At 43.1% G+C, this 57,671-nt stretch carries 55 protein-coding genes (2 of these 55 running past the window's edge); 38 read left to right on the plus strand and 17 right to left on the minus strand.

Annotation, left to right across the window (positions count from 1 at the left end):
• The 5 genes from A0256_21935 to A0256_21955 all read left to right on the plus strand — a co-directional run.
• On the plus strand, positions 1 to 460 hold the 3' portion of the coding sequence (locus tag A0256_21935; GenBank protein AMR33913.1) for an NAD(P)-dependent oxidoreductase. 299 nt of this gene lie to the left of the window's left edge; only the last 460 of its 759 coding nucleotides appear in the window; its start codon lies off the left edge, out of view; it ends in the stop codon at positions 458 to 460.
• Positions 461 to 555: 95 nt separating this feature from the next.
• Entirely contained in the window at positions 556 to 1,005 is a 450-nt protein-coding gene (locus tag A0256_21940) for a glutamyl-tRNA amidotransferase (protein AMR33914.1), read from the plus strand.
• A gap of 124 nt (positions 1,006 to 1,129) precedes the next feature.
• Entirely contained in the window at positions 1,130 to 1,891 is a 762-nt protein-coding gene (locus A0256_21945; protein AMR33915.1) for an alpha/beta hydrolase, read from the plus strand.
• Between the two features lie 2 nt (positions 1,892 to 1,893).
• Complete coding sequence (locus A0256_21950) at positions 1,894 to 2,556, plus strand: CBS domain-containing protein (protein AMR33916.1); 663 nt, start codon at positions 1,894 to 1,896, stop codon at positions 2,554 to 2,556.
• Positions 2,557 to 2,922: 366 nt separating this feature from the next.
• Complete coding sequence (locus tag A0256_21955; GenBank protein ID AMR33917.1) at positions 2,923 to 4,230, plus strand: hypothetical protein; 1,308 nt, start codon at positions 2,923 to 2,925, stop codon at positions 4,228 to 4,230.
• A 51-nt stretch (positions 4,231 to 4,281) separates the two neighbouring features.
• On the opposite strand, the gene A0256_21960 is transcribed toward A0256_21955, so the two are convergent.
• Positions 4,282 to 4,617 carry a hypothetical protein gene (locus A0256_21960; protein ID AMR33918.1) on the minus strand — a complete coding sequence of 112 codons (336 nt, stop codon included), beginning with the start codon at positions 4,615 to 4,617 and terminating at the stop codon, positions 4,282 to 4,284.
• Between the two features lie 237 nt (positions 4,618 to 4,854).
• Between A0256_21960 and ppnK the strand changes: the two genes are divergently transcribed.
• Positions 4,855 to 5,736, plus strand: a complete 882-nt coding sequence (gene ppnK / locus A0256_21965; GenBank protein ID AMR33919.1) for an NAD kinase — start codon at positions 4,855 to 4,857, stop codon at positions 5,734 to 5,736.
• A gap of 9 nt (positions 5,737 to 5,745) precedes the next feature.
• The gene (locus tag A0256_21970) at positions 5,746 to 6,534 is read left to right on the plus strand and encodes a hypothetical protein (GenBank protein ID AMR33920.1); all 789 of its coding nucleotides are present in this window, start codon (positions 5,746 to 5,748) and stop codon (positions 6,532 to 6,534) included.
• Positions 6,535 to 6,607: 73 nt separating this feature from the next.
• On the opposite strand, the gene A0256_21975 is transcribed toward A0256_21970, so the two are convergent.
• From A0256_21975 to A0256_21995, 5 genes are all read right to left on the minus strand, one after another.
• Positions 6,608 to 7,636: an aldo/keto reductase gene (locus A0256_21975; protein ID AMR33921.1), complete on the minus strand. Its 1,029-nt coding sequence runs from the start codon at positions 7,634 to 7,636 to the stop codon at positions 6,608 to 6,610.
• 106 nt (positions 7,637 to 7,742) lie between these two features.
• Positions 7,743 to 7,985 (minus strand): hypothetical protein, encoded by a 243-nt coding sequence (locus tag A0256_21980; GenBank protein ID AMR33922.1) that lies wholly within the window; start codon positions 7,983 to 7,985, stop codon positions 7,743 to 7,745.
• Positions 7,986 to 8,115: 130 nt separating this feature from the next.
• Complete coding sequence (locus A0256_21985) at positions 8,116 to 8,622, minus strand: GCN5 family acetyltransferase (protein AMR33923.1); 507 nt, start codon at positions 8,620 to 8,622, stop codon at positions 8,116 to 8,118.
• Positions 8,623 to 8,680: 58 nt separating this feature from the next.
• A complete protein-coding gene (locus A0256_21990) occupies positions 8,681 to 8,980 on the minus strand; it encodes a hypothetical protein (protein AMR33924.1) in 300 nt (99 codons plus the stop codon).
• 121 nt (positions 8,981 to 9,101) lie between these two features.
• Positions 9,102 to 9,794 (minus strand): hypothetical protein, encoded by a 693-nt coding sequence (locus tag A0256_21995; GenBank protein ID AMR33925.1) that lies wholly within the window; start codon positions 9,792 to 9,794, stop codon positions 9,102 to 9,104.
• A 139-nt stretch (positions 9,795 to 9,933) separates the two neighbouring features.
• Between A0256_21995 and A0256_22000 the strand changes: the two genes are divergently transcribed.
• Complete coding sequence (locus tag A0256_22000; GenBank protein ID AMR33926.1) at positions 9,934 to 10,116, plus strand: hypothetical protein; 183 nt, start codon at positions 9,934 to 9,936, stop codon at positions 10,114 to 10,116.
• Positions 10,117 to 10,160: 44 nt separating this feature from the next.
• Positions 10,161 to 10,571: a hypothetical protein gene (locus A0256_22005; GenBank protein AMR33927.1), complete on the plus strand. Its 411-nt coding sequence runs from the start codon at positions 10,161 to 10,163 to the stop codon at positions 10,569 to 10,571.
• Positions 10,572 to 10,812: 241 nt separating this feature from the next.
• On the opposite strand, the gene A0256_22010 is transcribed toward A0256_22005, so the two are convergent.
• From A0256_22010 to A0256_22025, 4 genes are all read right to left on the minus strand, one after another.
• Positions 10,813 to 11,151: a hypothetical protein gene (locus A0256_22010; GenBank protein AMR33928.1), complete on the minus strand. Its 339-nt coding sequence runs from the start codon at positions 11,149 to 11,151 to the stop codon at positions 10,813 to 10,815.
• Between the two features lie 139 nt (positions 11,152 to 11,290).
• Positions 11,291 to 12,628 carry a two-component sensor histidine kinase gene (locus A0256_22015; protein AMR34645.1) on the minus strand — a complete coding sequence of 446 codons (1,338 nt, stop codon included), beginning with the start codon at positions 12,626 to 12,628 and terminating at the stop codon, positions 11,291 to 11,293.
• 216 nt (positions 12,629 to 12,844) lie between these two features.
• The gene (locus A0256_22020) at positions 12,845 to 13,138 is read right to left on the minus strand and encodes an RNA-binding protein (protein ID AMR33929.1); all 294 of its coding nucleotides are present in this window, start codon (positions 13,136 to 13,138) and stop codon (positions 12,845 to 12,847) included.
• A 209-nt stretch (positions 13,139 to 13,347) separates the two neighbouring features.
• Positions 13,348 to 13,932, minus strand: coding sequence for a hypothetical protein (locus tag A0256_22025; GenBank protein ID AMR33930.1), 585 nt, complete (start codon positions 13,930 to 13,932; stop codon positions 13,348 to 13,350).
• Between the two features lie 368 nt (positions 13,933 to 14,300).
• On the opposite strand from A0256_22025, the gene A0256_22030 reads away from it, so the two are divergent.
• Entirely contained in the window at positions 14,301 to 16,703 is a 2,403-nt protein-coding gene (locus tag A0256_22030) for a hypothetical protein (protein ID AMR33931.1), read from the plus strand.
• Positions 16,704 to 16,739: 36 nt separating this feature from the next.
• Here the strand turns inward: A0256_22030 and A0256_22035 are convergent, their stop codons facing one another.
• Positions 16,740 to 17,954 carry a hypothetical protein gene (locus A0256_22035; GenBank protein ID AMR33932.1) on the minus strand — a complete coding sequence of 405 codons (1,215 nt, stop codon included), beginning with the start codon at positions 17,952 to 17,954 and terminating at the stop codon, positions 16,740 to 16,742.
• Positions 17,955 to 18,191: 237 nt separating this feature from the next.
• On the opposite strand from A0256_22035, the gene A0256_22040 reads away from it, so the two are divergent.
• Together A0256_22040 and A0256_22045 are read left to right on the plus strand one after the other, a co-directional pair.
• Complete coding sequence (locus tag A0256_22040; GenBank protein AMR33933.1) at positions 18,192 to 18,686, plus strand: hypothetical protein; 495 nt, start codon at positions 18,192 to 18,194, stop codon at positions 18,684 to 18,686.
• A 36-nt stretch (positions 18,687 to 18,722) separates the two neighbouring features.
• On the plus strand, positions 18,723 to 19,937 hold the full coding sequence (locus tag A0256_22045; GenBank protein ID AMR33934.1) for a hypothetical protein: 1,215 nt from the start codon (positions 18,723 to 18,725) through the stop codon (positions 19,935 to 19,937).
• On the opposite strand, the gene A0256_22050 is transcribed toward A0256_22045, so the two are convergent.
• Positions 19,934 to 20,125, minus strand: a complete 192-nt coding sequence (locus A0256_22050; protein ID AMR33935.1) for a hypothetical protein — start codon at positions 20,123 to 20,125, stop codon at positions 19,934 to 19,936. The two genes, A0256_22045 and A0256_22050, sit on opposite strands and share 4 nt — an antisense overlap.
• Between A0256_22050 and A0256_22055 the strand changes: the two genes are divergently transcribed.
• The 19 genes from A0256_22055 to A0256_22145 all read left to right on the plus strand — a co-directional run bounded on the left by A0256_22055 (position 20,115) and on the right by A0256_22145 (position 40,959).
• Positions 20,115 to 20,816 (plus strand): hypothetical protein, encoded by a 702-nt coding sequence (locus tag A0256_22055; GenBank protein AMR33936.1) that lies wholly within the window; start codon positions 20,115 to 20,117, stop codon positions 20,814 to 20,816. The two genes, A0256_22050 and A0256_22055, sit on opposite strands and share 11 nt — an antisense overlap.
• 271 nt (positions 20,817 to 21,087) lie before the next feature.
• Complete coding sequence (locus tag A0256_22060) at positions 21,088 to 21,528, plus strand: hypothetical protein (GenBank protein AMR33937.1); 441 nt, start codon at positions 21,088 to 21,090, stop codon at positions 21,526 to 21,528.
• A 71-nt stretch (positions 21,529 to 21,599) separates the two neighbouring features.
• On the plus strand, positions 21,600 to 23,702 hold the full coding sequence (locus A0256_22065; GenBank protein AMR33938.1) for a hypothetical protein: 2,103 nt from the start codon (positions 21,600 to 21,602) through the stop codon (positions 23,700 to 23,702).
• Between the two features lie 109 nt (positions 23,703 to 23,811).
• Positions 23,812 to 25,848 (plus strand): hypothetical protein, encoded by a 2,037-nt coding sequence (locus A0256_22070; protein AMR33939.1) that lies wholly within the window; start codon positions 23,812 to 23,814, stop codon positions 25,846 to 25,848.
• Positions 25,849 to 26,344: 496 nt separating this feature from the next.
• Positions 26,345 to 26,821: a hypothetical protein gene (locus A0256_22075; protein AMR33940.1), complete on the plus strand. Its 477-nt coding sequence runs from the start codon at positions 26,345 to 26,347 to the stop codon at positions 26,819 to 26,821.
• 88 nt (positions 26,822 to 26,909) lie between these two features.
• Entirely contained in the window at positions 26,910 to 29,504 is a 2,595-nt protein-coding gene (locus A0256_22080) for a hypothetical protein (protein ID AMR33941.1), read from the plus strand.
• A 93-nt stretch (positions 29,505 to 29,597) separates the two neighbouring features.
• A complete protein-coding gene (locus tag A0256_22085; GenBank protein AMR33942.1) occupies positions 29,598 to 29,834 on the plus strand; it encodes a hypothetical protein in 237 nt (78 codons plus the stop codon).
• 359 nt (positions 29,835 to 30,193) lie between these two features.
• Complete coding sequence (locus tag A0256_22090; GenBank protein ID AMR33943.1) at positions 30,194 to 31,399, plus strand: hypothetical protein; 1,206 nt, start codon at positions 30,194 to 30,196, stop codon at positions 31,397 to 31,399.
• A gap of 119 nt (positions 31,400 to 31,518) precedes the next feature.
• A complete protein-coding gene (locus A0256_22095; protein AMR33944.1) occupies positions 31,519 to 32,727 on the plus strand; it encodes a hypothetical protein in 1,209 nt (402 codons plus the stop codon).
• A gap of 111 nt (positions 32,728 to 32,838) precedes the next feature.
• A complete protein-coding gene (locus A0256_22100; GenBank protein ID AMR33945.1) occupies positions 32,839 to 33,426 on the plus strand; it encodes a hypothetical protein in 588 nt (195 codons plus the stop codon).
• Between the two features lie 28 nt (positions 33,427 to 33,454).
• Entirely contained in the window at positions 33,455 to 33,664 is a 210-nt protein-coding gene (locus A0256_22105; GenBank protein AMR33946.1) for a hypothetical protein, read from the plus strand.
• 75 nt (positions 33,665 to 33,739) lie between these two features.
• Positions 33,740 to 34,984, plus strand: coding sequence for a hypothetical protein (locus A0256_22110; GenBank protein ID AMR33947.1), 1,245 nt, complete (start codon positions 33,740 to 33,742; stop codon positions 34,982 to 34,984).
• A 337-nt stretch (positions 34,985 to 35,321) separates the two neighbouring features.
• Entirely contained in the window at positions 35,322 to 35,972 is a 651-nt protein-coding gene (locus A0256_22115; protein ID AMR33948.1) for a hypothetical protein, read from the plus strand.
• On the plus strand, positions 35,972 to 37,060 hold the full coding sequence (locus A0256_22120) for a hypothetical protein (GenBank protein AMR33949.1): 1,089 nt from the start codon (positions 35,972 to 35,974) through the stop codon (positions 37,058 to 37,060). The genes A0256_22115 and A0256_22120 overlap by 1 nt, the downstream gene beginning before the upstream one ends.
• Positions 37,057 to 37,488: a hypothetical protein gene (locus A0256_22125; GenBank protein ID AMR33950.1), complete on the plus strand. Its 432-nt coding sequence runs from the start codon at positions 37,057 to 37,059 to the stop codon at positions 37,486 to 37,488. The genes A0256_22120 and A0256_22125 overlap by 4 nt, the downstream gene beginning before the upstream one ends.
• Positions 37,489 to 37,527: 39 nt before the next feature.
• Complete coding sequence (locus A0256_22130) at positions 37,528 to 39,237, plus strand: hypothetical protein (GenBank protein AMR33951.1); 1,710 nt, start codon at positions 37,528 to 37,530, stop codon at positions 39,235 to 39,237.
• A 61-nt stretch (positions 39,238 to 39,298) separates the two neighbouring features.
• The gene (locus tag A0256_22135; protein ID AMR33952.1) at positions 39,299 to 40,306 is read left to right on the plus strand and encodes a hypothetical protein; all 1,008 of its coding nucleotides are present in this window, start codon (positions 39,299 to 39,301) and stop codon (positions 40,304 to 40,306) included.
• Between the two features lie 156 nt (positions 40,307 to 40,462).
• Positions 40,463 to 40,714 (plus strand): hypothetical protein, encoded by a 252-nt coding sequence (locus tag A0256_22140; protein AMR33953.1) that lies wholly within the window; start codon positions 40,463 to 40,465, stop codon positions 40,712 to 40,714.
• Positions 40,711 to 40,959: a hypothetical protein gene (locus A0256_22145; GenBank protein ID AMR33954.1), complete on the plus strand. Its 249-nt coding sequence runs from the start codon at positions 40,711 to 40,713 to the stop codon at positions 40,957 to 40,959. The genes A0256_22140 and A0256_22145 overlap by 4 nt, the downstream gene beginning before the upstream one ends.
• A gap of 2 nt (positions 40,960 to 40,961) precedes the next feature.
• On the opposite strand, the gene A0256_22150 is transcribed toward A0256_22145, so the two are convergent.
• The 5 genes from A0256_22150 to A0256_22170 all read right to left on the minus strand — a co-directional run bounded on the left by A0256_22150 (position 40,962) and on the right by A0256_22170 (position 51,642).
• Positions 40,962 to 41,732 carry a short-chain dehydrogenase gene (locus A0256_22150; GenBank protein ID AMR33955.1) on the minus strand — a complete coding sequence of 257 codons (771 nt, stop codon included), beginning with the start codon at positions 41,730 to 41,732 and terminating at the stop codon, positions 40,962 to 40,964.
• A gap of 61 nt (positions 41,733 to 41,793) precedes the next feature.
• Entirely contained in the window at positions 41,794 to 47,643 is a 5,850-nt protein-coding gene (locus A0256_22155) for a DNA helicase (GenBank protein ID AMR33956.1), read from the minus strand.
• 150 nt (positions 47,644 to 47,793) lie between these two features.
• Positions 47,794 to 49,263: a transporter gene (locus A0256_22160; protein ID AMR33957.1), complete on the minus strand. Its 1,470-nt coding sequence runs from the start codon at positions 49,261 to 49,263 to the stop codon at positions 47,794 to 47,796.
• Between the two features lie 23 nt (positions 49,264 to 49,286).
• Positions 49,287 to 50,645, minus strand: a complete 1,359-nt coding sequence (locus A0256_22165) for a biotin attachment protein (GenBank protein ID AMR33958.1) — start codon at positions 50,643 to 50,645, stop codon at positions 49,287 to 49,289.
• Positions 50,638 to 51,642 (minus strand): ABC transporter, encoded by a 1,005-nt coding sequence (locus tag A0256_22170; GenBank protein AMR33959.1) that lies wholly within the window; start codon positions 51,640 to 51,642, stop codon positions 50,638 to 50,640. Before A0256_22170 ends, A0256_22165 begins: the two co-directional genes overlap by 8 nt.
• Positions 51,643 to 52,040: 398 nt before the next feature.
• On the opposite strand from A0256_22170, the gene A0256_22175 reads away from it, so the two are divergent.
• The 7 genes from A0256_22175 to A0256_22205 form a co-directional block, all read left to right on the plus strand.
• Complete coding sequence (locus A0256_22175; protein AMR33960.1) at positions 52,041 to 52,667, plus strand: carbonic anhydrase; 627 nt, start codon at positions 52,041 to 52,043, stop codon at positions 52,665 to 52,667.
• A gap of 124 nt (positions 52,668 to 52,791) precedes the next feature.
• Positions 52,792 to 53,259 (plus strand): hypothetical protein, encoded by a 468-nt coding sequence (locus A0256_22180; GenBank protein ID AMR33961.1) that lies wholly within the window; start codon positions 52,792 to 52,794, stop codon positions 53,257 to 53,259.
• 549 nt (positions 53,260 to 53,808) lie between these two features.
• Entirely contained in the window at positions 53,809 to 54,330 is a 522-nt protein-coding gene (locus tag A0256_22185; protein ID AMR33962.1) for an isopentenyl-diphosphate delta-isomerase, read from the plus strand.
• 184 nt (positions 54,331 to 54,514) lie between these two features.
• Positions 54,515 to 55,198: a GTP cyclohydrolase gene (locus tag A0256_22190; GenBank protein ID AMR34646.1), complete on the plus strand. Its 684-nt coding sequence runs from the start codon at positions 54,515 to 54,517 to the stop codon at positions 55,196 to 55,198.
• Positions 55,195 to 55,911, plus strand: coding sequence for an oxidoreductase (locus tag A0256_22195; GenBank protein ID AMR33963.1), 717 nt, complete (start codon positions 55,195 to 55,197; stop codon positions 55,909 to 55,911). The genes A0256_22190 and A0256_22195 overlap by 4 nt, the downstream gene beginning before the upstream one ends.
• 1 nt (position 55,912) lies before the next feature.
• Positions 55,913 to 56,569, plus strand: a complete 657-nt coding sequence (locus A0256_22200) for a flavin reductase (GenBank protein ID AMR33964.1) — start codon at positions 55,913 to 55,915, stop codon at positions 56,567 to 56,569.
• 3 nt (positions 56,570 to 56,572) lie between these two features.
• Positions 56,573 to 57,671, plus strand: the 5' portion of a protein-coding gene (locus tag A0256_22205; GenBank protein AMR33965.1) for a hypothetical protein. 149 nt of this gene lie beyond the right edge of the window; the window shows 1,099 of its 1,248 coding nt (coding positions 1-1,099); its start codon is at positions 56,573 to 56,575; its stop codon lies beyond the right edge, outside the window.

The raw sequence follows: 57,671 nt of genomic DNA on the forward strand, positions 1-57,671 counted from the left end.
CAGCTTCGATGATTGGGACACCATGATAGACACCAACATTAAAGGCCTGCTTTACGTAAGCAAAGTGGTTAGCAACTGGATGATAGAAAATGGCTTTGGGCACATCATCAATATAGGCTCTATTGCCGGCAAAGAAGTTTATCCTAACGGGAATGTTTACTGTGCTACCAAGCATGCTGTTGAAGCGTTGAACCAGGGCATGCGTTTGGATCTCCTGAACCACGGTATTAAAGTTACCGCCGTACACCCTGGTGCTGTGGAAACAGAATTTTCTGAAGTACGCTTTAAGGGCGATAAAGACCGCGCTAAAAAAGTGTATGATGGTTTTGAACCACTAATAGCGAAGGATATTGCGGAAACCATTTGGTTTGTAGCCTCCCGCCCGGCACATGTAAATATTAATGATATTGTTGTGATGCCAACCGCACAGGCATCGGCAACTTCTATATTCAGGAAATAATTTGCAGATTTCAGATGTGCTGATATGCAAATTGAAAGTATAAGCTGAAAATAAAATAACTCATTTACTAAATCAATAATTCTCAATTAAAACCTATGTCACTCATAACCCAAATAGACCAGGATATAAAACAAGCTATGCTGGCAAAACAGGCAGATCGTTTACGCGGGCTGCGCGCTATCAAATCGGCATTGCTGCTGGCTAAAACAGAAAAAGGAGCCGCCGAGGATCTAACATCCGAAGCAGAAATTAAAGTGCTGCAAAAGCTTATTAAACAACGCAAGGAATCAGCAGATATATATAAAGCCCAAAACAGAGAAGATCTGTACGAAGTAGAAATGGCGGAGATGTATGTAATAGAGCCCTATTTGCCTCAGCAGATGAGCAAATTTGAAATAGAGGGTTATATTCAGGAAGTTATTGAACGGCTTGGAGTAACATCAGTAAAAGATATGGGCCGGGTTATGGGGGTTGCCAATAAAGAGCTTGCGGGCCGGGCAGATGGCAAAACGGTATCTGAAGTTGTTAAACAACTGTTGGGATAATTTATATATTAAAATTGTTGCATCTAAAACCTATTAATTTAAATTTACCGTGGTAAATATAACTTTTCAGACTAAAATTGAAAACGGTCTGCATTGGTTTAAAGCTGCATTTTAAGAAGCTGATATGGATTTTGTACTGAAAGAAGAAAAGGGTTTTAAATATTTAGAACAAGGCGAAGGCGAGCCGTTGCTGCTTTTACATGGCCTGATGGGAGCCCTGAGCAACTGGGAACAGGTAATTGAAGAGTTTAGTCCGCACTATAGGGTTATCATTCCAATTCTGCCTATTTTCGAGCTGCCACTGTTAACTACCGGGGTAAAGGCCCTGTCCAAATTTGTACACAAGTTCATCAAGTTTAAAAAACTTACCAGGGTAACGCTGCTGGGCAATTCTCTTGGCGGGCACGTTGGCTTAATTTACGTATTATCACACCCCGGTTATGTAAAAGCTCTGGTATTAACCGGAAGTTCGGGTTTATATGAAAACGCGTTCGGGGGATCTTTCCCGCGACGCGAGAACTACGAATTTATAAAGGAAAGGGTTCAATACACATTTTACGACCCTGCCGTGGCCACTAAAGAAATGGTAGACGAAGTTTATGCTGATATTAACGACCGTACAAAAGTGCTCAGAATACTGGCGATGGCAAAATCTGCTATTCGCCATAATATGAAAGCCGACTTACGCAAGATAACGATGCCAGTTGCGTTAATATGGGGAAGAGATGATAAAATCACTCCTCCCGAGGTTGCGGTTGAATTTAACCAATTATTGCCAAATTCGTATTTGTACTGGATTGACAAATGCGGACATGCACCAATGATGGAACACCCGCAGGAGTTTAATAAGTACCTTACGTTATTTTTGGATAAACTAAAACAATAAATATGCTTGCAATTGACATGGTTGCCGACGCGATCCCACCGGTGCACACTTCTGATACCGTACAGAAGGTGTTTGACCGTATGGCGGAATTCCGCGTGCGCCATTTGCCAATTGTAAACGAAGAGCAGTTTTTGGGACTTGTATCTGAAGATGACCTGATAGAAGAACCAGACTATAATACCCAGATTGGTGCCCTTAACCTTTCGCTGGTAAATCCTTATGTTTTGGAGGAGCAGCACATTTACGACGTGATCCGGTTGTTTTACGAGCAGGACCTGAGCGTAGTGCCGGTGCTGGATGCCAAAAAAGATTACCTGGGGCTGATTTCTATTAACGCCATGAATGAATACTTTGCCCAACTTACGTCGGTAAGCCAGCCGGGCGGTATTATTGTTTTGGAGATCAGCAATAAGAACAACTCGTTGGCGCATATGTCGCAGATTGTGGAATCGGATAATGCACAGGTGCTGAGTTCATACACGCGCACCTTTCCTGATAGCACCCGCATGGAGATAACACTTAAAGTGAACAAACAGGATATCTCCAACATCCTGGCAACTTTTCTCCGGTACGAGTATGATGTAAAAGCTACTTTCAACTTTACAGATCATAACGATAACGCGAAAGACCGGTTCGATTCATTTATGAATTATTTGAATTTGTAGCGAATTCCGGGCTCGTTTTCTCAAATAAATCGAGTAGCTGTTTCATCCGGCGAATGCGAATCACCTGAATCAAGTTTAACATTGATAGTCAGGTACTTAACTATTTAGATGAAACACTTTGGAATAGCCCTGTTGTTTATTTAAACGGGTTTAAATACTGATTTAAAAAGCTTTATGTAAATATACAAATTTGAACAAAATTGCGGTGGAACACCATTTTGGAACACAGTTGTAACACTCCCGGGCACTGCTTCAAGCTAAATTACATCAACCATTTTTTAGCTTCTTCACATCAAGTTCTAAACAACATCTCCTTTGCCATCCTATTTTGTTAGCTTTGCGGCCCCTACCATCTTAACCATACCCATGAAAAATTTCTTTTTCCTGCTTATTCCTGTTGTAATTTTTACGTCCTGCCAGCGCAATGCCGATAAGCCCGAAACTAAAAAACTAAACAAGCTGGCTGCAGAATATGTGCGCCTCGGCCTTACTATAGGCCATTACGATAAAGATTTTGTGGATGCTTATTACGGGCCGGATTCGCTTAAAGCAAAAGACACAACGGCAGCTGAATTCCCGAGGGATAGCCTGCTGGCATCGGTAAACAGCCTGATGAACGAAGTGAAAGATATGGCCGCATCTGCACAGGTAGACTCTAACAAATTGCGGGCAAACTGGATCTATGATCAACTCATCGCATTCGGTGGCCGCATCAAGATCTATGGTGGCGAATACAGCACTTTCGATCAGGAATCTAAACAATTGTTTGGCGTAACCGCGCCGGTAAATACCGAGGATTATTTTAAAGGACAACTTACTCTGCTGGATAGCCTGCTGCCGGGCAAGGGTAATGTGAATGACCGTTTCCAGAAGCTGGCCAATAAATTTATTATACCAAAGGACAAATTGGAACCGGTGATGAAAGCCGCCATTGCCGAATCGCGCAAGCGCACTTTGGCGCACTACCAGTTACCCGTGGGTGAATCTTTCGCCCTGGAGTTTGTTACCAACAAACCCTGGAACGGCTACAACTGGTACAAAGGCAAATACCAAAGCGTGATCCAGATCAATACCGATCTGAAGATCTTCATCGATCGCGCCATAGATGTGGGCAGTCATGAAAGTTACCCCGGACACCATGTATATAATATGCTTTTGGAAAAAAACCTATACCACGACAGGGGTTATGTGGAACTTTCTATGTACCCGCTGTTCAGTCCGCAATCTCTGATTGCCGAAGGCAGCGCCAATTACGGCATCGAGGTGGCCTTCCCCGGAGATGAAAAAGTAAAATTTGCAAAAAGTATATTGCTGCCCCTTGCTGGTTTGGATACGGCAGGCATCGATCTATACTTTAAGGCGCTTGCTATTAAAGGCACCCTTAACTATGCCCGTAACGAAGCTGCCCGTGGCTTAATCAACGATAACTGGAGCCAGAGTAAGGCCCGCACCTATCTTAAAAAATACTGCCTGATGAATGATGAAACAGCAGATAAGTCGGTAAGCTTTATCAAAAAATACCGCAGCTATGTTATCAATTACAATTATGGCCTCGACCTGGTTAAACGGCATATTGAAAAAAATGGCGGCTCTGCTAAAAACCCTGCAAAACGCTGGGAGCTATTTGGTAATCTTTTGAGCAACGAAGTTACCATGGACGAACTGGCGAAGTAATAATTTTTTCAGCGTCCTTGCGAGAGCCTCGCAAGGACGTCTGTTAAAGCATTACCTCCTCGGTGCGTAAATAATAATGCAGGCCCCCAAAACGGCGATACAAGCACCGATGATATCATATTTATCGGGTTTAAAGCCATCCACTTTCCAGGCCCATACCAGCGCCATGGCAATAAAGATGCCGCCGTAGGTTGCATACACCCGCCCGAAGCTGGCGGTTTGCCAGGTGGCCACCACGCCGTATAAAACCAATATCAACCCGCCTGCAATACCATACCAAAGCGGCTTATCAGATTTTAGCCAGAGCCACAGCAAGTAACCACCACCAATTTCGCAAAGGCCGGCAAGGAGGAAAAGGGACAAAGATTTAAGCACATTCAATACCATCTTCTAATATAGAGATTTATCTGATTGCTCCGCGTTAATGATAGCAACGGATACCGGCCCTGCGCTTAATGCCTGCAGGCGTATGAGTGGATAGCATGGGCCGAAGGCAACGCCCAAATTAATGACGACTAAGGCTGTTACCACATCAACACCTTTCTAATTAAATTGCCCCACACTTATTTAAAACAATATTGCCACTGTTTACATTCAATATTCGATATTCGTGTTTTTTAAACGATGAAGATAGCAATATACGGAAGGCAGTTTAACGACCCACAGGTATTCCCTTACATAAGGCAGGTGTTTGATATATTGGTGCTGCACAAGGTTGAGATTTACATCCACTATCAGTTTAATGATTATTTGCAGGGCAATGTGGATACTGCGCCTTTTAACGTGCTGAAGCCTACCGACGCTATTAAAGATTTTATAGATGTTTTCATCACCATTGGTGGCGACGGTACCTTGCTGGATATGGTTACCGTGATTCGCGATAGTGGCGTGCCGGTTATCGGCATCAACTTTGGCCGGTTAGGCTTTTTGGCCAGTATCAACAAGAACGATATCGGAGCGGCCATACATGCCGTAGTAAACAAGGAATACACACTGGACAGCCGCGAATTACTTGTTATCGACTCGGACCAAAAGATTTTTGGTGAAGATAATTTTGCGCTGAATGACGTAACCATCCATAAGCGCGATGACTCGGCCATGATCACCACACATGTATCGCTCAACAATGAGTTCCTGAACTCTTACTGGGGCGATGGCATCATCATCTCTACCTCTACCGGGTCTACAGCTTACTCGCTTAGCTGTGGCGGCCCTATTATTTTCCCGCAATCCAACAGTATCGCCCTCACGCCGGTATCACCTCATAACTTAAATGTAAGGCCAATTATTTTACCGGATGATAGTAAGCTATCGTTCGAGGTGGAATGCCGGGGAACCAACTACATCATTTCTTGCGACAGCCGTACTGCCGTTATTGATAAAACAATGCAATTTAGGGTGCGCAAGGCCGATTTTAAACTGAATTTGATTCGCCTGAATAATGAAAGCTATTTACAAACGTTAAGAACTAAATTATTATGGGGACTTGACGCCCGTAATTACTAATTACTACGGATGCTGAAATTCTGTGCGGCTTTATTACTTACTTTTTTTGCTTTAACTGCACGCGCCCAAACGTGGGAAATTGGCGGAGCACTGGGTGTAGCCGGATACGTTGGCGACTTAAATCCAAACCCCATTAAACCAAGCCGGGAGTCTGCCGGAATATTTGTTAAGCGGAATTTTAACGGTTACCTGGGGCTTAAATTGGCTTATCAGTATTACAGGATTGTTGGTGCCGATAGTACATCTGGCGATGCGCAAATTCAAAACCGTAATTTAAGTTTCACAGACGGATTAAAGGAGCTTAGTTTAAGGGCCGAATTCAACTTTATGAAGTTTATCCCCGATGTATCCAAGAGCCGGTATACCCCCTATGTTTATCTGGGCTTGGGCTTCACCACCTTTGTTCCGCATACCAGATATGAAGGCATAGAGGTATCGTTGCAAAATCTGCGCACCGAGGGACAAACCGAAGGATATAGGACCAATACTGTAGTGATACCTTATGGCGCCGGCTTTAAATATAATTTTAGCGGCAAATGGACGGTTGGGGCAGAATTAGGATATCGATATACATTTACCGATTACCTGGACGATGTAAGCGGATCCTATGCCGATAAATCAAAGCTGTCCAGTCCGTTATCGGTAGTTTTGTCTGATCGGACCGGCGATCGCACGGGTATTTACACCGGTTCGGCCGGTTCACAACGCGGAGACTTGCGAAAAAAGGACATCTATGGATTTTTCGGCTTTACCATATCCTACACCTTTGTAACGGCTAAATGCTATTACGAGGAGTAGACAAATTAGCAAGTTTTTTAGCAGGCACATAAAAAGCAAAGCCCTTTCTTTTATCGGAAAGGGCTTTGTTCTTTTAGTAAAACTTTGGTACGGGGTTCAGGTCAGTATCCTGCCGCTGGTGCCAATAAGGATAAATAGGCTGCTGTTCGCTGGCTGCATCAAGCTTTTTAACCTGTTCTGTAGTCAGGTTCCATCCTACCGCATCCAGGTTTTGTTTAAGCTGCTCTTCGTTACGGGCACCTATAATAAGGTTGGCAACCGTTGGCCGCTGTAACAGCCAGTTTAATGCTACCTGTGCAACCGATTTGCCTACTTCTTCAGCAACCTCATCCAGGGCATCCACAATTTTATAAAGGCGCTCAAAATCAGTTTCAGGGCCGTGGCTTCCACCCTGGCTGCGGCGATTATCCTGCGGAATAGGCTGCCCCCTGCGGAATTTGCCGCCCAACTGACCGGATGCCAGCGGACTCCATACTATCGTGCTTACTTTTTGATCGATACCCGCAGGCATTAGTTCCCACTCAAACTCACGGTCGAGCAGGGAGTAATAAGCCTGATGAGCAATATATTTGGCCCAGCCATAACGCTCTGATAGGGAAAGCGATTTCATTAAATGCCAGCCGGAAAAATTAGAGCAGGCAATGTATCGTACTTTGCCGCTGCTGATCAGGTCGTCCAGCGCACGTAAGGTCTCCTCTACCGGTGTATTGCCATCAAAACCGTGCATGTGGTAAATATCGATATGATCAGTCTGCAGGCGCCGCAGGCTATTCTCCGCAGAGCGGATCAAATGGTAGCGGGAAGACCCGTAGTTAGGGTCCTCCCCCATTTTAAATGTGGCTTTTGTAGAAATAAGCACATCGTTGCGTATTCCTGCTAAAGCTTTTCCAAGAATTTCTTCAGAAATGCCACCGGAGTATATATCAGCGGTATCGAAAAAGTTAACTCCTGCGTCCATACACAGGTTAACCAGTTTCTTCGCTTCATCTACTTGTGTATTTCCCCAGGCGCCAAAAAATTTACCGGCACCGCCAAAGGTAGCAGTACCAAAGCTGAGCACGGGAACTTTTAGTCCCGAGCCTCCTAGTTGTCTGTATTCCATAATATAATTTTATAAATTTTATGAATGCGGGCTTGTTCCTCGCGTTAACTCAAACTTCGGCGATCGATACAAAACTTATATCATGCCAATAACATAAAGAAATTTTTTACCGGGGGTTACTTCCCCGCCAAAGACGCTTTAAACTTACAAACGAATTAGCGCAGTGTTGGACAATATTTCCGTAAAACCGAGAATTGACCTTGTTTGCAACTTTATGATGCCCGGTTTGCTCGCCTATTTTTAACTGGGCGAAAATAACCAACAACATAATTGCCAACAGAAAGTAGAAACCAACATTTTGCATTGCACTTCCGACACTTAGATCTTGCCAATTAAAACCTGGTTGCATGTTTTGAAGGTGATTAATTACTTATACCGAAATTCCTATTGGACTATTTCCGGATACACCAACTACAAGTTAAGCCGTATAAGGTTTTACAACAAAAGAGAATAATTTTAATATTAATTTTTGAGAAATTTTAGCGCAAAAGTATTTTCTCGTAGCAAGAAAATCTTAACCCCGGGCGAAATCCCAGGCTAATTTCTCCGGAATATATATAGCCCAATTTTGGGAAAAGTTTTTGAGTAGCCTGGTTTTTAGTATTAGTATCTATACGCAACAGCATAATCCCTTTTTTGATCGCTTCATGCTCAGCCTGCATGAGTAAGGCTGCGGCAATGCCACGCCCAGCGTAATGCGGATTTACCGCCAACCGATGCGTAACGATTGCGGGCACCGTTATGTCCCACCCTGCTTCAACATACTCCGCATCCTGATCGGTAGTAATTGCAGCTACGCCGGCAATTGCTTCATCAATTTCTGCCACCCACAGCTGGTTTTGGTGGATGTCATTAACAAATACTTCCGGGTTAGGATATTGATCGTCCCACTGCAAATTGCCCGCAGCTATCATAGCCGGAACAACATCTTTGATGATCTGTATGATAGCGGGGATATCGGCAAGGGTGGCTTGGCGGATTTGCATAATAAGTGCGTCTTAAATATGAATTAATGCAATAATCATCTATTGAACGAATGCATCTTTAAATTATCATCATCCAGGTAACTACTAAAACAATAACCGACGCATGAATTATTAGCGACGGCAAATAAAGCCTGCCATTCCGGTATAAATTAATCCCATTTACAACCAATAACACGAATGAGATTAGGACGGCCAATAGCGGAAAAAGTAAGTCCAGGTTTGGCGTACACGGTCCGCTTTTGAAAGCTGGTGCGTTGCTAAAAAATATGGTGAGCACTATAACAACAATATAGTATAACAATGTGCGGTTAAGAGGCAAAAACACCTTCTGGTGTTTAACTAGCGAATCCTGCTCCATGCCTTATTTGATTACCTTATCCAACATTTGTTTCAAGCACTTATAAATTTGTTCACCGCTATCTAACAATCATTTGCACATCTGAAATCTGCATATCTGCTTATCTGCCTTCTGCACATCCCTAATGGTTATGCTTCTTATGGATATCCTTTACCAGGCAAAGTTTTTTAATCTCATCTATCCGGATTGGGAACGGCGCGTATTTGGGCCGGTTGTTAATCATCTCTGTCGTATTATCCGAGTGCGCTATCACCTCCTCCGGATTGTCGCTAACCAAGAGGCGTTTGTACATGCGGTAATCACCCCACTCAATATAATACACCTCACCCGGCAATATCTTCTTATCACTGATGATCTTTAACGCTACCCAGCAGCCATTTTCCAGGTAGGGATACATCGAATGCCCCCAAACCGGGAGCGCAAAATCGCATTCTTCAATCCCCGGGAAATTCATCCGGCCTACCGGGTGCGCATCATTGATATCGTTATACACCTCCACACCCGATGCAGTCGCGGTAATTTCATACATGGGAATGCCTTCGTTGTTCCGGCCAACTACAGTTTTATCTGTGTTTTTTTTACTCCCTAAGGCTTCTCCATATTTTTCTTTAAATATCTTTAATTTTTCTGGATCTATATTTTGCCTACTCTTGATAATTTCCGTAATACTGCTGGCACTATTAAAGCCCAGCGCTTCGGCTAACTCGCTATTGTTATTAAAAGCTTTTCCCCTTAACTGATTGTACAATATAATAAACTCAAGCGTCTCCGGGCGAATGGTTTTTATTTTATTGGGCTTAAACTGGTCTTCCATAGCATGAAAATAATTTTATTTATTTCTTGATTTAAATAAAGATTATTCTTTATATTTGTCAAGCGGTTATTTGATAAAGATAGGTATTAAATTCAAATAAACTACAGCCTGACTCAAGAATATAAAGAAGAAAAAAATTATGTATGTAGCCTACAGCGCAGTGCGCCCAGCCAATAAAGCAGACAAGCAAAAGCCAATCAGCGCCGAAATGCAATTGCGGATTGATGCATATCAATTTACCTGTGCCAAATACCGGCAGGAAATAAACGACATTAAAAAGTACCTGCCAAACTGGAGGCCCGCATTTAACAGCGGCCTTTAAATCGTCCACATTTTCAAAAATTCATAAAACATAAACTATAACACATGAAACTAAATCAAAAATTAAAGAACGAATTATGGTGGCTGATCATCTCGGTAGATTACAATTATAGCCGCATCAGCATAGCCGACCATGACCTGGGCGATGAGTCGCTTACCCTATGGCTGGAAGACAAGCATGATTTCAAAAACAGCCTGGACGAATGCCTGCAAATTGATGTACCACTTCGGAATTTCGCAGGCATTATCAAATCGGAGAATTTGAATAGCTATGAGGGTAATAAGATGCATCCTACCAAGCAATACGTTTATAAGTCGCGGATAGAAGTGAATGCCCCGATCAATTGGTATCGTGACGATGCTACCGCTACTGAGCAGACCTGGGCACGCGAAGCCGTTCTTAAACGTATATTAACGCAGTTAATAGAAACTGAAACCGCCGCCGGGCAGTTTTAATTTAGTTATGCCAACTGGAATCTTAAGCACCTCTAGTACGACTGATACTATTCCGAAATATAGAAAGATGTTGTGCAAATTAATTAACCTGTGAATTGTTAAAGAGGCACACGAACAAGTAAAGTAAAAAAAAAGTTAATTAATTTCATAAGCCGATAAGAGTAAATAACTCAAAGCTTATAAAATGCGGATAGTCCCTTCAAGGTGTTTTCACCGTATCAATAAGGTGAAATGCCACCTGTTATTTTTCGCGGACTTTCACCAATTCGTCCGGTTGCACTTCAACCAGTTCCTCTGTCTCGGCAATTGCTTCAGCAGGTACAGCATTGTAATTTAGTTTACGAAAACGCCAAAGAGCAAATGCAGGCTCCTGAAACCGGTTAATCAATTTGAAAAATTTGGGGAAATTATGAACCTCTTCTAAAAGCAGTCCGGGTACAATGCCGTTGTTATCCAGGATCTCGCGGATGGTATACTCTTTATCCCTCGTTATCCAGATCTCAAAATCACGCCGCACTTCCTCGTTCTTTTCAGGATCTATCTTGTCGTTAATGCAAATTACCTTATCGCCCGGTTTCATAATACAAAGATACGATTTGGTATTGTACCGTTAAATTTGATTTTAGATTTTACGAAAACCCCAGGTTTGTCTTAAAGCTGACGACCAATCGCCCATAAACGAAAATTGCCAATTTGCCTAAAAATTGCAACAGCCATTACTAACTGGTCACAGCGGGCATAGATACATAAAAGGATGTACCTTCACCAGGCGTGCTCTCCATCCAGATTCGGCCGCCCTGCAGCTCAGTAAACTCTTTGCAAAGGAGTAAGCCTAGGCCAACGCCCTTTTCCTGGTTGGTGCCAAAGGTAGCGCCTGCGCGCAGCGTAAACAACTCTGCCTGCTTGCCAGGCGCAATACCGATGCCGCTATCGCGGATGATCAACCAGCATTCATTGCCGATATGCTTTGCCTTAACCGAGATTCTGCCGCCCGGGTTGGTAAATTTGATCGCGTTGCTGATGAGATTACGGATCACCAGTTGGAGCATATCACTGTCAGCAACTATTTTGGTATCCCATTCCAGATCAGCCACCAGGCTGATCTCTTTTTTTGAAGCAATAGAACGTTCCAGTTCCAATGTGCTGAACAGAGCGGTGCGCAGGCTAATTGACCCAAGATTTACGTTTACACCATCCATTTGCCCTTTACTCCATACAAGCAGTTTACCCAGCATATCAATGGTACGACCGGTTACTTTAAGCAAATCGTCTTCAACCAATTGGCGCTCTGCGCTATCAAGGTCATATTCCGTAACCAATTCCAGATAGTTTTGGATATTACTTAATGGCGAGCGCAGATCATGCGCTATGATCGACATCAGTTTGTTACGCTCCTGGTTTATGCGCTCCAATTCGCGGTTTTGCCGCACAATTTGTTCATTCTTTTTTTCGATAGAATTCGCCTTCTCTGCTGAGGAACGCTTTTCATGATCGTAGTTACGGCGCAAATAGGTTATGGTGTAATATACTACGATAACTACGACAATATAAGCGGATGTAAGATCAAAGAACCGGCTTTGGCGGCTATCATAGGTATAAGGAATTTGCCTGGGGTAATAGTACTCGAAACAATTTAAACCGATAACGATAGCCGAATTAAAAGCTACCCATACGCGGTGTTGCTTCTTAGGCACTATACAAAGTAACAAAAGCACACACAGGCTCATCAGCAACTCCGTTGGGCCCCAGGTACCCGAGTTAAGCATGAAATTTACAGCAAACAACAGATTACCGGCAATGGCAAAAACAAAGATGGCGGGTTTGGTTTTACCCAGGTACCGCGAAAGGTAATACAGGAAACCAAATAAGACCAAGGTAGCCAAACTGAGTTCGGCAATGATAGGCAAACCGATAAAGAAATTAAAAGGAACATTGTACCCAAGTGCTGCGATAACAATGATGCAAACCGAATGGAAGATCCTGACCTCAAGTGGAAATTCGGCGTTTGAGCCGGTAATCCTGATCCAACGCTTGTTTATACTACCTATGAGGCTCACCTTGTTTTTGTTTAGGAGCACAACAATACTAATAAAAATTAAAGAGGGCAAATTAAGCTTATGTTAGCGGGCCTGCAAAAGGCCATATGCTAAACTTTACTCATCGTTTAAAACCGCTCGGCATTGAGCCAAACAGCACTCCTGCTATACCCAAAGCAAAATAAATTACACAAAAAAAGCCGGGCATTGCCGGCTTCCAAAATATCTGGGGGTATATTAATTGCGGCTAAAACCACCGCGGCCACCGCCACCACTGTTAAAACCAGGACCTTTGTCCTCAGCTATGTTTACAGTGATCCGTTTGCCGTAATAGCTTTGCCCGTTCATGCATCTTATAGCTTCTTTAGCTTCATCCTCGTTCACCATCTCAACAAACCCAAAACCCCTACTCTCTTTTGTTTCACGATCTTTTACGATCCTGAGGGACTTAACCGGCCCAAAATCTCCAAAAACCGCATTTAGTTCGGCCTCATTTACTTCTAATGGAAGGCCTCCAATAAATACTTTCATTAATCTCCTTTTTTTGTATACAAATGTACGCAAAAAATGGCACTTTTTAAAGCCTTACAGGTTGAGAAATTGGCAGGTAACCCGTTTTTTACAATGTTGTGTCATACTGACAATACAAGTATTTACGAGCTGTTACGAACTCCTGAAAACTTAAATCAGGCGTCGTCAAAAAGTAATGATACTATGCTCTAGGAAACAAGCACCCAGTGCTATTTTAATTTGAGATTAAAGCTGCCCTCCACCCGGTAAAACGGGGATTCGGCTTTATCATCTTTTGCTAAAAAAGTAAAGAAGGTACCCTTGGCAAGCGTGCTATCCTGCCGGTATTTAAGCAAATCCAAAACGCCCGCATCGCCGGGTTCTGTAAACTGGGTGAGGCTATACTGTTTGATGTGCAACGCATCCGGCCGCAACAACAATTGGCTGCCCTCCACGCCTTTGGTAATTTCGGCAGCAGCCGTCCCTTTGCTGCTGATGGCAAAGCTCATGGTATGTGCCTTATTGATTGCGGTAAGGCCAAAATAATGACTATCGCCTGAACTCATGTTAACAAACGCAACTGAATCTTCAGCAGCGTTGAAAATATAGGTAGAATCCTGCACCTTAAACGTTAAGGTACCACTGGCAGCTAAAAAATTTGAAGATGGGGCAACCGATATCATACTATCAATGGCAGCAACAGTCTTTTTTTGATCAACGCTGTTATCACCCTGCTCTTTCTGGCACGACGATGCAACACCTGCGATGAGCAGCAAATAAAATATACACCAGTTTGTAAACCGTTTTGAGCACATAGGCAAATTGATGGTATAAAACTACCGAAAAAATATCTTAAAATGGTCCGTTAATATCATTAGTAGAAAAGTTTAACACAATTTAACTTTCCTTTATTAGTATACGGGCCATAAGCCCAAAAGGTTTGCTCAAAAGCTGTAATAATGACAATTATTTACGAAGCGTTTTAATTGCAGCACTGTGAATTAAAACGATCAATTCTACTCGGTAAACAATGCCGCAAAATCAGGGACTTTAGTTGTATCGTCTTCGCACAGCAGGTGTAACGCAACCGTACACCAAATTAATGAATGCCATTTTAAATACTTAATCATCAACGTATTACAAAATGGCATATATTTAGAGCAAGCCATAGTAAGTAACCATAATGCATAAAGCCATGATCATTAATCACTTAAAATTCGCCTTCAGAAACCTGATGCGGACCAAAACATTCTCCATCATTAATATTGGCGGACTTGTGATTAGCCTGACGGCTTTTATCTTAATGGCTTTGTACATAGAAAATGAGTTGAGCTATGATCAATTCAACAAAAAAGCTAACAACATTTACCGTGTGGTTGACGATAAAAAAACGAATGCTCTAATGCAGCATGGCGCAGGGTCTGCCGGACCGATGGCGCCGGCCCTGCTAAGTGATTTCCCACAGGTGAAAGAGGCCGTAAGGCTCATTAAAGCAGAAAGCCTGGTTAAATATGATAACAAACTGTTTGAAGAACGTAACCTGTTTTTTGCAGACGCGGCTATCTTCAGCGTTTTTGACCTCGGCTTATTAAGCGGTGATGCCAAAACCGCACTTGCGGCACCCATGAGTGTAGTATTAACGCAAAAAATCGCGTACAAATATTTTGGTAGTGCCGCCGCGCTCGGTAAAACCCTAATGCTGGATGGCAAAGCGATGAAGGTAACAGGTGTAATGAAAGATATGCCGGCGAATGCTCATTTCGCGTCAGACATTTTTATATCCATGGCAACCGCGCAGCAAAAAAAATCGGGGTACGACTGGCTTTTCACCAACTGGTATTCAAACAATTTTTGGACCTATATCTTACTGCCCGAGAATTACAATGCTTATAGCCTGGTCAGCCAGTTTGATGGTTTTGCCAATCGCCACAAAGCCAACACCCCTGCCACCACCCATCACTATAGCCTGGAGAAGCTCACCGATATATATCTTCACAGCGACCGGGAGGGGCAGATAGGGAAAACAGGCAGCATCAGCACGCTATACGTGTTCAGTGTAATCGCTGTATTTATTCTGCTGATCGCCTGCATCAATTTCATCAACCTCTCAACCGCACGGGCGGCAGAAAGGGCTAAAGAGGTTGCTATAAAAAAAGTAAACGGCGTAACGCGTTCCCAATTAATTGCACAGTTCTTCACCGAATCATTTTTGATGACTGGTGTGGCACTAACCATCGCTGTTGTAATTGCTTACCTGCTCCTACCTTCCTTTAATTTATTTGCCGGTAAAGCTATCACATTCGGGCTTTTGGTGCCACTGCATATGATGGCCCTAGCTACCATTCTGATGGTAGTAGGTGTGCTATCCGGTACCTACCCGGCATTCGTCCTGTCAGGCTTTAACCCGGTTACGGCTTTAAAAGGCAACCTCAGATCATCAGCCTGGAGCGTTTTTATCCGTAAGGGCCTGGTGGTTTTTCAGTTTGCTATTTCTATCGTTCTTATCATCAGCAGTATCGTGGTTTACAACCAATTACAGTACATGCAAAAACATGACCTCGGTTTTAAGCCTTCGCAAACTATGGTTATCAATTTTGAGGGTGATCAATCGGTAAAACAGCAATACCAACTGATCAAATATGAACTGATGCGGGTAAAAGGTGTAAAAAGCGTAACGGCTTCGTCGCAGGTGCCGGGTGTTGTGGACCCGGGGGGCTGGTCGATGGAATTCGCAAAAAAAACAGGCGACACCATCCATGCAGAACTCCCCATCTTTTTAACCGATTTTACCTTTATGAAGCAGTATAACATTCCTATCGTAGCCGGCAGGGGGCTTTCCGAACAGTTTGCTGCAGATACCGTAGAATCTATGCTGATCAACGAAACTGCCCTGCGTAAACTGGGTTTTAATAACGCAGCCGAAGCCATTGGGCTAAAGGTTGGTATGTACCCCAACGACGGCCGGATAATAGGGGTTTATAAAGATTTTCATTTCCAATCGCTGCAAAAGCCTATAGAACCTTTGGCCATAAGGGTTTTACCGGGTAACTTCCGAGTATTTTCTGTCGAGATGAGTACATCTGATATCAAGCAAACAGTTGCCGGTATAGATAAATTATGGAAAAATATGGTACCCCAACGCCCGCTGGAGTATAGCTTTTTAAACGAAAGCTTTAACAGGCAGTATGAAGCAGAAATAAAGTTTGGGCAATTGTTTGCTGTATTTACCACGCTGGCCATCAGCATTGCCTGTTTTGGGCTGTTCGGGCTGGCACTGTTCAGTGTAAAGCAGCGCACCAAAGAAATTGGCATCCGCAAGGTAGTAGGTGCTTCAGTGGCACAGATAGCCACCTTGCTGTCGAAGGATTTCATTAACCTGGTTTTGGTTGCTATTGCAGTTTCATCACCTGTTGCGCTTTATTTAATGCACAGGTGGATCCAAAGCTTCGCCTATCGCATAACGCTGAGTTGGTGGATCTTTGTATCAGGCGGATTAATAGCTATTTTTATAGCCCTGGGCACAATCAGCTACCAGGCCATAAAAGCAGCAATAGCTAACCCGGTTAAGAGCTTACGAAACGAGTAAAAGTTTGGAAATTGCAGAGAAGATACAAACCAGCAGTTAAAAGATCTCTCCAACGGTTACAAATACACCGTTAGAGTGTTGATTACCCAAGCCATAATCTATACAAATATTAGTTTTAGAAACCTTGTTCAACTTTATACGCAGGCCTGCTCCGTAACCCGGTTGCATGGCTTGCAAAGCCGTACCGGGCGCCCCCGAAAAACTTTCGCCGTTTATAAAGGCAACACCGCCAAGCAGGCCATCTTTTGTGATTTTAAAGCGGTACTCACTTTCCAGGTATACCATTTGCGCACCGCGAAACCGCCCCTGGATATACCCCCTGCCCGTGCCATTGTATTGATCCCAGGTGTTGGCGGGAAGATCCAGGTAAGGAGGCTTGCCGTTAAGTACCAGCCAATCGTAACTCCAAAAGGCAATTACATTGTCAGACTGGGCGGGCAGATGGTAGTATTTGCGAATATCTATCACCAGCGATTTCCATGAAGAGGTACTGCCAAGGAATTTTTTATTGTTACGGAAAACCAGGTTAGCGTAAAAGCCACGGGTGGGATTAATGGAGTTATCGCGCATATCAACAAGGGCATTAGCCGTAAAGCCGGAAGAAATGGTATGTGATGTTTCTCCGTAGCGGGCATAATCTGATACAGTGCCATCGGTATTTCCTTTTTCAGATACATCCGAATGATCATCGATGATGTATCCCGCGCCCAAATACAAATTACCGGTGATGCGTTTCATAACCGTTTCGTAAAACCGAAAGAGTGTGTAATCCATTGGGTTGTTATTTAAAAACGATGAATTACTGCCCAGGCCAAATGTGCTTTGCGGATATTTATAATATTTAATATCGCCCACAAAATTATAAGTGTTACCGGCAGTCCAGATGTTGGATTGTATGGGGATAATGAGTTGCTTGTTTTGTGTGTAAGCGGCGTTGGAGCTAATGGTGGAGATACGCGATTGTGACGATGAACGAAAAGCAATATTCCCCGACAGCGTTACAGCCAATCGCGTTTGCAAAGTATACCCTATAGCCGGCAAAACGGAAAAAACCGGACTGGTGCCAATTACGGCCAATTTTTTATCTCCCGGCGTTTTTTTATGAAATATTGAACTGATAACATCGTAGAGATCTTTTTGGCGGATAGTATCCTGCGACCTGACTATCAGTGTATCTGTTTGCCGGTGTGTGCTGATTGGTACGCTCCATTTATCCTGGGCAAATAGTTTACCGGTTAATAGCGCACACATTAACAGCATTGAAAATAAATTTGGAAGCTCTCACAGATAACGGCTTAGTTAAGGTTGCGCCCTGTTTCAACTGGGGCTGTTGCAAAGATAATACTTTTTGGAAGTCGGCGAATTAGCAACTTCCTACCCACCCCCGCGGTAGTTACTTTAAACACAAGACATTTTATTCTATATAAAATAAAAAACCTAAAAATATTAGCAAATTTCAAATATTATTCTTACATTTGTATATAATGTATGCCGATCGGCATTTTATTCATTTTCTCAATCTTAATCTTCATGCCTACCTTCAACAGCAATTCCGAGTTGGAAAACCTCATTAGGGGCTATTTCAATTCTCTACAAAATGAATTTCAATTAACAAAAGACAACCCGGCAGATTCACCGGCCAATACATCGAAAAAAAGCACACCCAAAGAGCAGCACAACCCGGCCCTGTTAACGGGCCTTGCACTGCACATTGGATTTGCCAGCATGGCCGAGTTTGAGCAATACGAACATAAAGGCAAATATAGGAAAACGCTAAAGGCCGGGCGTTTAATGGTACAGCAGGAATATGAACTAAAGCTGCACCAGTCAGCACCAACCGGTGCTATGTTTGCTTTGCGCTGCATGGGCTGGGCAGATAAACCAACGGCCGAACCAGGCAGCAATTTGTCTAAAAAATTAAAGATCGAGGTGATCACCAGCGGGCCGGCCATCGTCACTACCGAAAAGGATGTAACCTTATAAAAACTATGGCCTTTAATTAAACCTGTTCTCTACAATATGCAAACAACCGCCCTATTTCAAAAAAATTACTTTTCCGCGGCGCAGGTTATTATTAATCAGGGCGGCACCAGCTCCGGCAAAACCTACGCAATATTACAGGTGCTTTTTGTATTGGCTGCTACAGATAAAGTAGTTATCACCATAGCGGGGCAAGACATGCCCAATTTAAAAGCAGGTGCGCTTCGCGATGCTATCGTGATCTTCGAAGGATCTGAGGTTTTAAAAAACCAGTTGAAAGGATATCACAAAACCGACCAGGTATTTGAATTTACCAATGGCAGCATCATTGAATTTAAAAGCTACGGTGATGCGCAGGATGCAAAATCTGGCAAACGGGATTATCTTTTTCTGAACGAAGCAAACGGAATCCCCTGGGCTGTTTACAGCGAACTTGCGTTACGTACCCGCAAACGAATTTTTATAGATTACAACCCTAACAATGGCTTTTGGGCCCATGAACTGGTAGGCAAGCCGGGAGTGGAACTTATTATATCCGATCACCGGCATAATCCCTGGGTAGATGATGTTATTCGCCAAAAAATAGAATCGCTTAAAGAAAAAGATTTTGAGCTATGGAAGGTGTACGCCAGGGGACTCACCGGCCGCACGACTGGCCTGGTGTTTAATAACTGGTTTGTTTGTGATGACATCCCCGCAAATGCAAAACTAATAGCGGCTGGCCTGGATTTTGGCTTTAGCAATGATGAAACCGGCTGCCTGCTGGTGTATAATCAAAACGGAGAACTTTGGGCGGAGGAATTAATTTATGAGACCGGCCTCACCAACACCGATCTTGCCAGAAAACTTAAAGCAACAGGGCTTAGTAAAAACACCGAGATCATCGCCGACTGCTCTGAACCAAAAGCCATTGAAGAGCTTAAGCGAATGGGCTGGTATATTACCGGCGCCAAAAAAGGGGCCGATAGTATTAGCCATTCCATAGATATCCTGAAACGGTACCAGATAAATGTTACCCGCGCCAGTATCAACCTGCGTAAAGAACTGGAACGATACAAATGGAAAACCGACCGCAGCGGCAAACCCCTTAACCAACCGGTAGACGCCTGCAACCATTTGATTGATCCCTTGCGCTATGTGGCATTAAATAAACTAAAAACCACAACCGAAAAAGGCCTGAAAAGCAAGCTTGCGGCCCGCCCGCCCATGCAAACACCAGGCGGAATCTCCGAATTCCTGGTAGGTATTTATTAAGCCCCCCAGCCCCCTAAAGGGGGAGCAGAATTAAAAAGCTCCCCCTTCAGGGGGGCTGGGGGCTCAAACCCCACATTAATCAAAAGCTCCCCCTTCAGGGGGTTGGGCGGCTCAAATCCCTGTATAACCACACTAATCAAAAGCTCCCCCTTCAGGGGGGTGGGGGCTCCTATTTCAATGATAAGCAAAACACTAAAAACCACAAATGGAAAGCTGGAGGTAAGAATTCCCTCACAGCTTAAAGAAGTAAGCATTGGGCAGATGATGCAATTACAGGATGCGCCAAACCTCGGCGACATACAAGCAATCAGCATTCTCTCTGGCGTACCCCTTGCGGATCTGCAGGAAGTGACCAACGCCGCAGATTTTATGGTTTACGCCGATAGCATCCAAAACCTGTCGCACGAAATCGCTACCCTTTACAACAGCGATGCCATCCCCAAAACCATAACGGTAAACTGGAATGGAGGGCCGGTTACCGTTGATGTGACAAAAAACCTGTCGGTAGAACCCGCCGGGGCATTTATGGCCGCCAGGGATGTGATAGCCGACGAAATAGCCGAGCATATAAAAACATACGGAGCGGAAAACTGGCAAGACTATTTTAAACCCTCACTGTTAGCTTGTGCCAAAGTGTTGGCCTACTACCTGTTTTGCAGGGTTACAGGTTTAAAGTTTGATGAGACCGCTGCCGCTAATTTTGTGGAAATTATTAAAGAACTTGGGGTAACGGAGGCGCTGCCCGTTGCGAAACATTTTTTTATGAATTATCCCGACTTATCGAAACCGAAAACCGGCTTTTGGCAACAGGTATTACCGCTGCTGAAAAAAGGGCTGGCATACATACTTTCGAAAAGTTTAGGTATATCAATACCGTAAACGCCCTGGCCGGGGGTGATGTTACCAAATGGGAGCTCATCCTGGCCATGCCCTACGAACGCATCCTCACCAAGCTGCTGCTTAATAAAACTGAAGCGGAATACCAAAAGCGGTATAGTGAGATAGCATGCCCTAGCTAGCCTAGCTCCAGCCTAGCCCCAGACTAGCCCCCCAACCCCCTGAAGGGGGAGCTATTATTAATCTAACATTAAACCTTAAAAATTCGGCTCCCCCTTCAGGGGGTTGGGGGGCTCTGCTTTATTTATTACTTATGCGTAACCAAATTAACGCCGTTGTGGATACCCTGGGCGGGTCTCCATCCTTTTTATATGGCACCGAAAAAGAACTGAACACCCTGGCAGACGATGCGGCATTTCCATGTGTAATGCTTTACCCAATGCAACCCATTGTACTTTCGCCACAGGTAAACGGCTCTGTGAATAATGTATTTACGCTTTACCTGGAGTTTTTGTATAAAACCGAATTTGGCCAGTACACCGCCGATAACGAAAATTATATCCGGCAGGCTTTGCATATGGCGAATGAGTTTATAATCAAAGCCGGTAAATACCGGGATGGGGAAGGCCGGCATTTTCGCGTTAAAGCGGGCGAAAAAGCAAAATGCACCGCAGTTTACAATAAGTACGATACCAATACTACGGGTGTAGGGCTAACGATAACCTTAACCGCAATGTATTACGAGGCTTTTTAGCAAGCCAGCTCCGGCAGCCTATAAAATTATTAACTCATCGCCGCACCAGCTATCAACTTAACAATTTATCAATGAGCTTAAAAGCATACCTAACCTCCCAGCCGTATACCACCACTTACCCCGACCATAATGGCGGCTCTATTGAACAGGCAGACCTGTTTGTTTACATTTATAATTCGGAAACCGGCCAACCGGCCAATGCAAATAATGGTGAGGTTACCTTCAGTGTAAACACCAACGGTAGTATAGAAACGGTAACCGCATCCGTATCCGGGCAAAGCATACCCATCTATCCGGGTTACTATCGGGAACTGCGGTATAATGATCAGGGAGAACTGACCTACGATTATTCTGTAACCGTAACGCTGTTATCGTTTACAGCGGGTACCGATGTAATAACTCCCTCCCCATGCAGTCTGTTGATCACCCAGGTAAAAATAAATGCCGCAGAAACCGCCCCAGGCGCGCGCGATGGCGAAGCAACCATCTTCGCCACCAGCAATTACAATGGTATAACGTACAGTACCGACGATGTGAATTATCAACCATCGCCAACCTTTAGCGGTTTAAACGGCGGCCTCAAAACATTTTATGCGCTGGATGCCAACGGCTGTAAAGCAAGTGCCACTATCGAGATTCCGGTGATCAGCAACCTGCTCACAGACGATCCATCCGTTACATTGCCGGATGGCAACATCTCGCGCTGGAATGCCGCCTTCAACCCTGTTGTTTTCACTTATCAGCGAAAGGATTTTGAAGTACTGGAGGCTATGCCGGATACTACATCGCCAGGTAATACAATTTTTCGAATAAACACACTGCTATCTAACACGGCAGGAGTAGCATATTTAAAGGAAAATGATAAAGTTTACATTAATGCCGCCCCATATAAAGGTATCTACGTTGTAAAGGGGCTTACCAGCAGCGGGTATTTAGTAATCAGCACCCCGTTTATTAGCAATGCGGGGGGATATATCAACATCAACCAAATACGTGGCTATTATAAAATTATCACGCGCATTACTTATCAGGATAAATTTACCGGTACGGCACAAACTATAGAATCCACCAACCGGCCGGATAGTAGCGGAATTGTAAAAGCAGATCTTTCAAACTTTTTGCAAAGCCTGCTTGCCGCAAAAGATGAAAGTGACTATACCTTGGGCAACTACCGGGATGATAACCTAAGTGCCAGTTACAGTATTGCTTATGCCGAGGAATGGGATGAGGACGGGCTTATAAAGCGTTCGGCATTTATCCCCGTAAACCAACAATATTATGTATTGTATTCAGCGAAACAATTAGGCGAACGCTATGGCGGAAATCTGGCTGCTTACCTACCTTTTGCCAACCTGGCCGATGGCTTACCGAAGGCTAAATGGATAACAGATTTTGCCGAACCTGCATACAGTAACGGCTACCCATTTGATATTGGCTTTATTTATAGCGAAAGCCTGCTGGGGCACGATATCTATTGCGAATTTACACTGCTGGATATCAATAGAAACCCACTGCCCGGCGGCCCCCAAACCAGTTATCTACTCAATGAAAACGGTTCCTGGCTAACCAATACCGATGGCAGTAAACTGATTATTTCACGCCAGAGCAGCGGCAACATTGCGCTGCCGCAAAGGATAGGATTGAACCGGTTACTGATCGATTCGTTACTTGCAGGCGATGTATATTATATAGATTTAACTTTAAAGTATGCCGAAGGGAATACTATCCATAGCATAACGCAGACACAAACCATCCGGGTGGATGATGCTATAGATGATAATTCGGTTTATCTGCGTTGGATAGGCCTTACCGGCAGCTGGAACTATTACCGCTTTGGATACAATCAGGAAGTAAGCCTGGATGTGCAGAATGCAGTCATCGTTAAAAACTATGTTAATGATTGGGAAAACCAGCAAGGTATTGAGGAGGTGATCAGCAAAACGGCGGGCCAAAAAATAAAAGTGGTAGCCGAAGATCTTTCGGTAGCCGATATCAAAGGTTTACAATCGATTAAGTATTCGCCGAAAGTACAAATGCTGGTCGGTAAAAACCCGGTAAAGTGGCAAACCATCGTAATCAACAGTGCAACATTCAGCGAATATGAAACCCGCAACGGCCAGGCCCCATTTAGCGTTACGTTCAATATGCCGGCAATAAATATCCAAAGGCAGTAGGTCATGGCGAATTGTTAAAGCTTTTTTATCGGGCATAAACGCGCATTACAGCAACTATATGCTTTAGGAAATAATTTAACATTCAGACCACTCAACAGCAAACATAAACATGAACCAACTCCAACTTTATATAAACGATCAACTGGTAGATCTAAGCGATGATAGCCCTATCGCCCTCACCTTCCAAATTAACAACCTGGCAGAGGTGAAAAATCAGCAGGGCAATACAAGTAATCAATTTAAATTGCCTTTAACACAGCGAAACCGGCAAATATTAGGTTTCCCGGATGAAATTGCTTTTACTACAAATGCCCCTTACGATAATTACCAGGCAAAAATTGTACAGGATGGGCTGGAAATCATCCCCTATGGTATCGCTGTTCTGAATAACGTTGAACAGGATAATGCGGCAATCACAGTACTAAGCGGCAACGTTGATTTTTTTGACGCCATAGATAACAAAATCTATGATATGTTTATGGGCAGTTTGGTTAAGGGAGATTTTAAAGATTACGAACACTTATGGACGGTAGACAATATCGTGGCATCTCAAAAAAACACAGGTGGATGGATCTGGCCGGTTATAGACTACGGCAACATCAACTATAACATAACAGGTATAAACGAAATAGATGTCCGTAATCTCCGGCCGGGCTTCTTCGTCAAAACTGCTATCGATATTATTGTGAAAGCGGCCGGTTACAAGGCAGAAGGTTCACTTCTAAGCAATCCATTGTACCCGCTCTTGATTGTACAGTTCAGCAACGACTCCTTTGAACACGGAACCGATTACCAAACCAGCCTGGATAATGCTTCAGCGGTCTTAAACAAGAGCAGCAATCAACCCATTAACCCAAACAAAAATTCAGCTCAAACCGGCACGATAACTTTCACCGGAGTAGATGCCAGTAATCCTGAATTATATCAAAACAGTACTTATAAAGCTGCCGCTACCGTTACGCTCGCCGTAGAATTTAAATACGGCATCCAGGTAATCGATACAACCACGGCAGGAGGCAGCGAGCCTTACATTGATGTTCGTATTATTAAATACAGTAATGGTTCGTCGTCTGTTATTAGCAATCTGGAACATCGCGCCACGAGCCGGGCCAGCAGTGGTGTTTTTGGATCGGGAGTCGGGCATAAAGATGGCAAACCGGTAGACTACCTGCAGCAAAAGCAAAATGTGGATTTAGTTTTACAAGCCGGTGAAAGTATTGGCGTAGAATACTATTTATGGCCGAATAAAGACCGGATCAAAGGCACGTTTTACGGCGGTGCCAGCTTGAGTATCACCAATAAACAAACCAATGTGGTGTACGGACAGACGGTGCAGTGCGAGCGGATCTTCCCGGACATCGGCCAGAAGGATTTGTTAAAGGATGTATTGCAACGCTTCGGTATTATTTGCCAAACCAACAGCGCTACCGGTACCGTTAATTTTGCTTCGTTCAGAGATATAGTTGATAATATCCCGATAGCTAAAAACTGGAGTAGAAGATGCCTTGATCAGGGTAAAGGCATCAGTTTTCAACTCGGCGGTTACGCGCAAGTGAATTATCTGAAATATAAGGAAGACGATACTGTAACCCCAAAAGGCTTTGCTGACGCACAGATAAATGTTGCCGATAAAACCTTGCCTGCCAGCGGCATGCTGTTTGAGAGCCAGTTTGCCCCCACATTGAGCCGACCTTATATTGGCGGCAGTATTGCGCAGATAAAAATGGCGAACAGCACCGATAAAGACGCCGAATTCAGCAACAGTGTTTCGCCGCGCATACTTATCAATAAAACTATTGACTTAAGAGCTAACAACCAGCGCACAATCAAATTCACTGATGGCAACCCTTCTAATGATAAGTATTTGAATGATGTGATCTCTGTTCCCTACTTTTACTCATCCGTCGAAGCTAATAGCTTGCTTTGGGAAGATTTGCGTAAGGCATACTATCCCGAACTGGAAAAGATTCTTAGGCAGGCAAAAAAAGTAGAACGCTATTTTATGCTTACCCCGCGCGACATACTGGAACTGGACCTGCTTATACCCATTTATCTGGAACAGGATAGCGCCTACTATTATATCAACAAAATAGATAGCTGGCGCAAAGGCCTGCCGGTGAAAGTGGAATTGGTAAAATTGGGTTAATAATAAGTGCAGATGCTTTAACTTGATTAAAAATTTCCTTTAAGCGAGAAAAGTGGCTTCAGCTTATGTCTATCGAGGTAAATCGCTTCATCCTTTATAGAGTTTTTTCTTGGTTTTCGAAAGTAAAAAAGCGGATATCATTCCGAATTTATTTAGGCATCCAGAAGATATTCGCGCTTGACTGGTCTACACCATGCATATAACACACTTATTCTATTGCCTAAGTTCTGGTATGATCCAGAAACAAATTCGGGATGAGGTAGTATGTTTTTAAACACGATTTCCCTGTATGTCTTTCGATTCATTTGCTTATTTCAAATTTGATTTTTATATTTACCAATAAAATTAGCAAAACAAAAACCTGATGCCAGCCTTACTCAAACACTCCCAATTAAAACCTAAAAACAAGTTACCAAAAATAGTTATTTGGCTTAGTGCTGTAATGATAATTGGCATAGTGGTTTTTTGTAATTTAACTAGGCTTGTGGTCACATACATGTACTTGTTTAACACCGAAAGTTTTAATACCGGTCAGAAAATTTATCCTTCTAAAAATGTATGGAACTACCCTTCTGACAGCTTTGGAACATTAAGGGAAATTAGACCAGTAACCGCCAGAGAAGCAGCAGACACCTTTATGATAATTAAGACCGATCACGAGGATTTGTTGCAGATGGTACAAAAGGATTCCCTACGGCCCTATGTGCAAAATTTCTCTTTTTTTATTGATAAAGAGAAACTTAAACGGCAAGGTTCTGCAGCACTGGGTACGTATATAGGCACATATATTAAGCATACCAAAACACGCGAAGGCCAGGATGTTTTAGGTGTTTACTACGCGGTTAGACCAAACCTTTCCATAATGAACAACGACTTTAAAAGTTACGATATGCCGCCATATTATAAATTTGCAAATGATGTACTTTATCTCCCAATATCATTCGGCGGTAATGAAGAGCTTATAACCCGTTAAGTTAATAGCGTCATCCAAAATTGCGCTGACATCTGAAATTTTGCGAATCTCTAAAAGCCTTTCGCTCTAATATAACCACATCATTAATATGCCAATTGGCATTAAAATCATAATTATGTCAAACACAAAAATAGATGTTGATATTAATATCAACGCAGAAAGTTTAAAACAGATGCCCCAATACAAAGCGGCCTTTGATAGCTTAAAAACATCCATAGATAACATCAATAAAGAAATGCTAAAGCAAAACGCGCAAAGCAAAGAGGTGGTTACCTGGGGCACCAAAATAAAAAACTCGGTAAAAGATCTGTCAGACACCTATGAGTTGTTTAGTAAGGTCATCGGGGTAGCCAAGAATGCTGTTTTTGGATGGCAAAATATATTGGCAGCAGTGTTTACACTGGTTACAACCTATGGGCCGCAGGTGCTGGATTATCTGGGCGAAATCTTCCAATCAGATAAAACCAAACAAGCTGCTCTTGATCTCAAAAATTATCATGACGTTATGTCCGCATACGTTGAAAACATATCAGGCGAAATTTCGCAAGTACAAATGCTGACTAATGTTGCGAATAATGAAACGCTTTCGAAGGAAAGCAGAATAGAGGCTATAGGCAAATTAAATGCATTAGCGCCAGCGTATTTAAAAAATCTTACGCTTGAAAATTTGAAAACAAAAGAGGGCACGGCGTTGATGGACGATTATATCAAATCGCTCAACCGACGGGCAATGGAAGAAGCGATACAGGTTAAAAGAACTGAGTTAGTAAAACAGCGATTGAAATTGAAGCCCGATTATGACTCGGCAAAACAAGAGAGCGATGATTATCGAACCGGCAAAAGAAAAGATCAAACACAATATGTAAGAAACTCCAATAGCTTTGGTATAATTTCTTTATACACCTATTCTGAAAAAGACGCGGCTCATAGCAAATTTATAACGATGGTGAAAAAAGATAAAATAATCACCGATCAAATTACAAAATTAGACAGCACGCTTGCCGAATCGCTCCTCAAATATGCACCTAAACCAGCAAGCAATCCTGCGCAAAACAGAGCATATTGGGAAGCAATAATTTCCGATCAGCAAATGCAGCTGAATAAACTTGATTCTCATTCAAAATTGTTTGAGAAAGATGCTAAACCAATTATCAAGCGTATAAAAGAGGCTAAAAAAGAAATAGCTAAGTATGGCGTTGCAGATATAACCGTACATGCGCGTACAACTTACAACAATGGTGATAATGCTGACAAAGATCAGCAGGCACTTTTAGAATCACAAAGCCGCTTAGCATTATTAATGCTTGATGGTTATGCCAAAGAGGTAGCGCAAACCAACCAACACTTCGAAAAACTAAAAGAAACGCATAGAAAAAACAAATCAACTGTTGAACAATTGGAGCGTGAGCGCATAGCCACTCTCGAACAGATAGCTGAAAAATTTGAAAATGAAGACCTTGAGAAGCTTACGGCTTCACAAAAAAAAATAAATGACATAAAGGTAAATAGCATTAAAGACTTAACAGAACAATCGCTTGCCCGGCTTAAACAAGAAACCGAAGATGAAAAAAACGAGTTTGGGATACGGAAAGAACAAACCCGGGTAAGTATCAAAAATCAGCAGGCCGAGATAGAGGCCTTGAAGCAAAATGGAAAAATAGTTGAAGCTGATATTTTGAAGAAGGCTGTAGAACGCGAAAAAAGTCTATTGGAAAACGCCGAAATAATCCATTTAGATTTTTTAGCTCAACAGGTAAGAAAGGAACAGGATATTTTACAAACCCGTGCGGATAATGCGGAAACGATTGCCGAAGACAAACTAACTGATAATATACAAAATAACGAAGGAAAAGGCAATGACATTAAAGCACTGCAACAACAGCAACTGCTGTTGGATATGCAATTTAACTTTGCAGTAGCAGCAGCTAAAAAGAAAGGAGAAACAACTACCAAAATAGAGGAAGATTACGCCAAAAAGAAAGCCGATCTTGAAATTAAACTTACCAGCTCAAAAATCCATGCCGGCGACAAGTTTATCAACGCTGTGTTAGCAAACAGTAAAAAAGATTCCGCCATATATAAAGCTGCCTTTTTAGCCAAAAAAGCCACCACTATTGCTGATACCATCATCAGCACCAAACAAGCGGTGATGGATTCACTAAAAGCCTATTCAGGAATTCCGTTTATAGGCACTGCGCTAGGCATTGCCCAGGCAGCATTTATGGCGGCGCAGGGTGCATCAACCATTGCAACTATCGCAAAACAAAAGCCCGGCTTTTCAACAGGCGGGCAATACCTTTCAGATGGGCGCGGTGCCGTGCTCCCCGGCTTTAGCCGCACCGATAATACCAATGCCTACCTGCGCAGCGGTGAGGCGGTGGTGGTATCCGAAGCGATGCGCAACCCCTGGGCGCGCAACCTGGTAAGCGCTATTAATGTGGCCCACGGCGGCCGGGATTTTTCTATTCCTAATGCTGGTAGAGGCTACGCTATAGGTGGCATATATACCGATGGTGGCAATGCCAACCGTTATTACAATCAACCGGTAAATGACATAAAAGATATGGCGAATACCGTGGCTTACCAAATGATCAATAACTTCCCTCCCATTTACGTGGATGTTAAAGACGTAAACAACCAGCAGAATATCCTGGCCCAAACGGTGAATAGGGTGAATTTATAAGCCCCCTAAATCCCTGAAGGGGAAACAGAATTTAAAAATTGAAATACAAACTTTCTAATCGAAAGCATTCCCTTTAGGGAACAGGAGGGGCAAATGAACATCCAAACAGCAAACACCTTATTTGACGAAGGCATTTTCTCGGCTATGTATAAGGCCGGCTTTATTACTGCCAAAATATTTACTTATCGCGAGATCTATTTGTGGGTACACGCCCAGATACAGGTACGCCATTTAACCAAGAACCAGGCCGTGCTGGAAGCCGAAGTAAAATTCGCTAAAGACGAGCGCACCATCTGGCGGGCGCTCAATAGCTTTCAATCTGAATCATGATTTAATAACTGACAAAACACTGTCACCATCACATTAAGAAATAGTCCCGATATTTGTATAGTTCAATCTTCTGAACTATAATTTACCTGATTAAGGACGTAAACATTAAATCAGGCAAATCCCAAATCCTCAAATCATCATCCAAACAAATTTCAATTACTGACAAAACACTGTCACCATCACCTAAAGAAATAGTACCGATATTTGTATAGTTCAATCATCTGGAACATATAACCACTCCGAAAGCATTCTGAACATTCTCCAATTCTGGAAATTCTGATTCAGACAAGTATGCCAATCAGCATATAAAACACAACTTAAAACTCGCCTTTATTAAATCGATAAACAGCCAGAAACCGGTGAAATCAAAATCAAAAAAAATGAAAATATACCTCTACGATACCGAAACAGATTGCATTGGCTCCGGGAGCCTTTCATCTGCCTACATTAAATCACAATTAGATGCTGCTGCCGGTGCCGATGTGGAAGTCCACATCAGCTCGGTTGGCGGCAGCGCCTTCGATGCCATTGCTATGTATGATCTGCTAAAAAAATATCCCGGCAAGGTGACCACTTACATAGATGCCCTTGCCGCTTCGGCGGCTTCCATTGTAGCAATGGCCGGCAACCAAATCATCATGAGCAAATACGCCCTGCTAATGATCCACAAACCGATGGTGGGCAGTGGCGGCAACGCTGATGAACTTTTAAAAGACGTACAAATGCTGAATGTTGTACAATCTCGCCTGGCACAGATCTATATGGATAAATCCGGATTAGACGGGGTTACCGTTAATAGTTTGATCAACTCCGTTACCTGGATGACGGCCGACCAGGCGCTTAACCTTGGCTTTGTAGACACCATTGAAGATTACAGCGAAACTATTATTAACAGCGCCCTCATTAAAAAATACACCGACACCGCACCGGCCGTTTACCAGCGCTGCATCAATAAAATCTTAAACAATAAAACAAGTATGAACACAGACAACAGAGAACTGATCGAGAAAACAAGCTCGGTATTAGACAAGATCATGAACTTTTTTAAAAAGGTTGTGAACAACCGAACCATTACAGACAAAGGCACCCTGCATCATACGGCCGAATTGGGCGAAGGCTGTGAAGTGTACCAGGACGAAGAAATGAGCACACCGGCAGTTACCGATACCTACACCACAGCAGAGGGCAAAGCATTGGCTGTTAAAGAAGGCAAGGTAGAAAAGGTAACCCCTGCTGACCCTTCAGCAACCGAAGACGACGATGAAGACGTACCTGTAACTAAATTTAAATCGCCTGCTAAAACTGCCGACGTACAAAACCGCCTGCAGGAGGTTAAGGCCCGCTTACATGCGCAAAATGCCCTGTTAAATGAAGCAAAAGCTGCCCTGGAAGAAGCCAGCAACCGGCTTAAGAAAACCCGCGAAGAAGTGAGGAACGAAATAAAAAGCGACTTTAGTCCGGAAAGCTCCAAGCGGAGTAACAAAGCCAAAACTGAATCACAACCCTTCTTCGCGCCCCAAAGCCCGCTGGCACAAAACGCCGTAAAACGAGCGGTAGCTAAATAGGCGCGCCCCTATTCCCCTGCAGGGGAAACAGAAGTTTAAAAATTCAATCTCAAATATCCCTATAATAAACCTAACAAATCAAAAGCTCCCCCTTTAGGGGGCTGGGGGGCTCAACCTATATGGCTCAATTTACATTTTCAAACAACACTTATGCCGGCGAAGCGCTGGCGGGTTTCATGGCAAGCACGCTGCTGGAAGCTGACTCTGTTAAGCGTGGATTACTAACGGTTATTAACGAAGTAAAATCGCGCAAGGTGATCCTTGATGTGGACGATGACGTGATCCTGCAAAATCCATCGGGCATATTTACCGACCAGGGTACCACTGCCACCCAGACAGAAAGCTACCTGGACCCGGTAATTTACGAATTCATGAAACAAGAACAATGGGATAAGCTTATCCAATCATGGGAGGCCCAAAGCCTTAAACCCGGCGCGTTTCAGGATTACGAGGGCGTTGTGGACTTAAGCGATTTCATGGTGCAGCGTTACCTCACTAAGATCCAGATAGCCAATGAGCGTTTGTACTGGCTGGGTAAAGCATCAACTAAAGAAGCTACTTTCACCGCACAATTCCCGGGTTTATTGCCAACTATTGCAGCAGCATCCGGCGTTTACAAAGTAGGCCTAACCAAACCGGCTACATCTTTATCGGCAACAGCAATCGATGCAAACGGGCTGGTTACCGTAACAGACACAGCTAATCTTGCAGATGGTGATGTGGTAACCCTTACCAGCCTGACCGGGACAATTAAAGATACCACAAACGGCGGTGCCGGCATTAATGTACAGGGGCAATCATACTTTATACAGGTTGGCAGTTCCACAACATTTAAACTGGTTCGCAACTACAACGAGGTAAACAGCCGCAAACCGGCAAGTTTTACAGGTACAGCAACTGCAGCTTCGGTTAACTATATCAATGTAAGCAATGTTTTACAGGTATTGGGCAGCGTGTATGCGCAATTAGATCCTGCAGATCGCATCCAGGAGGATTTCAATCTGCAGATCCCATTACACGTAGGTTATGCTTATGCACAGGCACAGGCTAATAAAGCACTGAATGTGATCAACGCCTTTACCGATATGAAAAAAATGGATTACCTGGGTTTGCCCCTGCAGATCATGAATCACTGGCAGGCAAACACCATTCTGGGTGCCCGTTCGTCCAACCTGTTCCTGGGTGTTGACCTGTTAGGCGATGCTTCAGAACTTTCCACTGTATATATGAAGCCCTATACCAACGATAACGTAGTGCGCATGAAGGCCCGCATGAAAGCCGCCGTAAACTTTAAATTCGCCAACGAGCTTTTTTACCTGAGCGCGTAAGAAAGCAGTAGCAAGTATTTAGTACCAAGTAATCAGACTACTTGCCAAATCTTGATACTTGATACTAACTACTTGATACAATGAATCAATTCAAAACTTTAAATCTATAAAATGTCAATCTACAATAAAATAAATGCCGGCTTCGGCCTGGGCTTTAGCGAGCCTGTAACATCTGGTATCGAAGATGTGATCTATATCTTCAATCACGACGATATTGCCATAACCTATGATATCGCAAATCCGCTTATCGTTACGGGCCTTACCGCTGTGGGCAGTGCTAAAGTTTACAAATTTGAGGGCACTAACAACAGTTTTAATACCATGAGCAAACTGGCTAAAACGCAGGTAGGCCCCAGGTATACCGAAGAAATAGACTTTAATATTGCGGGCTTATCGGTAGAAATTAAAGCGCAATTGATGGCAATGGGCTACGGCAGGATACGTGCTATAGCGGTGAACAACTATAAAGACAGCGATTCGGCAATAGAACTCTTCGGTGCCGTAAACGGCATGATCGTTACGGAAGCAGAACGCAACGCTGCAGACGAAACGCTGGATGGAGGTTACAAGATCAAATTAACCAACCCGGATAAATTGAAGGAGCCGTATCCGCCGCGTGCCGTTTCAGTGGCCCCACAGGGCGGCGGCAGTGCAACTTATGCAAGCACCATTACAGCATTGGAAGCGCTGGTAGATTAGCACCGTTATAGTCGGATCGCCATTATTCGTGAAAAACAAAACCGGAACAGGGCAACCCATCAAGTCATTCCCAATTCGCCGGCAATGCGCAAACGATAGCGTTACCAGCTACGAAGCTGAATGGTATTTGGAGCTATTTCAGTACATAGGGAAAATTTTGCTCCCCCGCCCCCCGAAAGGGGGCGTTCCTAAAAACAATTCAAATGAAGCGAAAACAAAATCTAACAAATATTACTAGTCACAAAACTCCCCCTTCAGGGGGCCGGGGGACTGCAAAATGAAGACCTACTTGCCACAAATTGAACGGCGGATAATGGTAAGGCCAAACCAAACGTTTGGTATCCTTAACTATGATATGGATAATGCCTATCCCCAACGAATGCTGGAGCTGGTAGCACAATCGCCCACCGCGAAAGACTGCTGGAATAAGCGGACCAAATTTATCGGCGGTAATGGCTTTGAAGATGCAGCACTTGGCAAACAAAAAATCAACAGTAAGGGGCTCACCGTGGCTAAACTGTTAAAATCCATTGCAGCTGATAAAGCGCTTTTTAGCGGATTCGGCATCCATTTAAATTACAATGCTAATTTTAAGATTGCATCGGTAAACTATGTAAAGTTCGAAGATATCCGAATGGGCGACACCGACGCACCGGACACGGCAGGTAAGTTTGCCATCTACAATGACTGGGGCCGCAAAACCTGGAAGAATATTATGCGCAGCAAAATCACCTTTCTTGATGCTTACAACCCGGAGGAGGTAGCCATAAAAACACAGGTAAAGGCAGCAGGCGGTTGGGAGAAATACAATGGGCAGCTGTTATACTTTAACCCGGAGGTGGATGATTACCCGTTAATTGAAGCCGACGCTGTTTGGGAAGACTTCGAGACGGAAGCAGGCATTAAAACCTTCAACAACCGCGAAGTAACCACCGGATTTTTGCCCTCAACCATGCTGTTTATGCAGTCGCGCAGAGAAGAAGCGGACAATAGTGCAGCTTACGGGCAAACTGCAAATACCCCCTCCCAGCTGGAAAAAGACCTGGGTAGTTTCCAGGGAGCTAAAAGTGCCCAGAAGATCATTGTGATTGAATATGAGGACGAAAGTGCCAAGCCCGAGTTTCAGCCATATGCTATCCAGAATAACGATAAGCTTTTTGAAATTACGGAAAGGTCTGTAGAAGCTCGGATCATTAAAGGCTTCTCGGTTCCGAAAGAACTGATCAATGCCGATAAAACATCCGGCCTGAGCAACGGAGGCGAAAAAAAACAAGCCATCAGCGAGTTCAACGATAATACCGCCCCCGACCGGCAGGAACTCAGCGAAATCCTCGAAGAGATCTTCAGCCACTATTGCACCAACATCAATCCCGCCAATAATTGGCGCATCAACCCGGTCCCTGCAAATATTGCCGATGACTATATCGGTATCAAAGCCGGTGCAGCCATTAACCAACTGCTGCAAGCTACGCTACCGCCCGAGAGCAAAATTGCTGCACTGATTTACGCCTATGGCTTTAAGCAGGCCGAAGCGGAGGCCATGTGTGCCCGACTGTAAACAGCTCGCTTTTATAAATTAAAAAAACGTCCATTCTTCCTAACGAAGCAAAGAGGAATGATGAGCGATGTCGGGGAGAGTTAAACAAAACAGTGTTTATCGCTTGCAGAATTTACTCACCCCGGGTTCACTTCGCTGCCCGACCCTCACTACCTTTGGTAAAGAGGGTAAAATAAAAAGATATGGTGCTTACCTTCTTTGCTAAGCAGACAGAAATCACGAGCCACAGCTGTGTCGGGGTGAATTAACTATCAGCGCGCTGAGCACCAATCAGAACTTCAACCAACCCTACCCCTGCCCTCAAGAGGGCACTTATTGACTTTCATTTTAACCTACTATGTCAACAACTTTATTATCCCCCTCTTCAGGAGGCAGGGGAACGCTCATAACTCCGGCCACCCTGCAGCGATACGAGGATATCGCTGCGAATATCAAATCCGAACGTGTCAGCATCTTCATCCAAAAAGCCCAGGAGCTGGATCTGAAACCTTTTTTGGGCTACGCACTTTACTATGATCTGATCAGAAACCTGGATAGTGATGGCAACCTGAAAGAAGATGCGCCTCAACATTATAAAGACTTGCTCAATGGCTGCGAATATCTCGACGAATTGGGCTATGTAGTTTTATACCAGGGATTACAACCTGTGCTGGCTTATTTTGCTTTTGCACGTTTTATCGAGGCTGATGCCGTACACTATACCCCTACCGGCCCGGTTAAAAAACGGTACGACAATGCCGATGCTTTGCCCGCTAAAGACATTGTAAAACTGGTGCAGCAGCAAAGAGGTACCGCCAATGCTTATGCGAACGATACAGAGCGCTTTCTGAGAGACCACCAAGAGGCTTTCCCGGCTTGGCACTATAATCAAAAAAATAAGACCAGCAGGCAGCCGGGACCAAGGATCCGGGCTGTTGACAGGTTGGAGTTTAACCTGCCTGCCGATGGCTTTTGCAACGAACTTTTCATTACCGATTATTTAAACTAATGGCAACAGACAAAAAAATAACCGAATTGCCTGTTTCGGCCAATATTACCGGGGCCGACGTATCTATATTGGTGAAAGATGGCATCAACTATCAATTTTCTATCAACCAGTTAATCAGCTATCTTAACACTTCAATCAACCGCGGAGCAACACTAACTTTCGGAACGCTGTTGCCGCAAAACACTACCGGAAAAAACGGCGATGTGTTTTTTAACACCACAACCCGGCAATTTGCCCAAAAACTAACCGGCAGCTGGGCAATTACTTATACCCTACCCGAAACAAATGCAGCCGATGGCACTGTACTTTATGGAGCAGGCCTGCCAGGTACTACTACCGGCAAAAATGCGGACAGTTACATTAACACCCTTACCGGCATCTTTTACTTAAAAACCAGTGGCAGTTGGGCACAGGTTTTCTCCATGCAGACCGGCCCTCAAGGCCCTAAAGGGCTCAAAGGGGAAGCAGGACCGGCAGGGTTAAACGGCCGCGCGATACTGAATGGCACCGGTGCCCCATCTAATTTAGCAACCGGTGCCGATGGCGACTTTTACATCAACACCAGTAGTCTATCACTTTTCGGCCCTAAAACAAATGGCATATGGGGCACCGGGATCTCGATAGTTGGCGCAGACGGCGCACAAGGAGATGCCGGCCCGGCAGGGCCAAGTGGAGCAGCGGGAGTAGCCGGAGCCGTTGGTCCGCAGGGTTTACAAGGCCCGGCAGGGCCAACCGGTACCGCCGGGGCTATCGGCCCGGAAGGGCCGGTGGGTTTAACGGGTGCGCAAGGTTCAACAGGACTAGCCGGTGCAGCTGGAGCGGATGGCGCTGCAGGTGTTGCCGGACAACCCGGACCTGCAGGTGACACTGGCGAACAGGGGCCTTCCGGACCTATAGGTGCAACTGGTAGCCAAGGGCCGGCAGGCAATACAGGGCCGCAGGGCATTCCCGGGGCGGGTATCCCTGCTGGCGGTTCAACCGGGCAGGTGCTTGCAAAAAACTCCAATGCCGGTTACGATACGCAATGGATCAACCCACCTGCCGGCTCATCACGCATTTCTTACAATCTTTATCAATCCGTTTTATGAACAGCAACTCAAATACAACCTCATTTGCCACACTAACCGCAACATATCCAGCAATTAAAATAGCATCTGCGACCGCTATAAACACTGACACCCTATTGGTTACGGGTTCCGCAAACGCCAGCATCGTACTGGATGTATTGTTTCGGACATTCGAAACAAGTGCAAAAAACTTTGATGTAATCATTTGTGCTACGGGTGCCAATACTACAGACTATTTTAACAGGGTACAAGTTGCTGTACCAGCTAATGCAGGGAATAACGGCAGCATCGCCCTGGCCTCGCTTGCCGGCCTGGCCCCTTCTTTATTCGACCTGGATCTGGCGGGGAACCGGGTATTAACCCTGGAACCCGGCATATCCGTTTATATCCGTAACAAAGCCGCCACCACAGCCGACCTGTATGTAACAGCCAAACTCAGAAACTTCTAAAACATGACCAGTATTTCGACCACACCATTTCATGTTACCATGCTGAGAAAAGCCAACATCTGGTACTCCGCAAGAGATGGAAACTTTAACGATCCGACAACCTGGCTCAGTAATGGGCGGAAAAAATACAGCTATCCGCAATCGGGCGATACGGTATATGTAAATCATACGGTTACTGTGAATATGACAACAAACGTGAAGAATGTTTACGTTGCAGGCACTTTAAAGTTTTCAAATAGCACGCTTACCATAAACGGAGATTTGCAGGTGACCGGAACGTTAGACCATACAGGTATTAATTCTTATTTGAATTTAAAAGGAGTTAACAATGCGGTGAATGTTTTTTTGCCCGGGCCTACAAGCACAATAGAATACAGCAGGTTAGGTGACCAAGATATTATGGACTTGTCTTATTTTAATTTAAGTATCTCCGGTGGAGGCAATAAGTATATTTATGGAGAACTGACTATAAATGGTGTCACCAATATTAATGGGAATGGCGGTGGTGCGCCAACTTTATTCAAAGTCACCAATTCGGGCAGACTTACCTTTGTGGGTATGTTAACATCCGTAGGAATATCCACTCCAGGTTACATTAACAACTTAATAAATGCCGACTTGGAATTTCAAGCGGGGATAAATATAGATTACCGTGGACTTAATTTAAATTTGGGTACTGGAAATCTGTATTTTAATGGGGCAAGCATCCAATTAATGTTAGGTGGCGGTTCAAACACACTGGGCTACAACAATTTCAATACCATTCTTATAAAGGGGAGTTCAATCGTTACTATCGTATCAACAAGCAATACTCCTCTAATACTAAACGGCAGTATCAATGGGGAAACAGCTAACTCCACTTTAAGAATCAGTGGAAGCTTTTATCAAGGAAATACTACGGAACCGATGCTGACTGGAATTTTTTTATACAATTATGGTGGAACATCAACTATAAGTTATGTTTGCAATGGAGATTTTACTATTCCATATACTGAGTATAACGGACTGCATATCCGCGGTACTGGACTCAAAATTCTAAGTGGAGATACTACTATCGGCTCTTTAAGTACATTTGGTGGGACATTGGATTTGTCATACCGCGATTTTACTGTAAATGGACCATACTCGCAAAGCGGTTTGGGTGGCGGGGTTGTAAAAAACAATGCTAATGGTATAACTATTTTTGGTGGCGCGTATTTAGCGATCGGATCAAATTTAATTTTTCAATTTAGTTTACCTTGTATTGTAGAATTTAGAAACGGAATTGATGCAGATATTAGAGGCTTTACAAGTTTTGCTATCGTTTCAGGTTCAACAATTAAATTTACAACCAACAATCAATCGATTAAATGTGGTGGGGGATCAGTAATGTTGGGAGCTGATATTTTGGTTTCTGGGCCTATTACTGTGTCGGTTTTAAGTTCACTAAGTTATGGTAATTCTGGAACATTGAATGGTGATCACCCAAAATCTATATTTAGTATTCAGCCTGGTGGCCTCACCAATTCTTTCACTTATAAAAATGCACAACAACCTATGCAACTTGGTATTTTGGACTGCAATTCAGCCCCTAATACTTTTATATATGCTAACTCGGGCGCTCAGGATATAACGCCGGGCATATACAGAAATTTGTCATTAACTGGGAGCGGTAGTAAAAATCTGTTAGGAAACGTTAGTGTTGTTGATACTTATAGTTTAGTAACTCCAGCGACACTAAATACAAATGGTTTTTTATTGAACAATTGATAAAAAAGTTTAAAAAGATTTTTTTATCAGGTCTTTAACTTTATAATTGCTATTAGAAAGAATGGCTGGCCTTATTCACAAAAGATTTGAAACAATTGATTTACTAAGAGGCATTGCGGCCATTTCAGTTTGCTTTTTTCATTTTGGTTTTTTTCGATATGGATGCACAGGTGTTGACTTATTTTTTATAATAAGTGGGTTCGTTATTTTTATGTCAATCAAACGGGCAACGAGCGTCAAAGAATTTTGGATATCAAGATTTATTAGACTTTATCCATCGTATTGGCTTTCTATTGTTATTGGTATTATATCAGTAAAATTATTATCTAATATATCTCCTTCATTAAACTTTCGACACATTTTAGGAAACATAACAATGTTCCAACCAATATTCCGCACGGAATATATCAGTTCGGTATATTGGACTTTGTATGTTGAAATGCTATTTTATATAATAATTACTATCCTCTGGCTGTTACGATGGTTGCCGCGAATAGAAATGGCGGTGGCGATCTCGTTAGTATTAGTGGCGATTGTGAATTTTAGTTTCTTGGTTGATCACAATACACATCCTTTAATAACAAGATCTTTTGTTCTATTAAGATACTTGTTTCCGCTAGTTAGCCATATTCAATTTTTCGGTGCGGGCATAATATTTTACTTATCTGTCGAAAAGGGCTATAATTTAAACCGATTGTTATTGCTGTTTTTAACGATAGTCATCACGGGCTTATCGCACACAAATAGCGTAATGATGAATTCTTATCTGGGCATTTGGGAACACGTTGGGATTTATACACTTCTTTTATTTGTATTTGCTGGTTCAATCTACGAGAAAATCAAACTATCAAAGTTGTCATCACTTCTGATATTTGGTGAAATTTCTTACGCGTTATATTTAATTCACGACACATTTGGTCTAGATTTAAGAAACTTTCTACTACCTGCATTAGGCTCAAATTCTTCCGCATTTATTGCTTTACTAAGCACATTAATTGTTTCAGTATTTATTACTTATTGGTTTGACATTCCTTTACGGCAATATTTAAAACGACTGACACGATCTTGATTTAATTAGCTGTTGTTTTCATAAATATCATTGGTCAATTTAAGGTAAACTAGCTGGCGACTGTCAGTATAGAGAAATTAATCAACCGTTGACCTTGTAAAAGGCTATGAATTTAGTAAAAATCTATTCCTGCCTTTCTTTTAACTCCATCACACTATGAAATCTTCTCCCATATTCTCCATCAATCTTAAAGACCTAACTAAAGGCCTTATCGTTGCAATCGGCAGTGCCGTAATCACCGCTTTACAAACCACTTTACAGGCAGGTTCTTTCACCGTCGATTGGAAATCCATCGGTACAGTAGCTTTGGCTGCCGGGTTATCTTACCTGCTTAAGAACTTCTTTACACCGGCTCAAAGTAATCAGCAACAGGGGCCAATTAATCAACAAACGATCCTAACACCATGACAACATTTGAACAGCGCGAACTCCGCGGTGTAACTATTAAGAACATTATGGTTACCATATTAAGTACAGCAAGTATTGTTGCATCGGTTATGACCTGCTACTTCCAATTGAAAAGCGATATCCACGATCTGACCACCCGGCAGGAGGCCCAGAACCGGGTAAACGAGATCCGCTTGAAAGTACTGGAAGGCCAGGTAGCAGTTTTACAACGGGAGGTTGAGGCCATTAAGACTAACAAATATTAAATTTACTTAATGCCACTGGGTAGTGTACTTACGGATGTCCACCCGCCATCAACGAGAATATTTTGCCCGGTGATATGCCTTGCTTCGTCAGACACGAGGAATAAAATGGCATTCGCCACATCTGCCACCGTTCCGGCCCTGCCCATAGGCGTTATTGCCGACCATACTTTTTCATAATCAGCCTCCTGCAAAGTGCGTTCGGTTAACGTGGCGCCCGGTGCAACTGTATTCACGTTGATCTTGTACTGAGATAATTCAATCACCAGGTTTTTTGCCAGCATTTCTAAAGCAGCTTTAGACATAGCATACGCAGCCAGATCTTTAAGCGCCCGATGCCCTACTGCTGATGATGTAAATAACAGCGACCCCCCTGTTTGCTGCTTACGCATTTGAATTGCGGCTGCCTGGGCCAAAAAGAAGGTGCCTGCCAGGTTAACCTCCATTACTTTAGCAAAAGAGTTTTTAGAGTAGGTAAAAAAATCACCAAACAAAGTGATGCCTGCGTTAGCAATTGCGATATCAAGTTTTCCGTAAGTTTCTACAGCAACCGCAATTAACTTATTAATAAAATCCAGGTCCGCCGAATCACCTGCAACGGCGAAACAGCTTTCGGGGTAGCTTTGGTTAATAGTTTGTGCTGCCTGTGTCGCAAGAATGGGGTCGATATCATTCAGTACCACACTTGCGCCTCGCTCGGCCAGCATCCGGCAGATCTCAAAACCAATCCCCTGACCGGCACCGGTAACAACCGCTACCTTTTTTTCAAAAATCATCGCATTAAATTATTTTCATTTCACAATTGCTTTGAACTTTGTGTTCGACAATTCACAGGTATTAGGAACCGGAGTGCACAATCCTGTCATTTTTTGGATGAGCATGCCCAGTTTCTATAGCCTTTTCTATACCTCTGAGCATTGAACTTTCCACATTGATACCCAGCCTCGCATAACCAAATACTTTAGCGGCTTCACGAACCAGGTCGGCCTTGTTCAAACTGATCTGATTCTTCAAAATCGCCTGCATAGCATTTGCAACTTCTTCAGGCGGCAGGTCGTCCGCATCCCTTTTTTGAGCGTCATTGGCGGGGATCCTGTATGTTTTATATAAACCTGGTTGCTGATCTTTATTCCAATAAAAAACATTTTGTCCGGCAAACGTTTGGTTAGCGTTTATTCCGGCGAAAAAGCCCTCCAGATGTAATGTCACCCGTGATGTTAGCCTGGAGATTCCCCACGCAGATAAAATGCGCTTACTTAACAGATTGGCACTAATAGGTGCTTCAGCTTGTAAAACATTGAATAATTGCGCTTTTATCCGCCCCCGGCTTTGCGGTAAAAAAAAGTCTTCTGCTGTCTGAATCTGTACCGCATCCAACTGGGCTATTTCGTAAAAAACATGCGAGGGTAATGATACTTTGGGTGTTACAAATGGTGGCGTAACTTCTGACCCAGATTTAAAAACTTCAGGCACCGCTGGTTGTGTAGTATTTGTGATATCGGCAGCAGCCGCCAATTTATTTTCTTCGGCGTGGCGAATAGCGGCAACTATACCCGCAAATACCTTTTCGGGTTTCTCCCACCATTCGGTAGCGTAAATTTTGTGAATTTTCCACCCTAGGCCTTTAAGCACGTCTACCTGAACAATCTCGCGGTCGCGAGATGTTTTTGCATTATGGTAGCTATGTCCATCAGTTAGCACGCCTAATATATAACCGGAAGGATTATCTTTATCGACTATACCCAAGTCGATTTTGTAAGCCGAGCACCCTATTTGCGTATGCACAATGTAACCCTGGTCCCTTAATTCAAGTGCAATGAGGTTTTCAAACGACGGTCCCTGGTCGTTTTTTGTAATTTGGCGTAACGGAAGGGCAATTTTTCCTTTTTCTGCGTAGCTTAAAAAAGCTTTAAGCCCTGCTACGCCCTCGGATGCAGTGCGGTTAAGATCTATCTGGTCTGATGTTAATGTAGAAAAAACTTTCATCTCATACCTTGCGCGTGATACCGCAACGTTTAACCTTCTCCAACCACCGTCGCGGTTTATGGGGCCAAAGTTGAGACCTACCTTTCCATTTTCATCGGCACCATAGCCTATTGAAAATAGAATAACATCGCGCTCATCTCCCTGTACATTCTCCAGGTTTTTAATAAAGATAGGTTCGGCACTTTCCAATGCAATCCTTTCCAGATCAGGGCGAATCTTAAACACTTCTGTGAGAAGATCTTCAACCAATGTTTGCTGCACCGAACTGAAGGTAACTATCCCTATGCTTTTCAACGCCAAAACCGGATCTGACAGGCGAAATACCACCTCATCTACAATTGCCCGGGCTTCAAACTTGTTTTGCCGCGATTTACCTTTATCATAAAAGCCTTCCACTTTCACAAATTGCACTTTACTCACAATATCATCTGTAGATGGGAAGGTGAGCAGTTTGTTGTCGTAGTACTTGGCATTACTAAATGCGATCAAACTTTCGTGCTTACTACGATAATGCCACAATAAATGGTGAGATGGCATAGACAATGCAAGGCAGTCATCCAAAATACTTTCAAGGTCTTCTTTGTCGATATGCTCTTCGTCTATGTTGTTAGTAGCAAAGAAATTCGTAGGCGGCATTTGCTTGGGATCGCCTACCACTATTACAGTGGTACCGCGTGCAATAGCACCTACTGCTTCGCAGGTTGGCATTTGTGATGCCTCATCAAAAACCACCAGGTCAAACTTCACACTATCCGCGTCAAAATATTGTGCTACAGAGATGGGGCTCATGAGCATACAGGGAGTGAGCCTATGGAGTAAATTTGGGATACCATCAAAGATCTTCCGGATAGACATTGCCCGGCCATTATTACGAATGGTTCGTTGCAGCATGCCTATCTCAGAACTTTGCGATGCTTCCTGCGTAAAAATTGGTATTCGTGAAGCTAATCTGGCATAAAGTTCTTGCTTGGTCAAATTCTCAAAGTTGGTGCTGATAGCTTTAAAACGCTTGATCTTCTCTTCAAACAAATCCGAATTGAAAGTAGCCAACTGCGGTGTGCGCTCAATTATATATTCGGCACCAGAACGGTAAAACCCACGCTCAAATTCCTGTGTTATAAGTCCACTTGTGATCACTCCGTTTTCAAAAGCAGTTACTAAGGGCTGTAAACCGGTACTAACTGCACGCTCTTTTACGGCTAACCAATTGTACCAGTCCTTAAGACTTTCCAAATGCTGCAACCAGCCCGAAGCAAGGTGGCGCAGCTCTGTATTCCAATCTGCAAACTGCTCCGTCAATCTGCCAAAATTTATTCCTAATAGCGCTTGCAGTTCTGTTTCCACCCTCGTGATCCGGTTAGCAGACTGAAGGTAATCGCCTAAAATTGCTTCGTGCTGTATCATGTAAGCTTTGGTACCTTCAGTAAATTCTGAGGCTAACTGTAATCGCCAATTTCTCAAATCTGCTGTGCTGGTTATTTGTCCGGCGGCGCGGTTCAAGGCTATGATCTGATCGCAGCTTTTAGCTATCCGTTCCCAATTGCATTCACCATTCTGCCATAAAAAACCAAGCATTGGTGGCAGCCAGGTGGCTTTGTCTATTATACCCTGTTCATTCTGGTAAGATATGATGCGTTGAAAAACTCCCGGTGCCTCTTGAGCCGAAACGATACCTGTTAAAGACAAACGGTTAACGGTTTTAAGCAGTGCCTTTTGTTTCAACCAGCGCGGTAAAAACCATTTTTCTGCGGCGGCATTCCATTCGTACAATGTTTCAGAGGCAGGAAAAGTGAGGATATCTTTTTGAAACTTGTTTAGTAAATCACTTCGCAACACATCCCGTCGCTTGCCATGAGCAGCTACGCCAATGATTTGAGCGAGGTTTTGCTCAGGGGCATCCACCTGTATTAGGGACGCCGGCAAATCTTCTAGCTGGCTAGCAACCCCAGCCAGCAACATTAACCCATCTTGCTGTTTTCTGCTTTTTACCAGGCCACCTACTTTTAAGACATCGCTTACAATATCGCTCTGGTCATTTGCCGACACCAATAAAGCCAATAATTCCTCTATCGATTTTCGAGCTTCATTTTTTATTTGAAGCGTATACTGATTTATCCGGATAGCTTCAAGCGGGTGCCCCTTCGGGCTCGTAATCAACGTTCCGGCAGCTTGTAACTCATTTATCACATCCCGCCATATGATCAAATGGTCTGGTGTAAGGGTTTGTATAGTTTCAGTTGGAAAAATGATGCTATTGTTGACCCGTGGCAATCTGCTATATTCGGTAAATAGTTCAAACAAAGAATACCCAAACGGATATTTCTCATGAAGGGCGGCCACATAAGTATTAAGCTCATTACGCAAACTATACAAACGATCTGCCTCAGATGCAAAGTTAGCGGGTGCATCTTTTTGTACAATTTCGGTAGCAGCCTTCAGCTGTTGCAAAACAGCTGTTTTTTTAGACTTATTAGAGTGGAGCTCTAAACAAAAATCGCCAATACCTATAGCTTCTAACCGGCTTTCTACCACATCCAGGGCCGCCTTCTTAGCAGCAACAAATAGCACTTTTTTCCCCGCAGATAAGGCATTAGCTATAATATTGGTAATAGTTTGCGACTTCCCGGTGCCCGGAGGACCATGTAGCACAAAACTTTTTCCCTCGCCGGAGGCCAAAATGGCCTTCAATTGAGATGAATCTGAACTGATTGGAAGTGCCACATTTTTCGGGTGAAGCTGCCCGTCATCTATCGCCATAACAGAATTATCTTCCTCGGGCTGCCATTCCAGTTGGCCAGAGATTAAACTAGCTACTACCTTATTGCGGGCAAGTTTATCTGCGTTATGATGAATATCGTTCCATAATATAAATTTACTAAAAGAGAAGGTCCCAAGCACCGCCTGCTCCTCCACATCCCACCTGGATTTCGCCATAATAGCCTGCCGGATAATATTGAAGATCAACTTTACATCTACCCCACTCTCATCTTTTGGCAAGCTTTCTAAACCACCTATCGTTATCCCAAAATCCTGCCTTATCATTTCCAGCAGTGTAATATTCATAATCGTCTCTTCTTCCCTGCTTCGGATAAGGTACCCTTTCTGCGCCGATTTCCGAATGATCTCGACTGGTAAAAGCAATATTGGCGCATATCTTGGCCGCTCACTCAAGTCAGTTTCATACCAGCGCAGCATTCCCAAACCAACGTAAAGTGTGTTTGCGCCATTTTCTTCCAACGACAGCCGCGAAGACCGATACAATGCAGTAATACTGTTATTTAATTCTATCTCAGATAGGAAAGTCCGTAAGCGTTTATGACCTAACTCGTTTGTAACCAAATCAGCAATAGGATCAGACTGGTGCAGTGATTCGTAGATCCCAGTATCTCTTGGGTTGTTATCCCAATCTGATGGTTTGGCAAGTACCTGGAATTCGGTACCACTTGCAAGGGCATCTTCCAACTTGCCGGCATTTATAGTGATAAACTGAATTACACTTTTAGTCATGCGGATATTCAGGAGGCTGTTTCTTAGCGTAAGATCCAGTAATTTGCGTTCCCACAGCCGCTGTTTAGACACATTTATTTTGTCTGCATAGCCTAATTTCTGGCCTACAAAAATTTCACCAGGCAACTCATTTTCCCGCTGGCGTTTTACATCCTCAACAATCTCCCATCCAGTTGTTGTGGCTACCCGTAAAGGCAAAGGACGGATGCCGCTAAACCTCGCTCTTTTTACATCTATAAAGAGCGAAAAATCACTTGTGCGCATCATTTTCTGATCAGCAGATTTTACAGCTTCATCAAACGATGCGTTATTACCGGCAATCATACAGGTACTTTCCATTACCACGATATCATTGATGCCATCGGCAGTTCGTTTGGTGATCAACGACGGATCATCGTTCACAGCATCGGCAAACGACTCATCTATCAGCCAGCCGCCCACAAAAGCATGGCCTTTAATAATCGTTAATATTGGATGTATACCAACAGCCTCTAAACAAGCCGCATACAGAAGTGACAGATCCAGGCAATTAGCCAGTTTGTTGCTAAAAATTGCATCAGCCAAACGAATACGTTGTCCGCTCTCCTCAAAACTTGCCGGCAACGAACAATAAATAAATTGCATAGCAGCGATGGCCTCATATATCGCAGCCATTTGCTTTCGTACCCGGTCTGGATTTCGGCTTTGATATTCGTCGAAAGATGGATTGCCCGTCCATTTTTCTAATATATCTGAAGCATTGCGAATGATCTTTACGATTTCCGGGTGATTAGGGGTAACGAATGCAACAAGCATTTCCGGCAATAAACCAATCCCATTCCATTGATCATAAGCCAAAAGGTCAACACGGTAATGTTCCTGATAGAGTAGTTGATCACCGTTTGATATGGTTAAAATAAATTTACCAGAGAGCCGCTCGGTTAATTCTGCCAGGAACTTGGATGAGATGGTCAGTGAGATATTTTTAAAACCATGACTCTGGCCAATAAGTAAAGCTCCAATATCCTGTTGCCAAATAGTAGCAAAATCAGGTTCGGCGGTTACTTTAACCATTACATTTTGCCAATCTGTTGGGGATTGATTTTTAATAATCAGTTCCCGGATTACAGGAACATGGTTTTGCTGCAGCGCGAAATTTATTGCAGGCGTGTAATCAAAAAGGACGGCGACAGGAGGCATAGTTTGGGAATCCATAGAGAAGTCAAGATAGCAATTATAAACTATTAAACTATCCGCCTAATATAGAGTGCAGATCCTCAAAAAAGATCAACTATCAACCCACAAATGCCTTCATTAAATCAACTCCGTTAGGAACGAAGGCCGATTTAATTAGATTGTATAGATTTAATTAGATATAGCATTAATTGTCCCTGCTTTGTAATACAGATCAGCTAATGATTTTTGCATTCCTGCAATCATTTCAGCTTTTTTTATTTGCATTTCAATCAATTTAGTTTCCCTGCTATTGATCAAAAACAGCGTGCTTTCTCCCAGTTCAAATTTTTGCAATTCGCCTTTAACTAGTAATTGTTGATTACTAACGTTTTTGCTTTGCAGAGAAACCTGCGCCTCGTAAGCTTTCAATTCGTTATAAGAAGAGTTGATGGCCGTTTGGATTTCCCTGCCGGTTTGTTTTATATCATAATTTAACTCCAGCTGCTGGATCTTTACTTCTCTTAACTTACCCCGCTCTGCACGCAAAAAAAGAGGGAATGAAAAATCGATGCCTACTTTATAGTTACCCCATCTAAAATCATAGGTACCCGGAACATAGCCAAAGTCCCTCCGGTTGGCAAGAAAGGACCCATTTACGTTCAATTTAGGTTTTAATAGCTCCGCACGGTAAGCACGCTCTAGGTTTAACTGGCTGCCCTTACTTTTTAACTTTAACAGTTCGGGATGTTTATTGGCCGCATACCCTGCAAGCGTATCTAGGTAGAGTTTATTGACCGTTACCAATGCTTTATCATCATTTTGCGGAACTGCGTTTAAGGGCAGTTCCTGTGGATCTCCCTCTTTGCTCCAAAGATGATTAGATAACACCAGGCGAGTGTTAGATAAGGCTAATTGTGCAGATTCCAATTGCACTTCCCTATCCTGAACGGTGATGGCTGCCTCAACAGAATCTATAGGGGGTTTATCACCTATTATAACCTGATTACGAACAGCTACAAAACGACGCCTTGCTAAATCTACACCTTCGCGAATCAGGCTATATTGCCTGTTTGCGTAGTACCAACTCCAGTAATCTTTTACGGCTGTAAACCAAACTTTATTGATTTGGGCTACCTTCTCTGCCTCCGCATAATTAACCATTATCCTTGCTTGCCGCAAAGTGTTTCGGCGGGCGTCTATTAAAAATCCCTGTCCCAATGGAATGCTCAGCCCAAGGCCCGATAGACCGGACAACGCCGTGCGGGTTTCAGGATTATTGTAAACGCCAACATTTCGATCATATCCTATCTTCAAGTCGGCACCAGCCAGCCATAACGGTACTTTCAACTCACTATCCCAATGATTATAATAATCGATACCTCCGAAATTCTTCCTGCTAAAAGATGCTTTGATCGCGGGGTCAAAATTGCCCAACGATTGCATCACTTTGGCATTTGCTTCCTGGCTAAGCAATTCTGCCTGTTTAACAATCGGGTGATACATCAGCACCAATTCTTCCAAATCCTTAAGCAAAAACAGTTGCGTGGTATCCCTGCCAATGGGCTTGTTTTGCTGCGCCGAAACGGCGAGGGAAAAACAGGATAACGTTATGATCATTAACGCGCAGGCAAAGTATCGACGGTAAATTTCAGTGTACATTAGTTAAAATACGTTGCTATATACTACTTTTTGTTTGCTGAAGAAGTGGTCGGTTCCTTTTCGAGGCTGGGAGGGAATCCATTTAATTTACGCCAAATCTCATACCAAACAGGTACCGAGCGCAATATCACCCTACCATAAACGCCGGAACCCTGCCGTAACTGGATGGGCCATGGTTCGTCATTTTGAGGTAGCGGATGGTCCTGACGTATCAGCAACCGATATTTATCGCCTGTACTTACCCTATCTATAACTGATACTTTACCTGCAAAAGTGCCTACAGCAACAGATGGCCAGCCAGAAAACTGAACAGATGGCCAGCCTTCAAACTGCAAGCGAACATTGCTGCTATCCAATATCAATGGCACATCCATCGCATCAACATAAATTTCGGCGGCCACAAGTGGTGATTTAGGCTGGAGGGTGGCTATTGACTCTCCCTCTTTGATATTTTCACCAATACCGGCTTTTAATGTTTTCACCACATAGCCATTTTGAGGCGCACGTACCACGTACAGTCCGCGCCGGATGTCTATATTAGTCATCTCGTTACGTAATTTAGCGATCTCCTCCCTAATTTTGGCTTTATCAGATACGGCCGAACTACGGCTACCCTGAGCCGACGCAAGCGACTGCTGGTATTTTGCCCGAATGTTATCCAATTCTATTCTTGAATTTAAAAGTTCCTGCCTGGCATTGTTTAGTTTATTCTCCTGGCTAACTACTTTTGCCCTGTCTTCCTGCAGTTTCAACCTGCGGGTTTCAATATCGGTTAGCGAGAATAAACCATTTTTGTAACCCGCCTCATACCTTATCAAGCGTGATTTACTGGTTTCGTAAAAGTTTTTGGTTGCCACCAGGTCGGCACTATCTATCTGAACATAATTATATGCTTGCTTAACCTTATTTTCTGCTGCAGAAAGCTGAATACGTAAACCGTTAGTTAATGATGCTATCTGGGCATCGGTTGCTGAAATTTTTTGCCCGGCAGCAACTTCACTACCCCGTTTGGCATCTAACTGGTCGTCCAGCCTGTCGGTTAATTCGGGATTAAAATAAGATTGGTTAGTTTCAGAAAGCACGAGAATTGTATCGCCTTTTTTTACCTCCTGCCCTTCGCGCACAGACCATTTTTCAATCCGCCCGCCTATCTGGTTCTGTACGGTTTGGGGCCTGTCTTCGGGCCTTAAAGCAGTTACGGTGCCACGGCCAGCTATGGTTTGGCGCCACGGCAGCAGTAAAATAATGATAAATAACAACAACAATAATAACATTATACGCCCCAGCAGTTTAGGACCGTTTTCCATCAATAGCCCGGCCCGCGACAAGGCAGATGCCTCCTCAACTTTTTGTGCTAATAATTTACTTGATTCACTAACCATTGCTTAACTCTCCTTTCTCTATTTCCAGATCGGTAACCACAGCAAGCTTTTCGCTGCCCGTTACCATATCGAATACGGTATTCAGGTTGGTCATTAATTTTTCTACCGCATAGCTAATTTGCACAATGATCACCTCAGCCGCTACAAACTGACCGAATGTCATCTGCCGGCTAACCACAAAAAAAGAACCCAGTAACAATAACGCCCCCATTAGTATAGTGCGCATAACTACCGCACTGGCAAACAGCTTTTTTAAAACACTGAAGTGATCGTTTCTGGCCCCAATGTATTTAGCAGTAATCCTATCCGTTTGGTGGGTAACCTCATTCATTTTTTCCGGTTGACCTCTATACTCATCCAAATTAGCGGCAACCTCTTCCAGGTAAGCCACAACCTGATATTTATATTCAGATTCCTCTATACTAGTTTCCACTCCGCGCCTGTAATATATGGCGATTATTATCACAATACATAGAACAGTAAAGAGCCCAAATCCAATAAATACCGGGTGATAAAAAGAAAGCAGGATAGCGCTAAAAAAGATCTGGACCCCGGCCGCCACAATATCTACCAGTAATTTGGTTAAACCCTTTTGTATAGTTACAATATCAAAAAAGCGGTTGACGAGTTCAGGCGGTCGCTCTCCTTCCATCTCTTCCTTTTTTATTCGCGGAAGGCGATAAGCAAATTCGATAGCAGCTTTAACAAAAATCTTTTGTTCCAGCACCTCAACTAGTGTTAGCTGGCCAATAAGCAAAACACCACCTACAACAATTCCTATAAGAATCACAGCTATAAGGATGTAGGTAGAACTATACATTGCCCCGTTTGATAACAGGTTAAATACCGCTGTGATACCCAGAGGTAAAGACAAACCAATTAATCCTATTAATATAGCGTATATAAAAATGTAATTGATAGTTATACGCTCATTATGTAAAATGCGCACGAGTCGTTGCCATGGAGTCAGGGATGCGGCTTGGTGTTTCTTTTTCATCGCCTCTTTAATAATATTTTAAGGCAATTTGTTTAAAATTTTTAACAAAAATGTTACATAGGCAAGATTTGTTGGTAGATAACTTGTAGATAGCCATTGTACGATTAGACCAATTGTATTTACTAAAAGGATTTAATAAATGGTTTGCAAGCTTTTTTCATTTGTAAAAATCTAAGGAGTAGGATCAAGTTGATTTTACAGATTAACTTTTGTAGCAAAATTTATTTTTAATGAACTTCAAAACTTTTACAAATTCAGCCTGTATTTATAGAACTTGTAAAAATTTTCTATCTTGCGACCGAAATAATAGCCCTTAATCAGCCCCCGATTAATATTGCTAGAACGGATTGGTAGTTCTATAAAAACACAATTCATCACTTCATACCAAATTTTATAAAATGGATATTTCTCAAATATTTAAAAACAACGAAAGCTGGGTTCAGAAAAAACTTAACGTTGAACCGGAATACTTCAGTAACCTTTCTAAAGGACAAACACCAGACATTCTTTACATAGGATGTTCGGACAGCCGTGTATCTGCCGAAGAATTGATGGGAGTTGCGCCAGGTGAGGTGTTTGTACTCAGAAACATTGCCAACATGGTTCCAAATACCGATTTAAGCGTGATGTCTGTAATTAACTATGCAGTGCAGCATCTAAAGGTAAATCACATAGTAGTATGTGGCCACTATTATTGCGGAGGTGTGCAGGCAGCAATGAAATCAGCGGATTTAGGGATTTTAAATCCATGGTTAAGAAACATTCGCGATGTTTACCGCACCCATCAGGAAGAGTTAAGCAAAATTGATGATGAAGAACTGCGTTACAAAAGACTAGTTGAACTAAACGTTGAAGAACAGTGCATCAATGTCATCAAAACCGCTGAAGTTCAAAAAGCCCAAATCGATCGTAATCTTACCGTTCACGGTTGGGTGTTTGACATCCATACAGGGAAGTTAGTGGATTTGAAGATTGATTTCAAACAGTTATTGGATAAGATAATGCAGATTTACCATCTCGACTAACCCGGATAATTTTCTTCCATAACATTCTTCTGGCCTCACATTTGTTATTGATCAACCTTTAATCGGTTAATTAATAATAAACGTGAGGCCATTTTATAATCCGCTAGTCAAGGAGAAAAAAAGATTGTTTTTCATATGTCCGGACTGTGGCATCGAAATTATTTTGAGGAATGAGTTTGGTGATGATATCATTTTCCTTACTGCATTAGGGTCCGTATTTGATTTTGAGGGAAATAATTATTCACAGGAGCTAGATTACTTCATCAATCAGGAAGATATAGGAGAAATCGTAGTGGTGAATGACAGCGATTGTACATTTATAATAAACACGATCAATAATTACAAGAAAAAACACACGATAGCAGAAAAAGAACTTGAGCGATTAAAAACCAATCACGCAGAACAATTCGAGCCTTTAGAGGCAACTCAACAGCAAAAACTCTTAGCAAGCCTTAACATTTACCGGCAGGCGTACGAAATAACCGATATCCCCTCATTAAGCGAAAAATTTGCTGACGGTAAAATTGATGTAAAAGGTTTGCTCTACGATCGCGCTAATCACAAATTCGAGCAACTCAAAATGAAACTGTAACATGGGCGTTGTTAAGACACTCTTACCCTTATCAATTTCGTACATTCATCAATTAGCCTCAAAAATTAAAATACTTCCGTTAAAATACTCACCCAGTTGCCGACTGTTTATTACTCCAATTAAGTGGATGTAGTTTAAATTTCATATTTTAGGTATTCCTGCAAGGATATCCTACCCTATATTAACAGTTAAAGCATTTAAGCAGAAGCAACAGATCAACAAACCATATGATCCTCCCACAAACTATAATCTTTCCAATTAGTGCAATATTGCACTAATATTAGAATTATTATACAATAATATACTACTTTTATAACGGAGGTATTGCAATACTGGCTCTATAAACTACATGTTAAATATGGTTATAATCCTCGGTAGCTACGGGGGAGCATATAGCAGTGAGTAACTATTGCAGTACTTGCATCAAGGAAGCAATAAACGCCTTTTGATGGGGAACAACAGAGGCGTTACAGATTCAGAGGTGAATGAAATGAAATCAAAACATTTATTGGTGCTGAACGGAACCGATGAATTAAATAATTAAATAAATTGAAAGAGAGTGTAACGATTGTAAACACCAGTGGCGGGGCCATTGGTACAATGGATAAACTGGCAGCTCACAGAAAGGGCGCACTGCACCGTGCCTTTTCTATATTTATTTTTAACAGTAACGGACAATTGCTGTTACAGCAAAGGGCATTTGATAAATATCACTCTGGTGGATTATGGACAAATACCTGCTGTAGCCACCCCCGTTCGGGTGAGCAAACAATTCAAGCAGCTCATCGCAGGTTGCGGGAAGAGATGGGCATGGAGTGTGAGCTATCAGAATTGTTCCAATTTACTTATCGGCACGAATTTGATGACGGCCTTATTGAACACGAATACGACCATGTGTTTATGGGCATCAGCGATCAGCTTCCATCACCAAACCCCGCCGAAGTAGCCGATTTTAAATATATGGAAACAGACCTCTTGCTTTTTGAATTGTTCGAACAACCAGATACATACACCGCCTGGTTTAAAATTTGTCTTGAACAGGTTTTGGAAATATATTATCAAACTGTTTAAAAATGAATTGAATCATTAAAATAGCCACTGGTCCGCGTACGCTAATGATTTCTGCAGAGTACCATTTCAGCACCATATGTTAAGAATAATTTACATGGGCTTTTGTGCCTAAACATACCAAAGCGCCAAAACCGAAGAATGGCTATCAGCAATTTGAATTGCTTAAACCATACCCACACACATGATGATAAATAACGATACATTAAATAACCTTACCCTGGAACAGGTAGTTACCGATTTAGAACACGATCATTATAATGCTGCATTTGACACCCCTCTTCGGCCTGATGCATTTGACATGGACGACGACACTAAGATGGATCTGATAGCAAAACATTTTAGCGAAATCATGCAGGTTCTGGGCATGGACCTGGATGATGACAGTTTGAAAGACACCCCTAAAAGGGTAGCTAAAATGTATGTAAAGGAGATTTTCAGCGGGCTCAACCCTGCTAATAAACCCGAACCTACACTTTTTAAAAACCCGTTTCAATACAAGCAAATGCTGGTGGAAAGAAACATTGCGGTATTTAGTAATTGCGAACATCACTTTGTACCCATCGTAGGTAAAGCTCATGTAGCATACATCAGTAACGGACAGGTCATTGGCTTATCTAAGCTAAATAGGATTGTTCAGTATTGCTCTCAACGCCCGCAGGTGCAGGAAAGGCTAACGATGCAAATTTCTAATATGCTTAAAGAAGCCCTGGGCACGGAAGATGTTGCTGTAATTATCGATGCGCATCATCATTGTGTATCCAGCAGGGGCATCAGGGATGCCGGCAGCACCACGCTTACTGCCGAATACAGCGGGCAGTTTATGATTGCGGAAACAAAAAATGAGTTTTTAACACACATCAAGGGATGAGGTTCGGAGGTCGAAACGTACTGGTAGTCGGCGGCAGTTCCGGCATAGGGCTATCATTAGTAAAATTGCTTCATCAGCAAAATGCCTGTGTTTATGTAATTTCAAGATCAGCGTCAGATGAATGGCCATCCGGGGTGAATTTTCTACAGGCGGATATAACCGGGAATCTTGACGGTGTAGAATTATTTTTACCACAGCAATTGCACGGGCTGGTTTATTCAGTAGGCAGTATCAATTTAAAACCCTTTAACCGACTATCGGCTGACGACTTTTTGAACGATTATCAACTAAACGTATTGGGGGCGGCACGCGTCATCCAACACGCGCTAAAGCCATTGAAAAAAGCGGAAACCGCCTCTATTGTATTGATCAGCTCGGTGGCAGCGAGGGCAGGCATGGCATACCATGCCAGTATTGCTGCAGCGAAAGGTGCCGTTGAAGGCATAGCTCTGTCATTAGCTGCAGAATTGGCCCCCCAGCAAATACGAGTTAATGTAGTGGCCCCATCTTTGACAGATACACCATTGGCCCAAAACTTGCTTAGCACAACTGTAAAACGCGAAGCCTCTGCTAAACGCCATCCTCTGGGGAAGATAGGCCAGCCGGAAGATATTAGCCAAATGATTGCTTTTCTATTATCCAATGAAAGCGGTTGGATAACGGGCCAGGTTATTGGCGTAGATGGTGGCCTGGGCAAATTAAAAACAAGTTAACATGGTAAACATTACTGGTAAACAAATAGCCGAGTTAGAAAAACACTACAGGATAAGCCTGATCAATAGTTTAGTAGGTTATAAATCTTTAAACCTTCTAGGAACCATCAGTACCGATGGTATTACCAATCTATGCATTATTAGCTCCGCTTTTCATTTGGGTGCCAACCCGCCGCTTTTGGGTATGGTAATCAGGCCGGAGCGCGAGCATAATGACACACTAAAGAATATTAAAGCTACCGGACAGTACACATTGAACAATGTGTTACCGGAGTGGTATAAAAACGCGCATCAAACCAGTGCCAGTTATCCATCAGGCGTATCGGAATTTAATGCTTGTGGCTTTAAAAGGCAATATGTTAATGGTTTTGAGGCCCCTTTTGTAGGTGAATCTACCGTGAGCATAGGCCTTGAACTACGTGAAACGATCGATATGGAAATTAATGGGACTACAATTGTCGTCGGTGAGATCGTTCAAATAGTGGCGGGAGATTCAATAATTGGCACAGATGGCACCGTTGATCATGGCAAAGCTAAAACCATGACAGTAGCAGGTTTGGACAGCTATTATCTGCCGGAGTTTGTGGGCCAGTTGGCGTACGCGAAACCGGGAATACTACCTCACTTAGCAACAGATAGTTCTTTACCAAACATTTAGGCTATGAAAAAAGATGCAGATGTCATCATTATCGGCGCAGGGATATCGGGTTTAACAGCGGCCAAAGTTTTAAAAGCAGCTGGTAAATCTGTGCTGATTTTAGAAGCTTCGGACCAGGTTGGCGGCCGGGTGCGCACAGATGAGTTCGAAGGCTTCCTGCTTGATCACGGCTTCCAGGTATTCCTGACGGCTTATCCCGAGGCAAAACGATTTTTAGACTATGGGGCGCTGGATCTTCGCAAATTTGATCCCGGAGCTTTAATACTAAACAGAAAAGGTATCACCAACCTTGGCGATCCGATAAGACAGCCAAGCTCGCTCCTTAGTACGCTCCTTTCATCTGCAGCAACGTTTTCTGATAAACTCAGGATGCTTCGGCTAAAGATAAAGCTGGGCCGTAAATCAATAGACGAAATATTTGCAAGTGAAGAGATTACCACTACAGAATATCTTAAGCGGGAAGGCTTCAGCGGAACAATTATGAACCAATTCTTCCGTCCTTTTATGACCGGCATTTTTCTGGAGGAGCAATTAAGCACTTCAAGCAGGATGTTTGAGTTTGTATTTAAAATGTTTAGTGAGGGTGATGCCGCTATACCCGCTAAAGGGATGGGAATGATCCCTAAACAGTTAGCTCAGGATCTTTTGCCCAGCGAATTGATGGTTAATCAAAAAGTAAATTCGGTAGAGGGTAATATAGTAACCACCAGCAGCGGATCAACCTATCAGGCAGATTTCTTGCTGCTAGCTACTGATCCCTTAAACGCGCCAACAGCAGCTAACAAATCAGATGCAACTTATCACTCCGTTACTAACATGTACTTTACATCGGAAAAGAGGCCCTTTGATATGCCTTTGATTACCTTGAATACAATACCAGGAAAACTAGTTAATAATATTGCGGTAATGGATCGGATTTCCGCTGGATATTCTACAAATGGTGAAGCTTTGATATCACTATCACTCATCGGTAATCATACAGATGCAAACCAGGCAGCCCTACAGGACCAGGTAATTACAGAACTTAAATTCTGGTATCCGGAAGCGGCAGCTTGGAAACATTTGAGAACCTATCATATTAATTATGCATTGCCCAATGATG

It is taken from the genome of Mucilaginibacter sp. PAMC 26640, assembly GCA_001596135.1.
Classification (GTDB): domain Bacteria; phylum Bacteroidota; class Bacteroidia; order Sphingobacteriales; family Sphingobacteriaceae; genus Mucilaginibacter.

Coding starts and splice junctions, on each gene's coding strand:
- A0256_21940 (AMR33914.1), top strand. CDS start 556: ATGTCACTCATAACCCAAATAGACCAGGATATAAAACAAGCTATGCTG.
- A0256_21945 (AMR33915.1), top strand. CDS start 1,130: ATGGATTTTGTACTGAAAGAAGAAAAGGGTTTTAAATATTTAGAACAA.
- A0256_21950 (AMR33916.1), top strand. CDS start 1,894: ATGCTTGCAATTGACATGGTTGCCGACGCGATCCCACCGGTGCACACT.
- A0256_21955 (AMR33917.1), top strand. CDS start 2,923: ATGAAAAATTTCTTTTTCCTGCTTATTCCTGTTGTAATTTTTACGTCC.
- A0256_21960 (AMR33918.1), bottom strand. CDS start 4,617: ATGGTATTGAATGTGCTTAAATCTTTGTCCCTTTTCCTCCTTGCCGGC.
- ppnK (AMR33919.1), top strand. CDS start 4,855: ATGAAGATAGCAATATACGGAAGGCAGTTTAACGACCCACAGGTATTC.
- A0256_21970 (AMR33920.1), top strand. CDS start 5,746: ATGCTGAAATTCTGTGCGGCTTTATTACTTACTTTTTTTGCTTTAACT.
- A0256_21975 (AMR33921.1), bottom strand. CDS start 7,636: ATGGAATACAGACAACTAGGAGGCTCGGGACTAAAAGTTCCCGTGCTC.
- A0256_21980 (AMR33922.1), bottom strand. CDS start 7,985: ATGCAACCAGGTTTTAATTGGCAAGATCTAAGTGTCGGAAGTGCAATG.
- A0256_21985 (AMR33923.1), bottom strand. CDS start 8,622: ATGCAAATCCGCCAAGCCACCCTTGCCGATATCCCCGCTATCATACAG.
- A0256_21990 (AMR33924.1), bottom strand. CDS start 8,980: ATGGAGCAGGATTCGCTAGTTAAACACCAGAAGGTGTTTTTGCCTCTT.
- A0256_21995 (AMR33925.1), bottom strand. CDS start 9,794: ATGGAAGACCAGTTTAAGCCCAATAAAATAAAAACCATTCGCCCGGAG.
- A0256_22000 (AMR33926.1), top strand. CDS start 9,934: ATGTATGTAGCCTACAGCGCAGTGCGCCCAGCCAATAAAGCAGACAAG.
- A0256_22005 (AMR33927.1), top strand. CDS start 10,161: ATGAAACTAAATCAAAAATTAAAGAACGAATTATGGTGGCTGATCATC.
- A0256_22010 (AMR33928.1), bottom strand. CDS start 11,151: ATGAAACCGGGCGATAAGGTAATTTGCATTAACGACAAGATAGATCCT.
- A0256_22020 (AMR33929.1), bottom strand. CDS start 13,138: ATGAAAGTATTTATTGGAGGCCTTCCATTAGAAGTAAATGAGGCCGAA.
- A0256_22025 (AMR33930.1), bottom strand. CDS start 13,932: ATGTGCTCAAAACGGTTTACAAACTGGTGTATATTTTATTTGCTGCTC.
- A0256_22030 (AMR33931.1), top strand. CDS start 14,301: ATGCATAAAGCCATGATCATTAATCACTTAAAATTCGCCTTCAGAAAC.
- A0256_22035 (AMR33932.1), bottom strand. CDS start 17,954: ATGTGTGCGCTATTAACCGGTAAACTATTTGCCCAGGATAAATGGAGC.
- A0256_22040 (AMR33933.1), top strand. CDS start 18,192: ATGCCGATCGGCATTTTATTCATTTTCTCAATCTTAATCTTCATGCCT.
- A0256_22045 (AMR33934.1), top strand. CDS start 18,723: ATGCAAACAACCGCCCTATTTCAAAAAAATTACTTTTCCGCGGCGCAG.
- A0256_22055 (AMR33936.1), top strand. CDS start 20,115: ATGATAAGCAAAACACTAAAAACCACAAATGGAAAGCTGGAGGTAAGA.
- A0256_22060 (AMR33937.1), top strand. CDS start 21,088: ATGCGTAACCAAATTAACGCCGTTGTGGATACCCTGGGCGGGTCTCCA.
- A0256_22065 (AMR33938.1), top strand. CDS start 21,600: ATGAGCTTAAAAGCATACCTAACCTCCCAGCCGTATACCACCACTTAC.
- A0256_22070 (AMR33939.1), top strand. CDS start 23,812: ATGAACCAACTCCAACTTTATATAAACGATCAACTGGTAGATCTAAGC.
- A0256_22075 (AMR33940.1), top strand. CDS start 26,345: ATGTACTTGTTTAACACCGAAAGTTTTAATACCGGTCAGAAAATTTAT.
- A0256_22080 (AMR33941.1), top strand. CDS start 26,910: ATGCCAATTGGCATTAAAATCATAATTATGTCAAACACAAAAATAGAT.
- A0256_22085 (AMR33942.1), top strand. CDS start 29,598: ATGAACATCCAAACAGCAAACACCTTATTTGACGAAGGCATTTTCTCG.
- A0256_22095 (AMR33944.1), top strand. CDS start 31,519: ATGGCTCAATTTACATTTTCAAACAACACTTATGCCGGCGAAGCGCTG.
- A0256_22100 (AMR33945.1), top strand. CDS start 32,839: ATGTCAATCTACAATAAAATAAATGCCGGCTTCGGCCTGGGCTTTAGC.
- A0256_22110 (AMR33947.1), top strand. CDS start 33,740: ATGGTAAGGCCAAACCAAACGTTTGGTATCCTTAACTATGATATGGAT.
- A0256_22115 (AMR33948.1), top strand. CDS start 35,322: ATGTCAACAACTTTATTATCCCCCTCTTCAGGAGGCAGGGGAACGCTC.
- A0256_22120 (AMR33949.1), top strand. CDS start 35,972: ATGGCAACAGACAAAAAAATAACCGAATTGCCTGTTTCGGCCAATATT.
- A0256_22125 (AMR33950.1), top strand. CDS start 37,057: ATGAACAGCAACTCAAATACAACCTCATTTGCCACACTAACCGCAACA.
- A0256_22130 (AMR33951.1), top strand. CDS start 37,528: ATGCTGAGAAAAGCCAACATCTGGTACTCCGCAAGAGATGGAAACTTT.
- A0256_22135 (AMR33952.1), top strand. CDS start 39,299: ATGGCTGGCCTTATTCACAAAAGATTTGAAACAATTGATTTACTAAGA.
- A0256_22140 (AMR33953.1), top strand. CDS start 40,463: ATGAAATCTTCTCCCATATTCTCCATCAATCTTAAAGACCTAACTAAA.
- A0256_22145 (AMR33954.1), top strand. CDS start 40,711: ATGACAACATTTGAACAGCGCGAACTCCGCGGTGTAACTATTAAGAAC.
- A0256_22150 (AMR33955.1), bottom strand. CDS start 41,732: ATGATTTTTGAAAAAAAGGTAGCGGTTGTTACCGGTGCCGGTCAGGGG.
- A0256_22155 (AMR33956.1), bottom strand. CDS start 47,643: ATGGATTCCCAAACTATGCCTCCTGTCGCCGTCCTTTTTGATTACACG.
- A0256_22160 (AMR33957.1), bottom strand. CDS start 49,263: ATGTACACTGAAATTTACCGTCGATACTTTGCCTGCGCGTTAATGATC.
- A0256_22165 (AMR33958.1), bottom strand. CDS start 50,645: ATGGTTAGTGAATCAAGTAAATTATTAGCACAAAAAGTTGAGGAGGCA.
- A0256_22170 (AMR33959.1), bottom strand. CDS start 51,642: ATGAAAAAGAAACACCAAGCCGCATCCCTGACTCCATGGCAACGACTC.
- A0256_22175 (AMR33960.1), top strand. CDS start 52,041: ATGGATATTTCTCAAATATTTAAAAACAACGAAAGCTGGGTTCAGAAA.
- A0256_22190 (AMR34646.1), top strand. CDS start 54,515: ATGATAAATAACGATACATTAAATAACCTTACCCTGGAACAGGTAGTT.
- A0256_22195 (AMR33963.1), top strand. CDS start 55,195: ATGAGGTTCGGAGGTCGAAACGTACTGGTAGTCGGCGGCAGTTCCGGC.
- A0256_22200 (AMR33964.1), top strand. CDS start 55,913: ATGGTAAACATTACTGGTAAACAAATAGCCGAGTTAGAAAAACACTAC.